This is a genomic window from Pseudomonas sp. 10(2024) (assembly GCF_045164175.1).
Classification (GTDB): Bacteria; Pseudomonadota; Gammaproteobacteria; order Pseudomonadales; family Pseudomonadaceae; genus Aquipseudomonas; species Aquipseudomonas alloputida.
Map to the genome: position 1 here is coordinate 4,888,435 of NZ_CP174006.1, position 55,205 is coordinate 4,943,639.

The window sequence follows — 55,205 nt, forward strand, 5'->3', positions numbered from 1 at the left end:
ACACACATCGGTGGTTGGTCTAACCGTGTGCATTCGGCGGCGGCTCATCAAACGCCTGCCAGCCTCCACCCAGCGCCTTGTACAGCCCCACCAGCGCCTGCGACACCGCGGCCGAGCTGTCGATCCATTGCTCCTCGCTGGCCAGCAGCGCGCCTTGCACCGTCAGCACATTGAGAAAGTCCACCGCCCCTTCCACATACTGGCGCTGGGCGGTTTCCAGGGCGATACGGTTTTGCCGCACGGCCTCGGCAAGGTGATCACGGCGCAACTGACTGGCGTTGTACAGGCGTAGCACATCGTCAATTTCATGCCAGGCCCCCAGCACCACCTTGCGATAGTTCAGCGCGGCTTCCTGCTGTTGCGCCTCGCGCAGTTCCAAGGTGCCCTTGAGCCGGCCGCCTTCGAAAATCGGCAGCGACATCTGTGGACCGAAGGCGAACCGGCGCGAATCCCAGCCACCGAAATCCGACAGCTGCAGGGCCTGGAAGCCGACACTGCCCGACAGGCGGATGCTGGGGTAAAATTCCGCCTTGGCCACGCCAATGCTGGCGGTGGCGGCATGCAGGCGGGCCTCGGCCTGGCGGATGTCCGGGCGGTGCTCGGCCAGTTCGGACGGCAAGCCGATGGCAAACTTCTGCTGCGGCGCAGGCAGCTCGCCGCCTTGCAGCAATTCGGCCTGGAGACTGCGCGGCGGCTCGGCAGCGAGCAGGCTGAGGGCATTGATCAGGTCATCACGCTGCGCTTCCAGGCTTGGCAGGCGCGACTCGATAGACGCGACCTGGGCGCTGGCCTGGGCCAGATCCAGGCGCGTGGCAACGCCTTCGGCCTGGCGGTCCTGGGACAGCTTCAGGCTGTGCCGGGCGACCCTGAGGTTATCCTGCGTCACATCGAGGGTGTGCTGCACGGCACGCAGCTGGATGTAATTGCCGGCGGTTTCCGAAAGCAGTGCCAACAGCACACCGCGGCGGTCATTCTCGGCCACTTCGACCGTGGCATCGGCAGCCTCGACCTGACGCCGCACACGGCCCCACAGATCCAGTTCCCAACCGGCCACCAGGTCGCCCTGCCAGAGGTTGAAGGCTTCTTTCCCGGCCTTGCCGGACGGATCGCTCAAACCATCGGCGCTGTTACGAGCGCGGCTGTAACCGGCGTTCACGTCCACCGACGGTACTTCGTCGGCAGCCAAGGTACTGCGCAGGGCACGGCTTTGCAGCAACCGCGCGCTGGCCATCTGCAGGTCGAGGTTGCGTTCGGCAACGCGCTGGATCAACGCGCTCAGGCGGGCATCGTGGAACGTTTCCCACCAGCGCAGTTCAAGCGGTTCGGCCTGCGGCTGACTGGCCGCTGCCTCGCCTTGCAGCGGCGCCCACTGCTGCGGGGCCTGGCTATCTGGGCGCTGGAAATCCGGGCCCAGGGTGCAACCGGTCAGCAGCACAGCCAGCAGCAAAGGGCTCAAGCGTAATCCCGGTTTCATCGCGCACTTACCTCTTTGCCGTCCAGCTTGTCGCCACGCGTGTCGATGGTGGCTTCGACCGACATGCCCACACGCAGGCGGGTGAGCAGTGGCTGGCCATCATCGAGAACGATCTTGACCGGAATGCGCTGCACCACCTTGGTGAAGTTGCCGGTGGCGTTGTCTGGCTTGACTGCGGCGAAGGTGACGCCGGTAGCCGGGGCAATGCTCTGCACATGGCCTTGCAGGGTTTCGCCGGAGAAGGTGTCGACGCTGATGCGCACCGGCTGGCCCGGTTGTACGTGGGTCAGCTGGGTTTCCTGGAAGTTGCCGACCACATAGGCCTGCTGCAACGGCACCACCGACAGCAGGCGAGCGCCCGGGTTGACGTAGGCCCCCACGCGCAGGGCGCGTTCGCCGACCATACCGTCCACCGGCGCTGTGATGCGGGTGTAGGACAGATCGAGCTGGGCCTTTTCCAGGCCTGCTTCGGCACGCTTGAGCTGGCCATCGGCGCTGGCCACTTGAGCCGTGAGGATGTCCACCTGCTTGCGCGCCGCCACCCGCGCAGCTTGAGCGTTGGCCAGGCGAGCACGGGCTTGATCGACAGCGCTGCGCGCCTGCTGGGCGTTCTGCACGGTACCCGCGCCCTGCTCGGCAAGGCGGCTGTAACGGTTGACTTCATGGTCGGCGAACGCCACCTCAGCCTGGGCCGCCTTCACTGCCGCTTCGGCCTGGGCAATCAGCGCGTCCTGGCGTTCAAGCGTGGCGCGGGCATCGGCGCTTTGTGCCTGGGCTACCAGTAACTGCGCCTGCGCAGCATCCAGCGCGGCCTGGTAGTCACGCGCGTCGATGGTCGCCAGCAACTGGCCAGCTGTGACCTGCTGATTGTCTTCCACCAGCACTTGCTTGATGAAACCGGCGACTTTGGGCGCGACCACGGTGTAGTCGGCGGTCACATAGGCGTCATTGGTGCTCTGGCGGTGATCGCTGCCAAACATCCAGGGGCCGACGATGCCGGCCAGGACGGCCACGGCCAGCACCGAGCCGATGAAAAGGGTTTTGCGGTTGTTGGTCATTTCAATGGTTCTCGAAATCATCCAGGGTTCAAGCCACCGCACGCGGCGGATAGACCCGGGTAGGCACGAATGGAATCAGGCAGATCAGGGCCACGGCGATACAGGCCAGCACCAGATAGAGGTCAGCCGAGGTCAATACCTGCGCCTGGTCGTGAATGCGCTTGGCCAGGCCAGCGGCGTTGCCGTCGACCAACGGGGCGTTGCCCAGGCTGTCCACCAGGTGATTGGAATGGAAATGCCGGCGCAGGGTGCCAAGAACATCCAGCAGGCCACCGGCGATGACGGCGGCCAGGCCCTTGACGGTGTTGAACCAGCTGGAGGCGAACGGGCCCTCCTGCGGGGTCATGCCATTGGTGGACAGCATCAGCAGCGGCAGCACTGCCATCGGCTGGCCGAACACCTGCAGCAGGTAGAACGGGTAGAAGTCGCCACGGATCCACTCGCTGGTCAGCAGGCTGCTGCCGACACAGGACACCGCCAGCATCGCCAGGCCAATGCCCAGCACCCAGCGGCAGTCCACTGCGCGGATGTTGCACAGTGCCGCCGTCAGCGGCAGGGCGATCAGTTGCGGCATGGCCACCAGCATCATCAACGGGCTGGTCTGCGCCGGGCGGTAGCCCTGGATCTGCGCAAGGTAGGCCGAGGGGATGCTGCCCACACCCGAAAGCACGACCAGCACGCCGGCCAGGGTCACCAGGGCGAAACTCAAGTTGCGCCGCTGCAACAAGCGCAACTGGAAAAACGGCAACGGCTCGGACCACTCGTTGTACATGAACAACACCAGCAACAGCAGGCCACCGCCCAGCAGCCAGCAGATCAGCGGCGAGTCGAACCAACCCCAGCGGTCGCCCAGCGACAGGCCCAGCACAGTGCAACTGATGGCGGGCAGGCCCAGCAGTACGCCCCGCCAGTCGAACTGTTTGAAACGCTCCAGGCGCAGCGGGTCCTGCGGCAGCCCCCAGCCTACGCAGACCATGGCCAGCAGCGAGGGCAGGATGATCTGCCAGAATGCCCATTGCCAACCGACGTATTCGGTCCACAGCCCCGCCAGCGGCGTGCCGAGGTTGGGGCCAAAGGTGGCGGTCAGGGCGTAGCAGGCCAGGCCATAGACCTTGATACCTGGCGGCAGGAAGCGCAGGGCCACGCTCATCAACATCGGCGGCAAGGCGCCAGCGGCAAAGCCCTGCAGTACGCGCAGCAACATCAAGCTGTGCAGGTTGGGGGCGAACGGTTGCAGCAGGCCAAACACGGCGAACAGACCAATTGCGCTCATGGTGAAGCGCCGCAGCGAGAAGGTCGTGGCCAGCCACGGCGCAAAGGCCATGGCCGAGACCGAAGCGGCGCTGTATGCCGCCAGCAACCAGGCACCTTCATCGGCACCGATGCCCATGGCGCCGCGGATATCGGCCAGGGAAATCTTGGTTACCGACTCGTTGAGGCCGGCGCACAGCACAGCCAGCAACACACCGAACAACCCGACCACTACCTGCAGGCCGAACGCAGCCTGCGCGGGCGCAGCCGGCGCAGGGGCGGCGGCCATGGCGGCAGACGGGACGGACAGGGAACTCATGGGCAGACATCTCCGGCAACAAAGTTTGCGACTGGAGCAAGTCTAAAAAGGTCGAATGCTTACGAAAACTGACTTGTTGGCAGTTTTATATTGCGTCAAACGCAATCGGGCAGCGGATGCGCACGTGCCCCACGCCTCAAGGGTCCATCCTGCCGCACGCCTTCAACGTCTGCCGCAGCCAGCGATGGGCCGGGTCGTTATCGAACCGCGGGTGCCATGCCTGCATGACGTTGACCTTTTCCAGTGGCACGGGGATCTCGAAGGACCGCAATGGCAGTTTCAGCCGGTTCACACTGTTCAGGATATTGGCGGGTATCGGCAAGATCAGGTCCGAGTCCGGCAGCGAAAACATCGCGGAGTGAAAACTCGTCGTGATCAGCGCTACCCGGCGCTCCACCTTGTAATTGGCCAGCGCCACGTCGATAGGCCCATTGGCACGGCCACGGCGTGACACGCTGATGTGCGGGTAGGCGGCGAAGCGCTCAGGGGTGATCTCGTCATCGAAAACCGGGTGCCCTTCACGCGCCAAGCCCACGAAGTAGGTGTTGAACAGGCTCTGAACCTTGATTTCGGGGCCCAGTTCAATGGCTGAACTGATGATCAGGTCGATTTGCCCATTGCGCAGCACCGCATCATCGTCGCCGCTGCCCTCCGGCACAAAACGCAGCACCGTATGCGGTGCCTGGGCCAGCATCATGCGCAACAACTGAGCGCCATACAGGGCGATGAACAAGTCATTGGTGCGGATGTTGAAGGCACGGTCCAGGTTCACCAGGTCGACATCGTCGCGACTGCGAAATACCTGCCCGGCCTGCTCCACCAGGCCATGCACCTGCTCGCGCAGGGCCAGCGCACGCGGCGTCGGCACCAGGCCACGGCCGGCGCGCACCAGGATCGGGTCACCCAGCGCTTCGCGGATACGCCCAAGGGTTCGGCTCATGGCTGCCGGGCTCAGGTTCATGCGTTGCGCCGCGCCAACCACGCTGCCCTCGTCGAGCAAGGCATCGAGGGCGACAAGCAGGTTCATGTCCGGAAGTTGCATGGCCGTTTTCCGTTACAGCTGTGGGGAATGCGATGGTATCAGGTTGATGGATTGCACCGGACGCAATGCGCTTGTGCGTGGTGCGCCATTTATTCAGGGAAGGATTAGGTCAAAAATGCTGCATGGCAGGTTCGGTCCTTTCGCAGGTAAACCGGCTCCTTGGTTCAGGTGTTGCGTTGGCCTGTAGGAGCGGGTTTACCCGCGAAGAGGCCGCCCAAGTCCCCAAATACATCAAGGATCCCGCATGCCCAGCCCCGTCCTGATCGCCATCGACGCCTCCCCCGCATCCGCCGCCCTGCTTACCCTCGCCCGCCGCTACTGCCGCCCGGGCGAGCACGAACTGCACGTGCTGCTGGCCATCGATTCCACCTTCGCGGTGCACGAGCAACCCGCGCCCTACACCGCCGAGGAACTGGAAGAATACCCCGCCGCCTGCGAGGAACAGCAGCATGCCGACCACGCCGTAGCCGAGGCCGTGCGCGAACTGCAGCAAGCCGGCTTCGCCAGTCAGGGCTGCATGGTGGCCGGGCTGCCGGTTGAAGCGATTGTGGCCAAGGCGCAGGAATTGAACTGCGAACTGATCATCATGGGCCACCGCCACCTGTCGCGGCTGGGGCGGTTGCTCGACCCATCGATCAGCGCGAAGGTGATTGATCGGGTCGAAGTGCCGGTGTTGGTGGGGGCGGCGAGTGCATGATTGGAGCGATGTGCCGCCTGTAAGATCGAGCACCACGCGAGCGGCGCTCGATCAGTCTGGCGACCTGCCTCTCAAGGCGAACTCGGCTTCACCACCACCGTACAGGTCGTCCCCGCCGCCAGCAAAAACCCTTCCGGCACTTCATCGATGTGAATGCGCACCGGCACCCGCTGTGCCAGCCGCACCCAGTTGAAGGTCGGATTCACGTCGGCGATCAGCTCGCGGCTCTGTGGGTTGTCGCGGTCATAGATGCCGCGGGCGATGCTCTCCACATGCCCCTTGAGGCGCTCGCCGCTCATCATCTGCAATTCGGCCTGGTCACCCACCTTCACATGCGGCAGCTTGGTCTCCTCGAAGAACCCATAAACCCAGAACGAGTGCTCGTCGACCACCGCCATCACCGCTTCACCGGTACGCGCATAGTCGCCCTTGTGGATATTCAGGTTGGTCACATAGCCGTCAACCGTCGCCACGATATGCGTACGCTTGAGGTTCAGCTCGGCTGCGGCCAACTCGGCCAGGGCTTGTTGATAATCGGCTTGGGCGGAATTGGCGATGTTGCTGGCGTCGTCGCGGTTTTCCTTGGAGATCACCAGGTTGTCCATGTCGGCACGGCGCTTGGCATTGACCTTGCGCATTTCCCAGGTGGCCTTGCGCGAGGCGACCAGCGCCTTGGCCTGGTCGACGGCCAACTGGTAGTGCTCAGGGTCGATCTGGATCAGCAGGTCGCCCTTCTTCACCCGCTGGTTGTCCTTGACCGGTACATCCACCACGTAGCCGGGCACGTCGGCAGCGACGTTGATGATGTCGGCACGCACACGGCCATCACGGGTCCATGGCGTGGTCATGTAGTGCAGCCACAACTGGCGACCGATGGCCACGGCAGCGACCAGCACCAGCAGGGTGGCGATCAGGCTGAAGAACTTTTTCATCGAAGGATTCTCACCAGTAGACAGACAGCGCCATGGCGCCGAACAAGCAGACGAACAGGCTCAGGCGCAGCAGCGCCGGGTGCCAGAAGAAGCGGTAGCCATCATGGCTGGCAATGAACCGGTCCAGGCCCCAGGCCAGGCCCAGGGCAAACAGGAACATCAAGGTCATGGTGGGCATGTACACGCCATGGAAGGCGATCTCACGGGGCATGGTGCAATCCTTTCGCCGGTGCCAGTGGCGACTGTGGGTCCAGCAGGGAAGTACGGATGAAGTGCAGGTAGCTTTGCACGCGGCGCAGCACCGAGGTGTCGAAGTGCCGGGCGAATGGCTCGTCGGTGGCCTGCACGCGGGCGATGGCGTGGTCTACCGCCACCAGTGCGCGTTCGTGGTTGCTGGCGCTGGGCTGCAGGAACAGCCGGGTCAGTGCACGGCCCATGACACGGATTGCCTGGCGCCATGGCTGCGACTCGGCATAGGCCGGGTGCACCGGGGCGCGGGCTTGCTCCTTGCGCAGCTCGATGACGGCGTGGCCGATCTCCAGCACGGTGAACATCCAGCCCATCAGCTGGCTTTGCACCTGCGGCTTGCCGGCCGCCAGGCCATAGGCCTGGTGCAGCAGGTCGCGGGTGCGGCTTTCGAAGGCCGAGCCCAGACCGCGCAGGCGGCCGCTGATCGCGAACAGCACCTGCTCGCGCAACGCCTGCTCCAGGCGGCTCCACAGCCAGCGGCTGTTGGGCGGCAGGATGATCGCCCCGGCGGCGGCACAGACGAACATGCCGATCACCATGCCGATGTAGTCGTTGATGAAGGTGTACGGGTCATAAACGGTGAGGTTGTTCGGCACCGAACCAATCGCGAAGAACACCAGCAGGCCGATGCCATAACCGGCGTAGGCAGGGCGCGACGAAAGAAACGCGCCCAGCACGAACACAGGCGCCAGCACCATGCACAGCAGCGGGAAACCGTCGATCCAGGGGAACACGAAGAAGGTTTCGAAGAAGCCGACAAAAGCGCCGATGGCCGTGCCGCAAGCCATCTGGAACGACATGCGCTTGGGGTTGGGTGACGCTGCCGAAAGGCATACGGTGACCGTGGCGATCAGGGTCATCATGGCGCCGCTGGGCCAATCGCTGAGCAGCCAGTAACTGCCCAACAGCAACAGCACTGCCGAGGCGCGCACACCGGCCGCCAGCGACACCAGCCAGCTGGTCTGCGCCACGTAGGGCTCGTCCCACTGCTCGCGCTCGTGCTTGTGCGCGGCCAGCGAGGCATGGGTTTCGGCGTAGCTCAACATCTCGTCGACGAAGCGGTACAGCAGCTCGAACGCGGTATGGAAATCGAGCAGGTCGGACTCGCTGGGGTCCGTTGCCAGGTACTCAGCCCGCAGCCCCCGCACCTGGGCCTGCAGGCCTTCCTTGTAGGCGGCCAGCTCCAGGGTCAGGCGCAGCGCATCGGCGTCAGTCAACGCCCGGTCCACATAGGGCTGCAGCAACTCCACAAGGGTGTTCAGGCCTGGTTCGATGGCACTGACGATCTGCAGCGGGCCACGGGCACGCAGGCGCTCCAGCAAGCGGTGCAAGGCATTGAAGCGGGTGGTGATGGCCATGAACTCGCTGTTCATGCGCACCAGCCGGCCACTGCGACGGCGCATGTGCGGGTCTTCGAAAGCGGTGACGTTGCGCAGGCTCTCGAGGCCCACTGCCTCTGCCACGAAGCGCACGTTGCTGCTCTCGAAGCGGTCCTTTTGACTGTCGCCACGCAGGGCCTCGACCACCACCCCGGCAAACACGCCAAAGCGCTGGTACAGGGCGTTGCGCATTGCGGCACTGGCCGACTGCGGCAGGATCGCGGCACTGACGAAGGTCGACACCAGAATACCCAGGGCGATTTCCAGCGCCCGCCATACCGCTGCCATGAACGCCTGGTCGGGGTGTTGCAGCACCGGCAGGCCGATCATCGCTGCGGTGTAGCCGGCCAGCACGAAACCATAGGCGCGGAAGGTGCGGTAGCGCATGGCACCGGCTGAGCACAGGCCCACCCACAGGGCCAGGCTGGGCAGAAACAGCTCGGTGTTCTGCGGGAAGATGGCGATCAGCGCCACCATCATCGCCGAGCCGGCCAGGGTGCCTAGAACCCGGTAGAAGCTTTTCGCGAACACATGCCCGCTTTGCGGCTGCATGACGATGAACACGGTGATCATGGCCGTGCGCGGTTGCGGCAGCTCCAGGCGCATGGCCAACCACAAGGTAATGAACGCAGCGGCCAGCACCTTGAAGATGTACACCCAGGTCACGCCGTCGGTGCGTGCCCAGGCAAAGAAGCCCCGGCGCCATTCCAGGCTTTGCAGCCAGCGCACGGGGAAACTGGAAGTGCTCATTCGGCGTTATCCGGCTTCTTGTCGAAAATGGCCAGGGTGGCCGGGGTCTTCGGTGCTGCCTGGCGTTCCTCTTTCGGCGCATCCTGACCGGCCCGCAGGCCACCACCCAGGGCGGTGACCAGCTCGGCATGGGCGATCAGGCGGGCGGCCTGCACCTGCTGCTGCACCTGCTGCTGGCGGAACAGCAAGGTCTGCGCGTTGAGTACGTTCAGGTAGTCGGTAAGGCCGCGCTGGAACGCGACCATGGCGATGTCGTAGGTTTTCTGCGCGGCAGCAACCGATTCGGCGGCGAAGTGCGACTGTTCTTTCATCGACTCGCGGCGGATCAACTGGTCGGAGATGTTTTTCAGCGCACCGACCACAGTCTGGTTGTAGCGCGCCACGGCCACGTCATAGCCGGCGGAGGCCACGCCCAGCTGCGAGCGCAAACGGCCACCGTCGAAGATCGGCAGGCTGATGGCCGGGCCGACGTTGTAGTTGAACTTGCGCCCGGTGAGGAATTCCAGCGGGCCACCGCCGGTGGCCATGAAGCCCAGGCTGCCGACCAGGTCCACGTTGGGGAAGAAGCCGGCGTGGGCGACGTCGATACCCCGCGCCTGCGCGGCCACCTGCCAGCGGCTGGCAACTACGTCGGGGCGCTGACCAACCAATTCGGCCGGCAGGTTCGACGGCAGGTTCAGCGGTGCAGCCAGGGCCAGGGTCGGGCGCTGCAACTGGGCGCCTTCGCCCGGGCCCTTGCCTGCCAGTGCCGCCAGCTGGTTGCGGGTCAGTGCAATCTCTTCGTTCAGGCTGTCGAGCTGGCGGTGGGTTTCCGGCAGCGGCGCTTCGGCCTGGCTGACTTCGAAGTGGGTGCCGATGCCGGCATCCAGCCTGCGCTTGGCCAAAGCCAGGATCTGTTCTTGCTGCTCCAGCTCGGCCTTGACGATATCGCGCTGGGCAAAATGCAGGCTCAACTGGATGTAGGCACGCACCACATTGTTCTGCAGTTCCAGCTGCGCCTGGCGGGCTTCGGCCACGCTCATGTGCGCCTGGTCCACGGCCTGCTCGCTGGCATTGCGTTCACGGTCCCACAAGTCGAGGGCGTAGCTGAAGCCGATGGCAGCGTTGTTGTCCCAGGTGTTGGCACCGGACAGCGCGCCAGGGCCATAGAACTGGTCTTCCGGCCAGTTGTGGCGCTTGAGCGTGGCCTGGCCGTTGGCCTGGAGCTTTTCCGCCGACTCGACCACACCGGCCATGGCCTTGGCTTCGCGCACCCGCGCCGCAGCCATGGCCAGGCTCGGGCTACCGGCCACGGCCAGGGCAATCCAGCGGTCCAGCTGCGGGTCGCCATAGGCGTGCCACCACTGCTGGTCGGGCCAGTGAGCGTCGGTCGCGGCTTCGCGAATGGCCGCGTCGGTGGTCAAGGTATTGGCTTGCAGCGTCTTGCTTTGCGGGGCAATGCCCCAGGTTCCGATACAGCCGCTCAAGGTGAGGGCAAGGGCACAGGCACTGAACGCCTTGAGCGTTCTGATGATGCGACGCGGCACAGCTGCGATTTCCCGAGGAAGAGGTGAAGGGGGCCGGGCAATTCTAGGGGGCGGCAGCACTGGCGATAAGCACAGATTCCTGCGAATCTTTGTTACCAAAACAGCGATAATCCGCCTTTGGTCGAAGGCAACTTTTTCTCTTTTCTAGGTTACTTCGTGACACAATTTTGTCCTCTACCTCGAGAGTGACCCATGGACACCCTGCAAAATATGCGTGCTTTCAGTTGCGTAGCCCAACTCGGCAGCTTCACTGCCGCTGCGGCGCAACTGGATACGACCACCGCGAACGTGTCGCGGGCGGTCTCCAACCTGGAAGCCCATCTGCAAACAAGGCTGCTCAACCGTACCACCCGCCGCATTGCGCTGACTGAAGCCGGCAAGCGCTACCTGATGCGTTGCGAACAGATTCTTACCTACGTCGAAGAAGCCGAGGCCGAAGCCAGCGACGCCCATGCGCGCCCGGCCGGGCAGTTGAAGGTGCATTCGATGACTGGGGTCGGCCAGCACTTCGTGGTCGATGCCATCGCCCGCTACCGCGAAACGCACCCGGACGTGACCTTCGATTTGACCATGGCCAACCGCGTGCCCGACCTGCTCGACGAGGGTTATGACGTCTCCATCGTGCTGGCCACCGAACTGCCCGACTCGGGGTTCGTTTCGCAGCGCCTGGGCATCACCTACAGCATTGTCTGTGCCTCGCCCGCCTACATCGCCCAGCATGGCGTGGCGCACAAGCCTGCCGACCTGCTCAAGCACGCCTGCCTGCGCATGGTCAGCCCGGTGATACCGCTGGAGAAATGGCTGTTCGATGGCCCGGAAGGCCAAGAGATGGTCAACATCACCAGTTCGCCGTTCATGGTGAACACCGCCGATGCCATGAAGACTGCGATCCGCAGTGGCATGGGCGTAGGCGTGCTGCCGATCTATTCGGCTATCGAGGGCCTGCGGGACGGTAGCCTGGTACGGGTGCTGCCCGAGTATCGCCTGCAGGAGCTGAACCTGTATGCCATCTATCCATCGCGGCAGTATCTGGATGCCAAGATCAAGACCTGGGTCGAGTACCTGCGCAACTCGCTGCCAGAGATTCTTGCCGCACATGAGGCAGACCTGAAAACCCATCAGGTGCTGATCGCCAACTAAAAAGCTGCTGCATTGCGGGGGCGGACAATGGTAGGTTGCTAACCATTGATTTCGCCTGTTCCGGCACCTTCGCGGGCAAGCCCGCTCCTACAAGGCACCGTGCCCCCCGTAGGAGCGGGCTTGCCCGCGAAGGGACCAGCACAGCCCCACCCCGCCTTGCAGAGAAGTTGCCCGATGAAAAAGACCGTCCTGGCCTTCAGCCGTATCACCCCGGCCATGGCCGAACGCCTGCAGCAAGACTTCAACGTGATCCTGCCCAACCCCAAGCTCGGCGACATCAGCGCCCAGTTCAACGAAGCCCTGCCCGAAGCCCATGGCCTGATCGGCGTTGGCCGCAAGCTCGGCCGGGCGCAGCTTGAAGGTGCAGCCAGGCTGGAGGTGGTGTCCAGCGTGTCGGTCGGCTATGACAACTACGACCTCGACTACTTCAACGAGCGCGGCATCGCCCTGACCAACACCCCCGACGTACTGACCGAAAGCACCGCCGACCTGGGCTTCTCGCTGATCATGGGCTGCGCCCGGCGCACCGCCGAGCTGGATGCCTGGACCAAGGCCGGCAACTGGCAGGCCACCGTGGGACCGGCCCACTTCGGCAGCGACGTGCATGGCAAGACCCTGGGCATCGTCGGCATGGGCAACATTGGTGCAGCAGTGGCACGCCGTGGCCGCTTCGGCTTCAACATGCCGATCCTGTACAGCGGCAACAGCCGCAAGACCGCGCTGGAGCAGGAGCTGGGCGCGCAGTTCCGCAGCCTGGATCAGTTGCTGGCCGAAGCCGACTTCGTGGTCATCGTGGTGCCATTGTCCGAAGCCACCCGCAAACTGATCAGCAGCCGAGAGCTGAAGCTGATGAAGCCGAGTGCGTTCCTGATCAACATTGCCCGTGGGCCGGTGGTGGATGAAGCAGCGCTGATCGAGGCGCTACAGGACGGCACCATCCGCGGCGCAGGCCTGGACGTGTACGAGAAAGAACCACTGAGCGATTCGCCGCTGTTCAAGCTGCCCAACGCGCTGACCTTGCCGCACATTGGTTCGGCTACTGCCGAAACCCGTGAGGCCATGGCCAACCGGGCAATCGACAACCTGCGTGCGGCGCTGCTGGGCGAGCGGCCGCGGGACCTGGTGAACCCGCAGGTGTGGAAGGGCTGACCGTTTTGGAGTGCCTGTGCTGGCCTCTTCGCGGGTAAACCCGCTCCTACGATTTGGAGTGCCTGTGCTGGCCTCTTCGCGGGTAAACCCGCTCCTACGATTTGAAGTGCCTGTGCTGGCCTCTTCGCGGGTAAACCCGCCCCTACAATTTGGAGTGCCTGTGCTGGCCTCTTCGCGGGTAAACCCGCTCCTACGATTTGGAGTGCCTGTGCTGGCCTCTTCGCGGGTAAACCCGCTCCTACAACGGGTGTGCACTGCCCTGTAGGAGCGGGTTTACCCGCGAAAGGGCCGGCCCAGGCAACCCATCACCTATTTGGCTACCACAACACCCTCAGCCCCCCTGGCCCGGGGCTTGCGAAACACCAGCACATTCCCCGCCATTACCGCCACCAAGCCGAGCAAGGCCGGCGCCGTCCACTGATAACCCTCGGCCACCGCCGACACATTCAACGCCACCAACGGGAACAGCACCGTGCAGTAAGCTGCCCGCTCCGGGCCCATGCGCCCGACCAACGTCAGGTAGGCAGTGAAAGCAATCACCGACCCCGGCACCACCAGGTACAGCAGTGAACCGATATAGCGCGCATTCCACTCCATGCTGAACGGTACGCCGCTGACCACACAGAACACCGCCAGCATCACCGCCCCATAGACCATGCCCCAGGCATTGGTCGTCATCGGCTTGAGCCCGGCCTTCTGCTGCATGCTCGACAGCATGTTGCCGGCCGAGAAGCACAGCGTGCCCAACAGGGCCAAGCCCAGGCCGTACAGGGTTTCGCGGCTGGCTGCGTGATGCGACAGCTCCGGCCAGAACAGCAGGCCCAGGCCAAGCAGGCCCAGGGCTCCACCGCCAAGCACATTGCTGGCGATTCTCTGGCCGAAGAAAATGCGGGCGTTAAGCGCGTTCCACAGTGTGGCGGTTGAGAACACCACCGCGATCAGGCCGCTGGCGATCCACTGGCTGGCGCTGAGGAAGCAGATAAAGTTGACGCAGAACAGGCACAGGCCCTGGGCCAGGCAGATCTGGTGGCCACGGCGGTTCATGGGTTGCAGCCGGCGGGTAAGCAACAGGAAAGCAAACAGGATCAGGCCGGCCAGGGCGAAGCGGTAGACGATCGATACCGGGATCGCGACCACGCCTAACTGGAGTTTCAGGGCGATCCAGGTGGTGCCCCAGATCAGGACGGTGAGCAGGTAGAGTGACAGGTTCATGGTGGCGGTTCCTTGGGCCTTTGGAAATCGGTGCCCGGCGCTTCGCGGGTAAACCCGCTCCTACAGGGATCACCAGTGTTCTTTTGATCGGCCTCTGGCTGCTTGCACGAACTTGCGCTTTTCTTGCGCCGGTGGATGTCACTCGATCCTGGGCGCAGTAGGATGGCAGGCAAGAGGACCCGCCAATGACGCCACTCACCCAGTTGCAAGTGTTCAACGCCATGCATGCCTCGCCCAACGCCAGGCTGGAGCTGAGCGCGCACCTGGGCGACGGACTGGCGGCGGCCTTGTGGAGCAACCGTGACGATGCGCGCGACTACCAGGCGCCTAGCCATCACACCCTGTCGTGCTACATCGCCGACGGCACCGGCACCTTCCGCCGCCAGCGCCCGGCCGACAAAGGTGCGCCCGACAAGCTGTGCGTGATGCCGGCCGGGCAGGAATCGAACTGGGTCGTCAATGGCGCGATCCGCCTGGCACACCTGTATGTCAGCGAGGCGCAGTTCGCCCTGGGCTGTGTGCGCCTGCTCGACCGGGAACCGCGCGAGCTGCAACTGCAGGAAGCGACCTTTCTGGACGACCCGCAGCAGGCTGGCCGCTTCCGTCAATTGATCCAGCTGGACTGGGACGAGCCCGGCGAGCGCCTGCTGGCCAGCAGCCTGGCGCACGAGATCGTTGACCATGCGCTGCTCAGCCAGGTCGGGTTGCGCCAAGGCCTGCGCCTGAAAGGCGGGCTGGCGCCAAACCTGCGCCGGCAGCTGGTCGACTACATCGAGGCACACCTGGACCAGCCCATCACCCTGGACGAGCTGGCGCTGCGCTGCAATCTGTCCGCATACCACTTTGCGCGCATGTTCCGCGCCAGTTTCGGGCTTCCGCCGCACCAGTATCTGCTGGCCCGGCGGCTGCACCGGGCATGCCAGCTGTTGCGGCTGGGCGTGTTACCGCTAGGGGAGATTGCCTTGTTGTGCGGGTTTGCCAGTGCCAGCCATTTCAGCAACCGGTTTCGCCAAGCCCTGGGGGCCACACCTGGCGAATACCGCAAGGCCTTTTTCACCTGAAAAAGCGCCCGCTCTGCGGCCCCATTTGCCTAGAACTCGAAGGTGCTCGACAAACTGACCTGCCGCGCATCGCCAATCGCCACAAAGTACTGGTTCACCGCCGAGCTGTAATACACCTTGTCGAACAGGTTCTTCACGTTCAGTTGCAGGCGCACGTTGTGTTCGTCGAGTTTGGTTTCATAAGTGGCAAACGCATCGGCAACGGTATAGCTCGGCAGGTCGAAGGTGTTGGTCGCGTTACCCGAACGCTCGCCCACATAACGGGCGCCGGCACCGAAGCGCAGCCGGTCCCCCCCGAACAGGCTGCCAAAGTCATACACCGCCGACAGCGAGCCGCTGTGCCGGGCCACGTTCTGCAGGCGATTGCCCTCAAGATCAGGGTCCTTGGTGACCTTGGCATCGGTCAGTGCATAGCTGCCGATCAGGCTCCAGCGCTCGCTGAGCTGGCCGGTCACGTCGAGTTCCACACCGCGTGAACTGACCTCACCCGCATTGCTGTAGACCGTCTCGCTTGTGACGGCGTCAAAGTTCGAGACCAGTACATTGCGCTTGGTGATATCGAACAATGCCAGGGTGCCTGTGATGCGGCCTGGCATGTCGAGCTTGGCGCCCAGCTCCCACGCCTTGCCCTCCTCAGGTGCCACCGAGGAATCGAGCACGACATTGCCAGTCAGCGGCGCGATGGTCGAGTTGGGCTTGAACGACTCGCTGTAGCTGCCATAGAACGAGAGCTGGTCGTCGACTTTGTAAACGATACCGGCGTGGGGTACCCAGGCCTGGCCACTGATGTCGGTATTGGCCTTGAACGGGCGACCGCGGCCAGCGTACTGGTCGTACTGCTGGAAACGCGCACCTGCAACAAGGATCCAGTGCTCATCGAGGTGCAGCGCGTCCTGCACGAACAGCGCATCGGTGCGCAGCTTGTCGGTCTGGTCGCTGTCGCTGGCTCGTACGTTGGTGCCCTCCACTTCCTGCCCGTAGACCGGGTCCAGATAACTGAACGTGGACTGTGGTGTCTGGCGAATCAGGTCACCGCGAAAGATCTTGCGGTCTTCATGGTCGATGCCGAACAGCAGGTCATGCTGCATCCCCGCCAGCTCGACATTGCCATTGAGGCTCAGGGTCACGAACTGGTCACGGCTCATGGCGTTGTGGGTGCCGTCGATGCTGCGTGTCAGCGTGCCTTGGGTTTCGTTGACGCCGGTCACGCGAACCTGGCTGGCATCGTAGGTCTCACGATTGAAGCTGTAGCCGAAGTGCAGCTTCCAGTCATCGGCCAACTGATGGTCGACTTCCAGGCGATACAGGTCGGAGCGCCCTTCCATGTCGTTGAACGGCTCGTCCAGGCGGCGCGTGGCAGGGATATTCAGCGGGTGGCCGTTGTTGCCGAACGCGGTGCCACGGTCAAAGGGATAGAGAAACTCACGGTGCTCGTAGGCCAGCACCACCTGGGTGTCTTCGCCCAGCCAGGCCAGCGACGGCGCCACCAGCGATTCGCGGTGCACGCCGTAGTTGCGCCAGTAGTCTTCGTCTTCGTGGTCGACGATCAGGCGGTAGGCGAAGTTGCTGTCACCCAGTGCGCCCGTGCTGTCGAACCCGCCACCGCTGCCGTTCTTGCCGCTGCCATAGGTCGAGCCGCGCACGGTCAGGGCGTTGTACTGCTGCAACTGCGGACGCTTGCTGACCACGTTGATGACCCCACCCGGGTCCTGGATACCGTACAGCAGCGAGGCAGGGCCCTTGAGCACTTCGACCCGCTCGGTGCTGGCGTTGAGGTTGCGCCCCTGCACCACGGGCATGCCATCGCGCATGATCGAGCCGTCGCGGTTGTCGCCGAAGCCACGTTTCATCACCGTGTCGGATGTGCCGCCGAAGTTGTTGCCCTGGGTAATGCCGCTGACGTTGGCCAGGGCGTCATCAAGGTTGCGCGGGGCCTGGTCGCGGATGACCTGGGCCGGTACCACGTTGATTGCATGGGGGATGTCCTGGCTCGGGCCCTGCCCGCGCATGATCGAAGCGCTGGCCGGGGGCTGGTAGCTGTAGTCGTCCAGTTGCGAGGTCACGGTGGTGGCCTGCAGGTTGAGGGCACCGGAGGTGTCTGCAGGTTCGAGGGTCAGAGTACGTGCGTCGACGCGGCGCCAGGCCAGCCCAGCGTTGCCCAGCAGTTGTTGCAGCGCCTGCTCAGCGCTGAACCGACCATTCAGCGCTGGCGCTTGCACGCCTTGCAGCTCAAGGGTGTAGACCACGCTCTGGCCAGTGGTGCGGCTGAAGGCGTTCAGGGCCTGGGCCAAGGGTTGGGCCGGCTGGGCGAAGGCATAGGCCTGCAGCTGCTCGGCCGCGCTTGCCAGGGGGGCGACAGCGAAGGCCGGGAGCGCAGCAAGGCCGAACCAGAGAGGGACGCAACGCGGGGAGAACTTCATGGACGCAGACCTGTGAGGGGGTGATTATTGCGAATCAATCGCACTTTCACTCATTACACGGATGCCACGTGCTGTTACCTCACCTGTGCCTGGAAATATTTTTTGCTGTGCCGGCCTCTTCGCGGGTGAACCCGCTCCTACAGGGGGCGCGCAACGGTGTAGGTGCGGGTTTACCCGCGAAGAGGCCGGCACGGGCAACTACCGAACCAGGGTCAAACGCCCCAACACGGTCTGCCTTGAAAAACCCATCACCTTGCCCAGCGAATCCAGCGCCAGCAGCGGCTCGGCCACCGGGAAGCTGCCGCTGACCTTGCGCTGCCCCAGGTCACCATCGAGCAACAGGATACGCCCCGGGTAATAACGCCCAAGGTCTTCAATCACCTGCGCCAGCGGCACCTGGTAATAGTTCAGCCATCCCTGGCGCCAGGCCAGGCGGTTGTCACTGTCCACCGCCAGGGTGTCGCCTACCCTGCCTGCGCGGTAGGTCAGCTGCTGGTTGGCAGTCAGTTCTCGCGCCAACATGCCCTGTGCGGGGCTGACGCCCACACGCCCACTGCGCACCGTCACCTGGGCACCCTCGCCTTGCTCACGCACCTCGAACTGGGTGCCGAGCACCCGCACTTCGCCGCCGGCAGCTTCCACCAGGAACGGCTCACCGGTATGGGTAACCTCGAAGAACGCCGCGCCATGCAGCAACCGCACACGGCGCTCACCCTGGGCGAAATCGACCGCAATGGCGCTACCTGCATCAAGCGTCACCTGCGACTGGTCGGCCAAGGTCACCTGGCGAATCTGCCCGGCACTGCGGTAGTCCGCCTGCAGGTCCTGCAACCAGTACCCTGGGTGCCAACCACCCGCGACGCCCACGGCCAGCACCAGGCAGGCTGCCATCGCCAGCCCTGCCACCCGCCGCCAGCCGCCACGCGCCGGTGGTCTGGCCATGGCATCGAGGTAGCGCTGCAGGGCGTCCTGTTCTTCGTCCGCCAGCCGCGCCGCCGGGGCGGCGCTTTTCTGCCAAAGTACCTGGGCCTGGTCGTAGGCTGCGCGGTGTGCGGGGTCGGCCAGCAACCAGCGCTTGAATGCCGCGCCTTCGGCTTGCCCGGGTTGCTCGTTGATCCGGTTGAACCATTGCAGGGCAGCCTGAAACTGCGCTTCGGTGATCGGCGGTAAACGGCTCATCGACGGGCGCTCCCTGGCCGGCGTGGGGTGGACGCGGGCTCGGCAACACTCGCCTTGCACGCTTCGAGGGCGCGCATCATATGCTTTTCCACGGCGCTCTGTGACAGCTGCATGGCTTTGGCGATTTCGCTGTACTTGCAGCCGTGAATGCGGTTGAGCAGGAAGATCTGCCGGGTGCGCTCGGGCAAGGCACGCAAGGTGGCCTCGATACGCTGCAAGTCGTGGTCAACCTCCACGGCCTGCTCAGGGGCCTGGGCCAGGCTCGCCTCGCTCACCGGCACAGCGGCTTCGGCCACGCGTTCGCGGCTACTTTCGCTGCGCAGGTGGTCTATGGCCAGGTTGCCCGCGCAACGCAGCAGGTAAGTGTCCAGCGCCTCGACCTTGACCTCGGGGCGACGCCAGAAACGCAGGAACAACTCCTGGACCAGGTCCGAAGCGGTGGCGCGGCAGCCGACCCGACGGTTTACCAACGCCTCCATACGCGCACGCTGGGCCTGGAACACCTGGACGAAACGTGCACGTGCGCCTGCGCTGTCAGCGTGAGGCTCGATGATATCCCCTGGCTCGCTCACGGGGGTCACACGGCAAACACGGCGAGCATCGGGCCCAGCACCACGCTGGCGGCGGCCAGGCCCAGCAGCAGACGAGGCTGGTACGGCAGGCCGAACACCCACAGTGTTACCCCGGCCATCATCACCGCGGTCCACTCCACCAAGCCGAGGGCCCAGCCACGCTGGTGCACGCTGAGCACCAGCGACAGTATCAGCAGCAGCCAACCTGCGACACGCAACAGGTGCAAGTGGCGCGGGCGCGGCTTGCGCCCGAGCAAGTCGCTGAAGTGCTTTTCCATCGCCAGGCACAGGGCAACGAAGCCTGCAAAGGCGATCAGTGCGTTACCCAGCATCAGCTCGCCCCCACCGTTTCAATGCTCGGCTTTTTTGTCGCACGCGCAGCGCGCTTGGCTACGGGCGTGGGGCTGGCCAGCATCTTGCGAGCCAGCCAGGCCAGAAACAGGCCGGTCCCCAGGGCTGTCAGATCGAAGCCGGCCATGGCCCAGTCGCCCTCCAGCACCGAATGGTTCAAGCCCCGGTCAGTCGTCAGGCCATTGAGCAACGGCAGCAGCGCGAAGGCCAGCGCCCCCAGCGCCAGTTGCTCGCCCCAGGCCTTGCGCCCGCTACGCAGCACGGCGTGCACCAGCGACAGGCCCCAGGCGATGAAGAAAGCATTCACCTCCCAGTCGGCCCGGCCTTCGACAGCCATGGGCACCAGGCGGTTGGCCCAGAAGAAGCTCGCCACCGCCAGCAACAAGCCACTCATGCTGGCCATATTGAGCACTTCGACCAGGCGCAGCTCCCCTGGCACAGCTCCGCTCTTGGCGTGCTTAAGCTGGCGCTTGCCCAACCACATCACCAACCCGGTACCAATCACCGCAGTACCGGCCACGCCAAAGAAGAAGTACAGCCAGCGCAGCCAAGGCCCGGCAAAGTTACCCATGTGCAGGCCAGCGAAACTGAAGGCGGTCATCATTACCCCGCTCTCTGGCTTGCCCTGGCTCAACAGCGCACCACTGGCCCCATCGAATGTCCAGTTGGCGCTACGCCGATAAGCCACGTGGTCGGCTGCCGATTGGGTGAAGGTGACGCGGGCATTGCTGTCGCCCGGGTTCTGCACCTGGATGTTGCCGACACGCGCCCCCGGCTGCAGCTCCTGCACCTTGGCGTACAGGTTCGGCAGCGCTACCAGCGGTGTGGCCACCTGGGCCGCCTTGGGCGCATCGTTGCGGCCAAACAGGTCGTTGAAGTACTTGTCGGTGTCATTACCGTAGCTGGCCATGATGCCCGCCGGCATCACCATGTACATGAACAGCACCAGGCTGCTGTAGCTGATCATCAGGTGAAACGGCAGCACCAGCACGCCGATGGCGTTATGCCCGTCCAACCAGGAACGCTGCCCCTTGCCAGGGCGGAAGGTGAAGAACTCCTTGAAGATCTTCTTGTGGGTAATGATGCCGGTGACCAACCCCAGCAGCATGATGAAAGCGCAGAACGTCGAGAGCCAACGGCCAACCGGGTAAGGCATCTGAAGCTGGAAGTGAAAGCGGTAGAAGAACTCACCACCGCGGCTGTCACGTGCTTCCACCGGCTGGCCGGTCTGGGTATCGAGGGTTTTCCTGACGAAGCCACGCGGGCCGCCACTGGGGTCGCGGTACCCCACACTCAAGGCGGCCTCCCGTTCGTTCGGCATGCGAATGAACCAGGTACTCGAATGCCCTGCATTGTCCTGCAGGTAACGTTGAGCGACCGCCAGGTTATTGATCGGGTCCAGGGCATGGCTGCGCACTTCAGGCTGCGACCAATGAGTGATTTCTTCCTTGAAGTACGACAGCGTGCCGGTAAGGAAGATGGCGAACAACAGCCAGCCGAAGATCAGGCCGGTCCAGGTGTGCAGCCAGGCCATGGCCTGGCGGAAGCCTTCTTTCATGGGTTTTTCATCCAGTAGGCAACGCCGCTGATCACGCCCAGCAGCAGGCTTGGCGCCAATACGCCCAACCAGGCACGCCAGGCGCTGCGGCAGGCAAAACACCAGATGAACGCCAGCAGGTAGAAGACGAACGACAGCAACAGACCGGTGAGCGTGGCATCGACCTTTGGCAACGGCGCCACCAAGGCAATACAGACACTGGCCATCGACGCCAGCAAGTAGCCGCCCAGCAGCGCGGCCAGGCTACGGGATGTCACGGCCAGGCGATAGCTGAGGGGAAGGCCAGCGGTTTTGCGCGTCATGGCGGGGTCCGGGCGTTTTAAAGGCTGCAATAATAATGATTTCAATTCTCATAAGCAAAGCCCAGAACCCGCCAGCCGATTGGCCGACGGAGCGGCATGCCGCAGTCAGCCAATCTGCAACAAGAAATTTATTTTCAAAAAGGGCTTGAATTCATTCCGCAGTTGCCTGACCTTAGAGTCAAGAGGCGCAGAAATTCCAAGGGTCTCAAGGGCCTAGGCGCGTCTCCATGCGAGCAAGCTGAATAAGGATTGAATCATGCAAATCCAGGTCAACAGCAGCAACGATTTCGACGGTAACGCCCGGCTCGACCAGTGGGTCCGCAGCACACTGCAGAACTCGCTGGAACGTTACGAAGAAGACCTCACCCGCATCGAGGTTCACCTGCGCGACGAGAACGGCGTCAAGCCCGGACCGCATGACAAACGCTGCCAGATGGAGGCTCGCCCGAAAGGCCACCAACCGATTTCCGTGACCCACACCGCCAGTTCGCTGGACCAGGCAGTCGACGGTGCCGCCACCAAGCTCAATCACGCGCTGGAGCACTTTTACGGCAAGCTGCGCAGCAAGCGCGGCGCCTTGGAACTGAGTGACCCGGACGCCTGATCGGCAATGCAAAACGCCCGGCCTTGAGCCGGGCGTTTTCGTTTGTGCCGATAAATGGCGCTGAACCAACGTGCGAACGTCCCGGTCAACCTCTGCATCACTCACCGCAGAAGCAAGACCATGAACAACCCATTCGAACGAATCAGTGCTGCATTCGCCCCCGAATATCGGGTGAACCTGAGCATTGCGAACCTCGACGGCAGCATCATGCTGACCCTGTCGGACGACGCCGGCGTGGTCGCCAAGCGCCTCATCACCCCGGCCCAACGCAACGACCCGGTGCGCCTGCAACGGGTGATCGACAGCATCCGCCTGGGCCTTGCGATCGAACTCAGCCAGAACCCCCTGCAAGTGCTGGCCGCGCTGACCCGTGACGCCCGCCACGAGCCGCGCCATTTCATTGCCAACTGAGGGCTACTTGCCCTCCTCCACTGCCTTGCCGTTGGCGTCCAGCACCTTGGTCGAGGGGTAGCGGTACGAAGCGTAGCGCACCACCAGGATCGAGAACGCCAGCAGCAGGATGCCGCCGCACAGGTACAGCAGCCCTTCATCCGGTGCCTTGTGATGCGAAACATCGCCGATCAGCAGGCGAGTGAGCGCGGTGATTGCCACGTACAGCAGGAAGCGGATCGGCATGTGGTTGGTCTTGAAGTAGATCCCCACCATCGCCCCCAGCTCCAGGTAGATGAACAACAGCAGGATGTCATCGACACTGATCCCGCCCTTGCCCAGCATGTCCAGGAACGTCACTACTGCCGCGTAGGCGGTGATGGCGCCAATGCCGAACAGCGCCAGGTAATGGAACGCCTCGACGCACAGGTTGCCCAGCGAGTCGGCCGAGCCGTGCAGGCCCTTGCGCAGTTTTTCTGCCCATTTGATGTTCACGATGTTCCATTCCCCGATACGTCTTTAAGGATGATGCGTCGCTGATGTGACGCTTGTGCCATGCAGTTAAAGGGCCAAGCCCCTGTCTTGGAAGGCGACCGATTGCCGCAAGGCACCTTGAGGCATGGCGCATTGCAAAAAAGCACGCCGTGCTTGGGGAAAAATCAGATTTAACCCCTTCCTTGTAGGGCATTTCCCAAAGATACTCTGCCCGCCTGTTTTCCATTGCGGCCGTTTTGGCAGCGCTCTAGTCTCGGCGGGTCGCTGCATATCAGCGATCGGCTTTGACAGGCCGCGATGAGATACTTTGCATGGCTTTGCCCTTTATGGTGGCTGTGCATGGGGCACGTTCGCGTGCGCCGGTTCTGGTATCCGCCGGTCTGTCAACCTGTGCACAGCTGCCACCTACCTGTTTGACAGCAAGTGGGGAGCGGCCCCAAAAATGGATACCAGAGCATGCTGAAAATAGTTCCCGATCCACCCCATAACCCCCATTCCCTCGAAGACACCCTGATCCAGGCCACCGACTACGCGTTGTGCGCAGCCACCGTGGTGCATCAGGCGTTGCTGCTTCAGCCCAAGTCACCGGTTTCGATCCTGATGATGACCTCGATGCATGAGCTGGAGGCGCTGCGGGCTCTGCTTGAGTCGGCACTGGTTCAGGTGCAGATGCCCGCTGAGCCCAGGACTTCGCACTAAGGCTGGTTAATGTGCCGGGAGGGCCGGCCTCTTCGCGGGCTCGCCCGCTCCCACAGGATGGACTGCCCCCCAAAAGTTGGACAGTTTTAAGCTGCAGCCTGAGCCCTGTACTCCACAGGGCTCAGGCCATTGAGCCTCAGCTTGATGCGATCATGGTTGTAGTAGTGAATGTACTCATCCAGACCCGCTCTCAGCTCATCAATGCTCTCGAAACGCTTCAGGTAGAAAAACTCAGATTTGAGCGTGCCGAAGAAGCTTTCCATGGCCGCGTTGTCCAGGCAATTGCCTTTTCGAGACATGCTCTGCTTTACCCCACATTCGCTTAGCTTACGGCGGTATTGCGCCTGCTGGTAATGCCATCCCTGATCCGAATGCAGCACGAGCTTCGGTTTCTCTCCCAGGCAATCGAGCGCTTTGCCAAGCATGTTCCCAACCAGGCTATAGCACGGGCGGCTGGCCATTTCGTAGGCCACGATTTCGCCGTTGTACAAATCCATCACGGGCGACAGATAGAGCTTCTGTTGAGCTACTTTGAACTCGGTTACGTCAGTCACCCACTTCTGGTTTGGGCGTTGAGCGACAAAATTTCGCTCCAGTACATTCGCTGCCACTTTGCCGACGGTACCTCGATAGGAGCGATATTTCTTGGGGCGCACTACTGATTTCAATCCCTGCTCAGCCATCAGCCGTTCAATGACCTTCTTGTTCACCCGCTTTTCCTTCCTGATTACGAGTGCGACACGGCGATAACCATAAAGCCGTTTCTGCTCGTGATAGACGCGATGCACCAATGCCTTGAGCTCAGCATGCCGGTCTGGCTTCTGCTGAGCTTTGAGCTGGTAGTAGAAGGTGCTGCGCGCCAGCTCGACCAACTGAAGGAGGTCAGGCAAAGGAAACCTGCGCTTGAGTTTGGAAACGATCAGGGCTTTTTCCCGCGTGTTCGTTCCTTTTCCTCGCGCAGAGCCTTGAGCTCCTTTAGGACAGCATTCTCCATGCGCAGGTACTCAAGTTCAGCCATCAGCTGATCTCGAGACTTCTGATCATCATTGGTATCGGTGGGTTTGGCAGGCTTGATCTTCTTCGACACGTCGATTGGCTTTCTTGGCTTGATGGCAGTAGAGGGTGCAGGACTGCCACTGTAGTACTGCCGCTGCCAAATGCCTATCTGAGAGGACTGCCCAAGACCAAAGTGGGCAGCGGTCTGGCGCAGCGAAAGCCGATGCTCGTGCATATAGCTAAGCACCTGCTGTTTGAAATCACTGGTATAGCGCCGCCCATGCGAGCCTGGACCAATGCCATTATTGGCCTGATAACTGGCCACCCAGCGTCGAAGCAGGCTGAAATCGATACCTAAGTGTTGAGCCACCTTTCGGAAACCGTTGCTGCCATCCAGGTAGGCTGTGATCGCTGTGAGCTTGAATTGCTCGGTGTACTTGCCCATAGATCCCCCAAGGGTTGGATTGGTGTCCAACTTCTTGGGGGCAGTCCAGGATCACCACAGTCTTCAAGACTTGCACTGTACCTGTGGGAGCGGGCATGCCCGCGAAAGGGTCGGCCAGGCACTCGAGAAACTTCAGGGAATTGAACAATGACAACAGAAGACACCCAATTCACCGTCGGCAAGACCACTTTCTATCAAGGCGAAAACAGCACCCATCCACTGTTCCGCATCGAGCCCGGCATCCCCTGCAGGGACGCCCGCGAGCAGTCGTCGGAATTGATGGGCTATGTGCGTGAATTGACCATTACTGGCCTGATGGAGGAGAAGCCCATGATGATCTGGGCCGCCCATTATCTGAGTGCCATGGCCAAGGCGCTGATGGATGATGCCGATTTGGGCATTGTAGGAGCGGGTTTACCCGCGAATAGGCCGGACCTGCCGGCCAATATCTCCCGGTCATTCACCGTCGCAGCCGCCACCGCATTCGCGGGCAAGCCCGCTCCTACGTCTATTTCGGGCCAATTGTTCTTGGCAAAGGCGCACCCGCAGCGCTCGGTCTATGCCACGATACAATTTCTGCTTGCGAACCAACCCGCATTGCCATTACTGTATATATATACAGTAAATCGCAAAGCAACCAGCAAAAAGGCATAGAGGTGATGAATGGCCGTCGAAGTGGTGTACCGCAGCAGCCGCGACCCGGAGCGCTTGTTCATGGATAAGGCCGAAGCAGACCGTCACGACAAAATGCTCGAACTGGCCGAGCGCCTGGCCGAAGTACTGCACAAGGCGGTGCCGTCGCTGACTGAGCAGCAGGTCGAGGAAGCCGGTATCTACATGGCAAAGAACCGTGACGTGTTCGCCCGGGCGTTCAAAAGCCAGCCGGATGCGTTGGCCGAGTTGCTTGAGGATGCTGCTGCCGAGTGATCTGAAGGTGCGGGAGCGGGTTTGCCCGCGAAGTGGTCAGCAACACCATCATCAACTTCAGCCATATAACAACCGCTCCGCCAACATCTGCGCCACCCTTGCCGGCGAACGCTTCTCCGCCTGCGCATGGCCAAACACTTCGGTCAGCCGTGAAGGGATCCGCGCCAGGTGCGCAGTAATCGTGCGCTGGTCTTCGCCACGGTGGGTGAGAGCCACATAGATCAGCCCACCGGCATTGATCACGTAGTCAGGTGCATACAATATGCCGCGCGACTCCAGTTGGTCTGCCACCTGCAAGGTAGTCAGCTGGTTGTTGGCCGCCCCCGCCACTGCCGCACAACGCAGTTGCATCACGCTCTGCCCGTTCAGTACCGGGCCCACGCCGCAGGGTGCAAAGATATCGCAAGGGGTACTGATCAACGCATCGTTGGTCACCGGTTTGGCATCGAACTGCTCCATCGCCAGCCGCACCCGCCCCGGGTCCAGGTCGCTGACCAGCAGCTCCGCGCCCACCGCATGCAATTGCTCCGCCAGTGCATAACCGACATTGCCCAACCCCTGCACCGCTATCCGCAAGCCTCTCAGGTCATCGCTGCCCAGCCGGAACGAGGTTGTGGCACGTATGCCCGCGAACACCCCCATCGCCGCATGTGGCGATGGGTCGCCCGACGCAGTGGTGCTGGTCACGTAGGGCGTGCTGTGGGCAATGCAGTCCATGTCCAAGGTCGAGGTGCCACTGTCCACGGCGATAATGAAGCGGCCATGGAAAGTATCGATGAAGCGGCCAAAGGCCTCGAACAGCGCGGCGCGGTTTTCCACATGCGGGTTGCGCATGATCACCGCTTTGCCACCCCCCATCGGTAAGCCGGCCAGTGCTGCCTTGTAGCTCATGCCCTGGGCCAGGCGAATCGCGTCGGTCATGGCGCTTTCGTCATCGGCATAAGGCAGGTAGCGGCACCCCCCCATGGCCGGGCCCAAATGCTCACTGTGGATTGCCACAACGGCTTTCAGGCCCGTAGGCGGGTCATTGAACAGGTGCAGTGACTGGGTACGGGTGCTTTGCATCAGCGCGAACATCGACCGGCTCCCCTACGAGGTGCTCCTTCCAGTATAGGCACGGCCTCGGCGTTGACGCCGCCGCCGGACCACTGGACGAAACCACGCGCCACAGCTAATACTCAAACGTGTGTGGAGATGCCCCATGAAGCCACGTCAAGCCTGCCTGGCCTGCCTGGAACGCGAGCCTGTCGACCTGCTGGAAGCCGCATTGTGGATTGCTGCCGAGCACGACCCTGGTGTCGAGCCCGCGGCCAGCCTTGCTGCGCTGCACGACCTGCAGCGCGAGATAAGCGCCAACCTGCCGATGCTTCCACTATGCGAACTGGCCCAGCCACTGCTGCGCCAGCTCAATGCGCTGGGTTTTCATCAGGATGAATATCACCCCTTGCGCCCCCATGCGGCGATGATGGACAAGGTACTGCAGCGCCGCCGCGGCCAACCACTGACCCTGGCCATCCTCGCTTTGGAACTGGCCAGGCGCCTGTCCATACCGCTGGAGGGTGTGGGCTTCCCTGGCCATTTCCTGCTGCGCGTGCCGGGTGCCGACCACCTGCTCGATCCCTGTGGCGGCCGGCGCCTGTATCCCAGCGACTGCCGCGAATTGCTGGCGCGCCAGTTCGGCCCGCACCTGGCGCTGACAGCCGAGCACCTGCGCAGCGCCAGCCCGCTGCAGATGCTGCAACGCCTGTCACGCAACCTGCGCCAACTGCACATCAGTAACGACAACCACCTGGCGGCATTGATCGATGCAGAGCGGATCATGCAGTTGGGCCCGGTGCAGGTGAGCGACTACATGACTCGCGCCTCGCTCTACCATCATCTGGATTGCCCACAGGCCGAGCGCTTCGACCTGGAGCATGCATTGCTGCTGACGGAAGACCCGGTCCAGCGCCTGAAGCTGTCCGAGCGAATCGGCAAGCTTCCGGCGGCGAACCGTTCACTTCACTGAGCCGGGCTGTCCGGCTGCTGGGCGGGATGGGCCTTGGCGAACGCCGGGTGCGCGGCCGCCAGTGCGGCAACCCGCAGGATGCGCGGGAAGCTGTCGAGGTCGATGTTGAAGCGTTCGGCCGCGTACAACTGCGGGATCAGGTACACATCCGCCAGCCCAGGCGTGTCGCCAAAGCAGAAACCGTGATCGCCAATCAGTTGCTCCACTGCCGCGAGCCCTTGGCTGATCCAGTGGCCGATCCACTGGTTGACCTGCCCCTCATCCTGACCGGCCTGGCGCAGCCGGTTGAGCACACTGACGTTGTGCAGCGGATGAATGTCGCAACCAATGATGGCCGCCACCCCACGTACCTTGGCCCGTGCCTCGGCTGTGGCCGGCAGCAACGCAGGCTGTGGATAAACCTCTTCCAGGTACTCGATGATCGCCGGCGACTGCACCAGCACCTCACCACCGTCGGTGCGCAAGGCCGGTACGCGGCCCTGCGGGTTGACGGCTACATAGCCCTCGTCACGCTGCTCACCCTGCAGCAGGTTGACCGGCAGGGACTGGTAAGCCAGCCCCTTCAGTGCCAGGGCAATGCGCACCCGGTAGGACGAGGTGGAACGGTAATAGGTGTACAGCTCCATACCCCTGCCTCCTCAGTTGGCTGCGATGACCGTGCCGCGGCACTCACCGAAACCGATGCTGGCCACGCCGTCACGTGTGCAGCGGGCACGCAGGATGATTTCGTCGCCGTCTTCGAGGAATTTGCGCACCTCGCCGCTGGCCAGCTCGACCGGCAGTTTGCCGCCTTCGGTGATCTCCAGCAGGCTACCGAACGATCCCGGCGTGGCGCCCGACAGCGTGCCCGAACCGAACAGGTCACCTGGCTGCAGCTGGCAGCCGTTGACACTGTGGTGCGCCACCAGCTGCGCCACGGTCCAGTACATGCTGCGGGTGTTGCTCAGGGTCAGGCGGTGCGGGGCAATGCCCTGCTCACGCATGCGCTCGGTCAGCAGCAGCACTTCGAGTTCGATATCGAATGCACCGCTGGCCTGGTCGCGCTTGTCCAGCAGGTACGACAGTGGCTGCGGGTCGCCCTCCGGGCGCTCCGGCTGGGCGCAGCGGAACGGCTCCAACGCTTCGGCGGTGACTACCCAGGGCGAAATGGTGGTGATGAAGCTCTTGGACAGGAACGGCCCCAGTGGCTGGTATTCCCAAGCCTGGATATCGCGCGCCGACCAATCGTTGAGCAGGCACAGGCCGGCTACGTGCTCGGCAGCGTCGCCTACCGGAATTGCCTGGCCCATGTCATTGCCCTGGCCAATCCAGATACCCAGTTCCAGTTCGTAGTCCAGACGAGCGCAAGGGCCGAAGCTCGGCTCGGTGTGCCCGGCCGGCAGGGTCTGACCCTTGGGCCGGCGCACGTCGGTGCCGGACGGGCGGATGGTGGAGGCGCGGCCGTGATAACCGATCGGTACGTACTTGTAGTTGGGCAGCAGTGGGTTGTCGGGGCGGAACAGTTTGCCCACGTTCTTCGCATGCTCGATACCAACGTAGAAATCGGTGTAGTCACCGATCTGCGCTGGCACGTGCAGCTGGCAGTCGCTGGCCGGGAGCAGCGCCGGCTTCAGGGCTGCCTGGTGTTCGCTGTGCTCGCCCAGCAGCACCTGCAAACGCTCGCGCAGGGCTACGCGGGCGTTGCGGCCCAAAGCGAAGAATGCGTTCAGAGCCCCGCCGCGGGTGGCTTCAACGGCGGCCTTGGCCGCCCCGTCGAACAGGCCGGCGGCCAGCACCGCCTCCAGGTCGAGGATCGCGTCGCCGATGGCCACGCCACAGCGCCTGGCTTCACCCGGCCGGCTGAAGATGCCCAATGGCAGGTTCTGCAGGGGGAAGTCGCTGTGCCCGTTGGCGTGCTCGACCCAGCTACGGGCATTGGCAGAGTGGTTCATGGGTTATCTCCGGTTCGGGTTGAAGGTGCTCGGCAAAGTCGCCCAGCAACTATCGTAGTCGGCCTGCAATTGCGGGCATTCAAGGGCTTGCAGGCTCGGGCGCAACACTTGGCTGGTCTCGAACATGAAGGCCATGGTGTTGTCGATCTTGTGTGGCGCCAGGTCAGCGGCAATGGCCTTTTCACAGGTTTCGGCGTCGGGGCCATGGGCACTCATCACCCCGTGCAACGAGGCACCACCCGGCAGGAAGCCCTCGGCCTTGGCGTCGTAGGCGCCATTGATCAGCCCCATGAACTCGTTCATCAGGTTGCGGTGGAACCATGGCGGACGGAAGGTGTTCTCGGCCACCATCCAGCGTGGCGGGAAAATCACGAAGTCCATGTTGGCCATGCCATGCACGCTGGTTGGCGAGGTGAGCACGGTGAAGATCGAGGGGTCCGGGTGGTCGAAGCTGACCGTGCCGATGGTGTTGAAGCGGCGCAGGTCATACTTGTACGGCACGTTGCTGCCATGCCAGGCCACAACGTCCAGTGGCGAGTGCTGCAGCTCGCAGGCCCAGTGCTCACCCAGGAACTTCTGTACCAGTTGCACCGGGCCTTCGGTTTCTTCGTAGTGGGCCACAGGCGTGAGGAAGTCGCGGGGGTTGGCCAGCCCGTTACTGCCGATCGGGCCCAGGTCCGGCAGGCGCAGCGGCGCACCGTGGTTTTCCGCGATGTAGCCACGGGCCTGGCCGTCGAGCAGTTCGACGCGGAACTTCATGCCACGTGGGATCACCGCAATTTCCAACGGTTCGACCTCCATCACGCCCAGCTCGGTGGCGATACGCAGGCGGCCCTGTTCCGGCACCAGTAGCAGCTCACCGTCTGCGTTGAAGAACACCCGTTCCATGGACCGGTTGGCGCGATAGATGTAGATGCTCACGCCAGCCGGTTTTTCCGCTGCGGCGTTGGCAACCATGGGCAGCCAACCTTCGATGAAATCGGTCGGTTCAGCAGGAATCGGCTGCGGGCTCCAGCGCAGGCGGTTGGGGTTGATGCCACCCAGTGGCCCGCCGAGCGGCTGGCGCGCCAGGCGCTCGAAGCGTGGGTGCAAGGCAGAAGGGCGAATGCGGTACAGCCAGGTACGGCGCAGCTCGCTGCGGGTCATGGTGAACGCCGTGCCCGACAGCAGCTCGGCATACAGGCCATACGGGGCCTTCTGCGGGGAGTTCTGCCCGACAGGCAGCGCCCCGGGCAATGCTTCGCTGGCGAATTCGTTGCCGAAGCCGCTCAGGTAGTGAAGGTCGGGCGACGTGTCGCGGTTCATCGATGCCTCCGGGTTTTGTTTTTATCGTAATCAGATTACGAATAACGTAATTTGCTCCGTTCAAGGCGTCAAGCTATAAAGGCGACACGATAAACCCGGAACCTCCCCTCCCATGGCCAAAGCCAACGCCTCCACCGACACCGGCAAGCAGAAGGTCCGCTCGGCGGAAGTCGGCACCGACATCCTCAAGGCCCTCGCTGAACTCTCACCCTCGACGTCACTATCACGCCTGGCCGAGCACGTGCAGATGCCTGCGAGCAAAGTGCATCGCTACCTGCAGGCGCTGATTGCCAGTGGTTTTGCCGAACAGGATACGGCCACCAACCATTACGGGCTGGGGCGCGAGGCATTGCGGGTGGGGCTGGCGGCGCTGGGCAGCATCGATGTGCTGAAGGTGGCGGCAATGCCGTTGTCGCAGTTGCGAGATGAGCTCAACGAAAGCTGCTTCATCGCCGTGTGGGGCAACCAGGGGGCCACGGTAGTAAGCATCGAACCTGCCGTGCGCGCGGTCACCGTGGTGACCCAGATCGGTTCGGTGCTGCCGTTGCTCAGTTCGTCCACTGGCCTGGTATTCGCCGCCTACCTGCCCGAGCGAGAAACCCAGGAACTGCGCGACAGGGAACTGGCCGCATTGCAACAAACCGCCAGTGACTACCACACACTGCTGGCCGGCATCCGCGAAAAGGGCCTGCACCATGTGCATGGCCTGCTGATGCCGGGGGTGGATGCGCTGTCGGCGCCGGTATTCAACGCCATGGGGCAGATCGCGGCGGTGATGACCGTGGTCGGGCCGACGTCGATCTTCCATGCCGATGAACATGGGCCGGCGGCGCAGCGCCTGCTCACGGCCGCACGAACCGTGAGCTGGCGCATGGGTTACGCGGGCAACCCACACTGCGCTTCGACGTCTAGCGTTTCCTCCTCGACGAGCCAGAGCAGTTCCTGAGAGAAGCCGTCATAAAGGGCGGGCGCCACCTCACTCACCAAATCGCCGTAGTCATCGCATAGCCGCCCGATCACACGCGAGAATGCCGTGGGCTGAGACGCCTCTGCCCGGGAAAGCACGGTGATGTATTTCTGTGCGGCACCGAACAGCCGCACCAAGACCCCCGTGGAAGCCACCGTTCCTGCAACCCCCGCCGCGAACGACAGCAAGGCGGCGGAACGGTCGCCATCGCTCCACGCGATGGCCCCGGTGACAAAGGACCTGGCCGCACAGAACAGCCCGACGGCCATAGCCGCCGGCGGAAACGGCACGGTGAGGATGCCGGCCAGTACGATCCCCCACTCTACCACCACGGCCGAAATACGCTCGGCAGCGTCGGCGCTGTCTTCAGCGGCTTCGTTGATCATCCGCCTGATACGTTTCTCCAGGTCCTGGACAGGATCCCCGATACGCCCGGTCTCCCCTATCGGCGGCCGCACGCCCCTGCCTCGGGCAACGGCGTCCAGCACCACCTCAATGCCATCTCCGGCGCGCAGTTGCTCTTCGATCAATGCGTTCAAGCGCGCCTGGTTCGATAACGGCACGCGGTCTTGGCAATAACCTGCCAAGTCGTGCTCACGCCAAGTCCTTGCCAGCTCGCTGAGGGTCCGCAGCGTGGGCCCTTGCTCGATTTCTGGCAGATAGACCAGAGGCTCAAGTTCGCGGTCCCAAGCATGTTTCAGCAGGTAGGCACCCTGGACGGGGCAATCGTCCATCCACAACGGATAAAGGTTGCACGCCGCGTCGATCGAGGTCCCCGAAAAGCTGTCGATCACCGACTCCAGCCACTGCGCATGGCGGCCCGACAAGCTGCCCTGAAGTTTCTCGCTGAGCACAGCACGCCTGATCTTCAAAGCGAAGAGCGTGCGATAACACTGCCTGAGCCTTTCATATTCCGGCCTGGAGCGGTCGAGTAACTGGGCTTTCACTTCATCGATGTACTTGTTGCCCAGGTCGGCAGCACGGATGTAGCTCCCCAGCAGCGCCGGGCTCAGGTGCGAGACATCCTGGCCGGTAGCCGAGGTGATGCGGGCAAAGCCGGAAAAATTGTAATACGTGGGGTACCCTTTGATGACGGTCTGCGTCAGTGTGCGGAAGGCATCCTCTTCCAGCGCTATCAATACCTGATCCGGGTTGATTGGGCCGCCGCGATTGCCCGGGTATGAATTGATCTTTTCCGTCACCTGTCGATGGGCGAAGGTGCGAAAGCTCGGCATCTTCATCAGCGACTGATACCTGGCCTGCGCCAGCTTGAGCAGTTGGTCGATATCAACCAGTGCCTGCTGCTCGGTACGACTGGCCTTGATGAACCAGCTTGGCGTGGTGGCCTGTTGATCCTCGATCAGGGCAAGGATCTTGCGCTTGGCCAGAGCTTTGAGCACATCCGGCCACTGCTGCGACTTGATCGGCGCGAGCGTCACGCTGTGCATGGACCAGTCGGTGGGTAGCAGCTCGACCTTGCGCAAATGGCGCTTGAGCGAATCATGCTGGGCCCGCGAGCATTGCCCCAGCAGGTATTCACTGCCTACCGGCCACAAGGTCCAGCTACCGATTTCGAGCGCCATTTTGTCGAGTGAGTCGAAAAGATGAAAATCGCCTCCCGGCGCCCCAGGGGCATAGAGCAGGTACTGATCGCCCTGCACCAGGCACAGCAGGTCCTTCAAGGGCGTTTGCGCACCATCGAGGCAAACCAGACCGGCGCTGATGACATTGGCCTGCATTTTCCCCAGGCGTGCGTGGTGCAACAGATCGAACGCCGCCGGGTGAAAACCCTGATGACGAGCGGCCTGATTGGCCAGCGCCAGCCGTGCATCAAGCACCTCACACAGTGCGGCCATGGTCAAAGCGTCGTCATAGAGCGTACGGATCTGTTTGACGTAGTTCACACGCAAATCCAGTTTTTCGATCACGCTCTGGATAGAGGTACTCCCCAACAATGAACGGTGCCGCTCACCCAGGACTTCGACCTTGAGCTGGCCCCCGCTGTAGCCACCACTCAGCGCCCAATCGAGCAGGGTGTATTTCATCGCCTGCTCAGGGTCATCGACGTGACTGACACGCAGTCGTACCTGCTCGGGGTCGATATCCAGGCCAAGGGCTTGCTTGACCTGTTTCTTGGCGAAGCTGCGCAGTTCGCGCCATTGCGCCAGACGCTCGGTGCAACGCTGCTCCTTCACCTGCAGGTCATCTTCCAGTTGTCGATAGGCTTGCAGTTCCTCGCCCTGCATGAACCGCCGCCATTCGGGCAACAGGCTGGTGCGGTACGCTCGCACATGCCGCGTCGCACGTTTCTGCAGCGCAGCCACCAGAGGCTCAAGCCGAGCCGCACTGTCGAGCTGGGCCAGACGCCGGGCGTCATCGACCTTGACCCGCAGGCTGCGCCGGGTGGCTTCAAGCTGGATAGCCTGCAGATCACGGATGAAATACCTGTGAAGTGGCACCTGCAGCGGCACGAAATCGAGTGTCAAACTCTCCGTAGACAACGCCGCCCGCTCTTGCGAAGACAACAGCCCACGCAACGGGCTGCCTTCAGCAAAGGCAGGGGCGAGTTCACGGGCTGCGCGCGCGCGTTCAGTGTCGAACCAGCAACCGCTGGCCAGGCTGTAGATCAGAAAATCCGCAGGTGCGTCCGGGTTCTGTTCGAGGTCATGACTGCTGGCGACGACACCCGGCAAGCGAAAGCGCAAATCTCCGGCAACCAGGTACACCTCATGCTTGTTTGCGTCCCCGTCCTGTTCGAGGGCCTCGATACCGGCTTCCCAGGCCTTGAACGTAAGGGCCTTGAGGCGCGTTTCGGCAAACATCAGCTGGATCAAACGGGACGCCAGGGTAAGTGGTTTCAAACTTAATCTGGACTGTTGCTCCCACCACTGGTCAAGCACCGCCTGCCTTTGCGGCACAAGCGACTCGACAACCGCCAACGGTAAACGCTTCTGCTCGGTGAACTGTTGTCGATGAGCCTCCGGGATCAGGCTGGCCAGTTGCGCAACCGTAGCCATCAGTTGTTGCAGCTCCTGGGCGTGAGCCATCATGGCCTTCACCTGTTCTTTCACAGAGCGTGCATCTGGGCACCCCTCACCGAGATTGGGGGTGCCAAAATTGAAATCGAAAGACATGAACTGTGCTCCAAAATTACCGAAGCAGCAGAGTGAACGGATGATAAAGGCAATAGCGCAGGGAAGCTTACCCAGCACTTGGCACTGTTGCCTGATACGTAACGGTGAATGTCGACAGAAGCTATTTTTCCTGACGGATCAAGCGCTTATTCTTGACTCACTGGCCGGCTTGAAGGGCTCTCCCCCCCCGCCTTTCAAGCCTGCCAGGTTCACCGACGTAGATTTTGAAGCTCCTTGATCTGACGTCTCGATTGGCCGCTGCGGCTTGCAGCGGCCTTTTTTTTGGTTCTTCACGGATTGCCGGGAAAGTCATTCTTGATCTTCATGAAAAAGAATTCGCTGTCCCGGTAACCGTAAGCCATCCGCTTGATCACCTTGATCCGGTTGTTGATGCCTTCCAGCTGGCCCGTATGCATCGGCCATCGCACCCTGCTCAAGATGCCGCGCCAGTATCCCTTCAGGCGTTTAGCAAACTGCTTCAGTGCCGGTATCGCGCTTTCATCAGCCAGACGCAGCCACTGCTTCCAGGCTGATCGCCAACCCCAGGCGGTGGTGGGCGACCACAGCGCTTTTAACTCTGCTTTCATCAGATAAACCGTCATCAGCGATTGGTTAGCCGACAGCAGATCCCTCAGGTGCACCTGTTGATCTTTTCGCTTGAGATTTTCCGGATTACGCAGCAGTAGCCAGCGTGCTTGCTTGATCACCCTGCGCGCGGGTTTGTCATGGCGCAGACGGTTGGCTTCGTCGACCCGTACCCGGTCAATCACCTCGCGCCCATACTTGGCGACTACATGAAACAGGTCGTAGACCACGCGTGCCTGAGGGCAGTGTTGGCGTACCTCCAGGTCAAATGCGGTGTTCATGTCCATCGCCACTGCTTCGATCCGCGCACAGCCTTCTGGCCCCAACTCCTCAAAGAAGGGCCTGACAGCCGCTCTGCTACGTCCTTCGCCAATCCACAGAACCCGGCGGGTATCGGCGTCCAGCACCACGCTGGCGTAGCGATGGCCTTTGAACAGGGCGAACTCGTCCATCACCAGGCGCCTGGGCTGGGCCTTTGGTAGCTTCTCTAGAGCGGCTTGTAGAGCTCGTCGCTCCAGCAAGCGCACACTGTCCCAATGCAAGTCAAACAGCTCAGCGACGTGCAGGGTAGGCAGCCGCTGGCAAGCCTGGATCACGGCCTCGGCCAAGCGCTGGGTCATACGCGAATAGCGATCAAGCCAGCTGACTGACTCCATCCGCTTGCCGCATGCGCGACACCCAACGCGCCGCAGTTCCACATTCAACCGTACCGCATGGCCAAGAATGGGGAGATCACGGATCGAACGCTGGCAGTATTCGTGGATGGCGGTGCTGGGCTGATGGCAGCCGCTGCAGGTGGGGAACCTAGTGGGCTGCGGAATCAGGTCGATCAGCAGATCGTCGCCGTCAGGCCTGATGGCAATGACAGAAAAGCCCTCCCAAAAGGGCAGAAACGTATTAATATCGTGCACAAGAACGCCGGTTTGTTGATGTGTTTGCTCGCACGAACATCATCCATCAAACCGGCGTTCTTGTTTCTGTCTTTCCCGGGATTCCGTGAAGAACCTTTTTTTTGGCGTTTGAACATGCACCCTGGCTGCCAGGTGGCCGACGCTGAAGCCTCGTCATGACCACGCCACTTTCGGCGGGTAGAAGCTCAGCGGCTGCTCACGAAAGGCCAGGTAGTGGCGCAGCACCTGCACCGGCGCCTCAGTATGCGGGTAATGGCCAATGCCCAGTAACTGCACGGTGTCCGGCTCCGGCACCAGTTGCCGGTAGCGCTCAAGCATGTGCGCGCCGGAAAGCGGGTCGACCACGCCATTGATCAAGCGCAGCGGCACGCCTTTACGTTGCATCGCCCCGACCCAGCGTTCGCGGTGCAACCTGCGCTCCGGCATGTAGCCCACCAGCTTGTGCAGGATGCGCGTGCCCCGGTTGGCAGCGATCAGGCTCCAGAAATCATCCAGCGCGCTTTCACTGGGATGGGTGCAGGGGCCGTACACCTGCATCACATTACGCACCAGGTCGTCACGCCCGAACGAGCGCCCGACCAGCCAGCCAAAGCGGCTGAGCAGCAGCTTCTGGATCAGTAGCATGCGGCAGCTTTCGGGGAACAGCCCGCTGTTGAGAAACACGCAACTGGCGATGTCGGCACGCTGCTCATGGTGTCGCGCCAGCAGTTCTTGAGCCACGCTGCCGCCGTAGTCGTGGGCCAGCAGGTGCACGGGCTGCGCGACCTGCAGATGGGCAAGCAATGCCTGCTGCAGGTCTGCCTGCTCCATCAGGCTGTAAGTGTGATCGACGGGCTTGTCCGAATCACCAAAGCCGAGCATGTCGCAAGCGATCACCCGGAAACGTTGGCTCAGAGGGCCCCACAGGTAGTGCCAGTCCCAACTGGCGGTGGGGAAACCGTGTAACAGAAGCAGAGGCTCTCCTTGCCCTGCGGTCCAGTAGCGGATGCTCTGGCCCCGGAACATGAAACTCTGTGCCCGGGTACGCCAGACGCACAATGGAATCTCGGCCATAGGCATCAGATGGGTCCCGGTGTAGTGGTATTGGCGGAATAGGGCAAGGCTGCGGTCATTGCATGTCACCTCGGCACTTACATGTGCTCTCTATGTCGAGGCAAAGTCTAGCCAGCAGCCCATTGGCTGGAACTTGCGTTGCCAGCCAGCTTGATGACTGAGCGAGTCAGTGGCACGAACGGTCAGAGCAGCAATGCCAACAACGGCGCCGCGAACAGGTTGAGCAGCCCGGTCAGGACCATCACCAGGCCGGCCACCGAGCCTTCCTCACGGCCCACTTCCTGCGCCCGGCTGACCCCGGCACCATGCGCGCCAACACCGAACAGCGCCCCCCGTGCCAACGGCGTACGCAGCGGCAGCCAACGCAACAGCACACCGCCGAACATGGCACCGAGCACGCCGGTGAACATCACGAACACCGCGGTCAGTTCTGGCACCCCACCCAGGTCATGGGCCAGGGGCATGGCAAATGGCGTGGTGATCGAGCGCGGCACCAGCGACAGGCTGGTTGCGCTGTCCAGCGCCAACAGGTGCGCCAGCCCCCAGGAGCTGGCGATCGAGGCACTGCTGCCGGCGACCATGCCCACCATCAGGGCCGGCCAATGACGCGCCAGCATGGCCCGCTGCTGCCAGATCGGCACCGCGAAGGCGACAGTCACCGGGCCGAGCACGCCCATCAACCAGTGGGTGTTGCGCGCATACTCGGCATAGGCCGTATGCAGCGGCACGGCCACAGCCAGCAGCAACACCGGCACCAGGATCAACGGCGACAGCAGGTAGCGCTGGCTACGCCGATACAACCAACGGCTGCCCAGGTAAGCCAGCAAGGTCAAGGCCAACCAGAACAACGGCATGGGTTCAAGGCTCACGACGCAGCCTCCAGCGGCACACCATTTCAACGGTCATGGCGGTCACTATCATCACCATCAGCGTGCTCACGGCGATCACCAGCAAGATGCGCCAGCCCTCTTCACGGATCAATGCGCCATAGTCGAGCAGGCTCATCAGCGCCGGGATGAAGAACAACAGCATCTCAGCCATCAGCCAGCCGGCCCCCAATTGCAGCATGGCCGGTTTGAGCACACCCGAAGCGAACAGTATCAACAGCAGTGCCAGGCCCATCACACCACCGGGGATCGGCCAGCCCAGCCAACTGGCAATCTGGCCACCGAGCAGGAACAGGGCACAGAGAACCGCCAGCTCGACGAGCAGGCGCAGGGCTTTTTTCAATAATGCAGGTTTCATGGCGGGGTTCCTCGACAGGCCCTCATTTTAAGATTTGGCTGCCTAGGCCAGAAGCGAATTGTTAGACTGCCTGCCATTCCAGAATGGAATCGAAGCAATGGAATTCAAACAACTGCGCAGCTTTATCGAAGTGGTCCACCGCGGCGGTTTTACCCAGGCGGCACAGACCCTGCACATCAGCCAGTCGGCCGTGAGCAAGCAGGTGGCCCAGCTTGAGCAAGATGTGGGCCAGCCGCTGCTGGAGCGCCAGGCGTCGCACCTGCACTTGACCGCTGCCGGGCGCATCGTGCTGGAGCGTGGCGAAGCCCTGCTGCGCCAGCGCCAGGCGCTGCTCAACGAGCTGGACGATCTCAGCCAGATGGAGCGTGGCGAACTACGCCTGGGCTTGCCGATGCTTGGCAGCGACACGCTGTTCGCCGGCTTGTTCGCCGAGTACCGGCGGCGCCATCCGAACATCGCCATCCAGCTGCTCGAAGGCGGCAGCCGCAGCGTCGAACAGGCCGTCAGAAGTGGCGAACTGGAACTGGGCGGCTGTTTGACGCCTACCGACGAGGCATTCGACTACCAGCCCTTCTGCAACGAACCGCTGGATGCCTTGCTGCCGGCTGGCCATGCTCTGGCGGGCCGGGACGCCGTGGGCCTGGGGCAACTGGCCGATACACCGTTCCTGCTGTACCAGCGCAGTTTCGTGCTCAACGACCGGCTGCTGAAGGCGTGCCAGCAGCAGGGCTTCACCCCCAAGGAAGGCGGGCGCAGCGGCCAGGCGGATTTTTTGGCGGCGCTGGTGGCGGCGGGCCAGGGCGTGGTGATGCTGCCCCGGGTGGTGGCAAAAGTGCTGGAGCGCCCCGGGGTGGTGCGTGTGCCGTTGCATGCGCAGGAGGATTTGCGTTGGGATATCGCGTTTATCTGGCGGCGCGGCGCCTACCTGTCACGAGCGGCGCAGGCGTGGTTGGCCTTGTTGCGCGAGCCCCACGGCTAACACGCCTGCACAGGTGCCGGGTCAGGCGTTCAGTGCGCTCGCCAACTCAGCCAGCCAAGGCTCGGCATCCGCTTCCGGGGTCACCGTCTCGCTCGCATCCAGGCGCAGCATTGGCTGCACTTCGCGCACGCCCAGTTCGGCGAACAGCTCACGCATCTGCTCGCCACCCCCGCAATAGGTATCGCCGTAGCTGGAGTCGCCCAGCGCGATCACCGCGCCAGGCAGGCCGCGCCAGGCCGCAGGCAGTGTGTCACGAAGGGTGCTGTACAGCGGCATGAGGTTGTCCGGCAACTCACCCATGCCGGTGGTAGAGGTCACGGCCAGCAAGGCGTCGGGGGCAAAGCCCTGAAGATCCTGAAGGGTGGCACGCGCAGCATGCCAGGCCTCGAACCCCGCCGCCTTGAGCAGCGATTCAGCATGACGGGCGACTTCTTCGGCGGTGCCATAGACCGAGCCGGAAATAATGGCGACTTTCATCGGGTAGAGGATTCCGAAACTGAGTGAAAACGTAGGATACTAGCATTCAACGCTGGCAAAAGGCCGCCGTTACCCACGTCGCCATCTTCCGTTTTTCTTTACCAATGGCCCGGACATGATCAACGCGCAATTGCTGCAATCGATGGTCGATGCGTCCAATGACGGCATCGTGGTTGCCGAAAAGGAAGGCGACGACACCATCCTGATCTACGTGAACGCCGCTTTCGAATGCCTCACTGGCTACAGCCGTGACGAGATTCTCTACCAGGATTGCCGGTTCCTGCAGGGTGACGACCGTGACCAGCTTGGCCGCGCACGCATCCGCAAGGCCATGGCCGAGGGCCGCCCATGTCGCGAAGTGCTGCGCAACTATCGCAAGGATGGCAGCGCCTTCTGGAACGAGCTGTCGATCACGCCGGTGAAGAGCGACTTCGACCAGCGCACCTACTTCATCGGCATCCAGAAAGACGTCAGCCGCCAGGTCGAACTGGAACGGGAGCTGGCAGAACTGCGCGCTCGTCCGAAACCCGACGAACGCGCCTGAACCAAGTCCGCCACGCACGGTCAATTCCGTTGAAGAAATCGCCACCACCGAGTTCGATCATGCAAGCAGACGCGCTCCTGACCCAGGACGAGCTGGATTTCATACAGAACATGCAGCATTCGCCGCAACTTAACCTGGCTGACACCATGTCGAGCCTGCTGGTCAATGGCGACCGCCGCATACAAAGCTTGCTCACCCGGTTGGTGGCTAACGAGCAGGTGACCTTGCAGGCCCAGTTCAACAACCAGCAGATCAGTTTTCCCCTGCAGCTGGTAGAGGACGAGTTCCACGCCCTGCACCTGCAGCTGGGATCACCGGAAATCTACGAAGACGGCCCCATGCTGCGCCCATGGCGCTTGTCGCTGGACCAGCCGAGCGCACTGCTCGATGCCCATGACGAGGCAAGTGGCCTGTGGGTGCGCGAGATTTCCTTCAAAGGCGTGCTGCTGGAAGTCCGTGATTTGCCAACAGCCCCCGCCCGCTTCGAGCTGCGCTTCGCCCCCGGCGGCATCACCCCGATCGAACTGCATGGTGTGTTGGGCCGGCGCATCGGCACGGACCTGGCTGCCTACGACCTCGGCCAAAGCCCAGCCGAAGAAATCGAACGCCTGCGCGACTACATCCTCCAGGCCCACCGCCACGCCCACCCCGAACTGCACACTCAAGTATCGAGCTGACGGGCCAGAAACTGCCGCAAGCGCTGACGCATCACACTGCCCTGCGCGCCCAGGCAGGCTACAGGGCTGCCAGCCAGGCTGTCCTGTACCGCTTCCGCTGCTTCACCAGCCAGTAACAACGGGCATTCCAGCATCGACGCCAGGCGCTTGAAGTGCCGGGCGAGTTCTGCTGTGGGCGACTGATGGGAAAACAGCACCAGGGCGTCCGGCTTCAGCCGTTCGCAGACCAGCGCAAGCTCCTGCAGCGGCTGCCCGTTCGCCAGCGGGATCACGCGTGTTTCGTCGCTGCCCAGGATCAGGCTGGTTACCAGCAACTCAAGCTCATGGCACTGCCCCGGCAATGGCGCCAATAGCACGGTGCGGCTACACGGCACACGGGCCAGCTGCAAGCGGGCGAAAACCCGACCGCGCAGGAACTGGTCATAGAACAGCCATTCGCTGGCCTGCCCATAGCCGCCTTGCCGAACGACCATGTCATGCCAAACCGGCATGAACACATCGGCGAAAACCTGGTCCAGGGTGCTGGCCGCGAACACCTCGTCATAGAGGCGATTCAGGCTCGCCACATCGAAGTGTTGTACCGCCAGGCGAATCTGGTTTTGCCAGCGCAGGCAGGCGTCCACCGCGCCGCCAGCCTGCCCGGAGAGCGCATTGTCGCGAGCGAGAATGCTGCCCACCTTGCTGACCGCCACGCCGCGCTCCAGCCACCCGAGGATACGGCGGATTTCATCGATATCCGCCAGGGAATACAGGCGGTGACCACTGTCGGTACGGATGGGCTGGATTAGCCCATAACGGCGTTCCCAGGCGCGAAGGGTCACGGCGTTGACACCGGTCAAGCGTGACACTTCACGAATCGGAAACAGCTCCTGCTGCTCGAAACTCGCATCGATCACCGGTTTACGTCCCTGCTCGTTCATCTGCACGAAGTACCCTGAGTGCGTAAAAACTGTGCACATAGCTTACTACGACTGTGTCGGTCTGTTGGACCCACCGTTTGCCAGCTGATAGTTGCCGAGGAACGCAACTTCGCGATAATGCGTGCCCGATTCTTGCATGCACGACTGCGTCGCCCACCACCCCGGGCCACACAGCCAAAGGGCCAGCTACCCGCCAGCCCCGTTGCCAGGAGATACACAATGTCTACCCCACCCGTCACCCTCATGGTGTCGCGCCGCGCCGCCCATGGCCGCTACCAGGACCTGCTGGCCTGGCTGCACGAAGGCGAACAGCTGGCCACCGACTTCCCTGGCTACCTCGGCTCGGGCATCCTTGCCCCGCCCCGGGATGGCGACGAATTTCAGATCATCTTCCGCTTCAGCGACGAGCCGACGCTGCATGCCTGGGAGCACTCCGCCTCTCGCCGCGCATGGTTACAACGCGGCAACGGTCTGTTCGAACGCCCCAAAGAGGCGCGCGTTAGCGGTATCGACGACTGGTTCGGCACCAACACGGTGCAGAAACCGCCACGCTGGAAGCAGGCCGTGGCCATCTGGCTGGCGTTTTTCCCAGTTTCGCTGGCCTTCAACCTGCTGTTCGGCCATTGGTTGACGGCACTCGACCTCGTGCCCCGGGTACTGCTCAGCACCCTGGCCCTGACGCCGGTGATGGTGTACCTGTTCATCCCGCTGTCCACCCGCCTGCTGGCCAGTTGGCTGCATGCCTCCCCGGCCACTGCCGGCGCCTTGCGCAGCCGCTGAGGCCAGGCCATACAACAGGGAAACAGTTCGGGTATGCTGGGTGGCAACCAAAGGACAGACAAGTTGACCACCCCGAACATGAACAGCCCCATTCTCGTTACCGGAGCCAGCCAGCGCGTCGGGCTGGCCCTGGCCCTCGAACTGGCACAGGCCGGCCATACGGTGGTCAGTGCCAGCCGCAGCATCCAGCCGCAGGCAGCCCACCCCAACATCGTGCAGTTTCAGGCCGACCTGTGCCAGGCGGGCGACCGCCAGGCGCTGATCGATCACCTGCACGATCGTTATGACGGACTGCGCGCCATCATCCACAACGCCTCGCTATGGCTCGACGACGGCCTCGACAACCTCGAGACCATGTTCCGCCTGCACGTCGAAGCGCCCTACCACCTCAACCTGGCCCTGGGCGACCTACTGGCCAAGGTGGAAAAGGCCGACATCATCCACATCTGCGACGAAACCTCCTCGCGCGGCAGTAAAAGCCACATCGGCTACGCCGCCACCAAGGCCGCGCTGCAGAACATGGTGCTGTCATTCGCCGAAAAATATGCGCCCAAGGTGCGTGTGAACGGTATCCTGCCTGGGCTGCTGATCCTCAAGGAAGGGGGTGACGACGCCTACCGCCAGCAAACCCTGAAAAAGGCCCTGCTGGAGTTCGAACCCGGCGCCGGCCCGCTGATCGAGACCGTCAAGTACCTGCTCGCCAGCCAGTACAGCACCGGCAGCCAGGTGGTCATCAACGGTGGCCGCCACCTGAAGAACCGCATGACTTGAGAGAAGACCATGACCCCACAGCAACAGCTCGAGCTCGAGGCCGCCGCGTTCCGGCGCCTGGTCGAACACCTGCAAAAGCGCACCGATGTACAGAACATCGACCTGATGAACCTGTCCGGTTTCTGCCGCAACTGCCTGTCCAAGTGGTACAAGGCCGCCGCTGACGAGCGTCAGCTGGACCTGAGCCTGGATGATGCCCGCGAAGCGGTGTACGGCATGCCCTACGCCGAGTGGAAAGCCCAATACCAGAAAGAAGCCAGCGCCGATCAACAAGCGGCGTTCGAAAAAGGAAAACCTCGTGACTGACCTGAATACCCTGCGCGCAAGCCTGGCCAGCGGCCAACATGTATTTGCCGATACCTTGGCGTTCATTGCCGACAACTACAGCTACCAGCCGCAGGCCTTCAATAACGGCGGTGTGGAGAATGCGGCAGGGCAGAACGAAGGTTCGTGCAAAACCCTGGGCCTGGCCTTGCTTGAAGGGCTGAGCGACCAGGAAGCACTGCTGGCCTTCGGCGAGCACTACCGTGATGTGGTGGCCACGCCTGAGGGCAGCGACCATGGCAACATCCGTGCACTGATCAAACACGGTCTGGCGGGTGTGAAGTTTGCTGCGCAGCCGCTTGCGCGCAAGGCTTGAGATTGCCGGGGCCGCTTTGCGGCCCCACGATCCCGCGCCCACCCTCAATCCATGATGGTGCCAGGCCCTCCGCCTTCCAGCCTCCCCTGCCGCAACCACTGCAAGGCCACCGGCCACAGGCTTTCGCGAAACCGGTCATGGAAAAACGCGAAATGGCCAATTTCCTCGGCCGAGATATCCACAGGTGCAATGCGCAGGTGCTTTCGCTCGGCACCTTGTAGATAACCCAACAAACGCTCGGTCGCCGCCACGGTCCCGAAAGGGTCGTCCGTCAGACTGATGGCCAGCGTCGTCGCACGCACCTGGGCGAACGGTAGCGCCGCCAACGCCCGCCCGCTGGGGCGGTGCTCATAACGTGGGGTACGCGTGGTCCAGTCGTGCACCACGCCGGATGGCGTGTCTTCCAGCCAACCCAGGCGCTTGCCGGGAAAATAGCCGAATACCCGGGTCAGCAGCGGCATGACCACATGCCACTTGCCGAACAGCTGCCAGCGCTGGTTGGCCGCGTAGTCGCGCCAGTACGCGAACTGCGCGCCAACCATCACGACCCGACGGATCAGGCCAGCCGACGGTGCCAGGCCTACTGCACAACCGCCGAAACTGTGCCCCACCACGTCCACCGGCTGACCTGGAAAATGCGCTGCCGCATGCGCCAGCATGGCTTCGAAATCCAGCCGGCCCCAGTCGCTCCAGGAGGCCTGGAAACCACGCAGCGACGCCGGCCGGGATTCGCCGATGCCACGGTAGTCGTAGGTCAGCACATCGCAGCCGTGGGCGAACAGGTAGTCGGCAAAGCGGGCGTAATAGCGGCAGCGTACCGAAGTGGCAGCGTTGATGATCACCAGCGGGCGCTGGGGGTCAGGTTGGGCGTGGCGCCAGCAGAAGCCGCCGAGGCGGTAGCCGTCGGCCGCGGGGTGGCGAAACGGGGTAGCAGGTTGGGTGAGGCTACTCATGGCGCATTCCCTGTCGTTGTGCGCCAAAACTAGCAAATATTTTGTAGCCTGTACCGGCCTCTTCGCGGGTGAACCCGCTCCTACAGGGGTGGAGACCTGTAGGAGCGGGTTCACCCGCGAAGAGGCCGGTACAGGCTTACCCGATTACAGCTCGACGCAGTCGAACTTCACATCGGTGGCCACGTCTTCGTCGTAGTTGACGTCAGCGCGCTCGAAACCGAACAGGTTGAGGAACTGCTTCTTGTAACCGGCATAGTCGGTCAGCTCGAACAGGTTCTCGGTGGTCACCTGTGGCCACAGGGCCTTGCAGGCGTTCTGCACGTCGTCACGCAGTTCCCAGTCGTCCAGGCGCAGGCGCCCCTTCTCGTCGACCTCTGCCGGCGCACCGTCGGTACGGTACATACGGTCGCGGTACATGCGGTCGAGCTGGTCCTGGGTGCCTTCGTGAACACCTTTCTCCTGCATGATCTTGAAGACCATCGACAGGTACAGTGGCATCACCGGGATGGCCGAGCTGGCCTGGGTAACCACCGACTTGAGCACCGCCACATTGGCGCCGCCTTTCACTTCACCGGCCAGCTTCTGGTTCAGACGCAGGGCGGTTTCGTCCAGGTCCTGCTTGGCCTGGCCCAGTGCACCGTGCCAGTAGATCGGCCAGGTGATATCGCTGCCGATATAGCTGAAGGCCACGGTGCGAGCGCCTTCGGCCAGTACATTGGCGCCAGCCAGCGCATCGATCCACAGCTGCCAGTCCTGGCCACCCATGACGGTGACGGTGTCGGCAATTTCCTGCTCGGTGGCCGGCTCGATGCTGGCCTCGATGATGGTGTCCTTGTTGGTGTCGATGGCGGTCGACTTGTATGGCTGGCCGATCGGCTTGAGTGCCGAGCGAATGACTTCACCGGTCTGCGGCAGCTTGCGCACGGGCGAAGCCAGCGAGTAGATGACCAGGTCGACCTTGCCACCCATTTCGTTCTTGATCAGCTCGATGACCTTGGCGCGGGCTTCGTCGGAGAAAGCGTCACCGTTGATCGACTTGCTGTACAGGCCCTCGGCCTTGGCGAACTTGTCGAAGGCGGCAGCGTTGTACCAGCCAGCAGTGCCGGCCTTGGTCTCGGTGCCTGGTTTTTCGAAGAACACGCCCAGGGTGTCGGCCTTGAAGCCGAAGGCCGCCGTGATGCGGGCAGCCAGGCCGTAGCCGCTGGAAGCACCGATGACCAGGACCTTCTTCGGGCCATCCTCGCGTACGCCCAGCTTGCGGGTGGCTTCGATCTGGTCACGGACGTTGAGCTCGCAGCCCTTCGGGTGAGTCGTGGTGCAGATGAAACCGCGAACCTTAGGATGAATGATGGCCAATGTCTGTACCTCGTCAGGTTTATGCCAGGAAAGCGCCGCTTGGGGCGATTCCGATTGATCAGAGGGTGAGACTACCCCCGCAGGTTATCCGACACATATTACGGGGTGATCAGAGGGATGCAAAACCAGAGTTCGTCTGTGCAGGAGGGTCATGGCTGCAGGAAATCCAGATTGGCTGGTTAGAACCTTCGCCAGCCATTGATTTGCTTTTCACATCAATCAGAAAGAAAAACAAACTTAACAAATAAGCCAAACCCGCCGATGCTGGCGGCACTACGCCCATTGCACGGAGAACAACAACATGAACGACGTGGTGATCGTCGCCGCAACCCGTACCGCCATCGGCAGCTTCCAGGGCGCCTTGGCCACTGTACCTGCAGTTGACCTCGGCGCCGCCGTGATCAAGCAACTGCTGAAACAAACCGGGCTGGACCCGGCGCAGGTCGACGAAGTCATCCTCGGCCAAGTGCTCACTGCCGGTGCCGGACAGAACCCGGCACGCCAGGCAGCGATCAAGGCTGGCCTGCCCTTCAGCGTACCGGCCCTGACCTTGAACAAGGTCTGCGGCTCGGGCCTCAAGGCCCTGCACCTGGCCGCCCAGGCGATCCGCTGTGGCGATGCCGAGGTGGTGATTGCCGGTGGCCAGGAGAACATGAGCCTTGCCCCCTACGTCATGCCCTCGGCCCGCACCGGCCAGCGCATGGGCCATGGCCAACTGATCGACAGCATGATCACGGACGGCCTGTGGGATGCCTTCAATGACTACCACATGGGCATCACTGCCGAAAACCTGGTGGATAAGTACGGCCTCAGCCGTGAGCAGCAGGATGCCTTTGCTGCCGAATCGCAGCGCAAGGCAGTGGCAGCGATCGAGGCTGGCCGTTTCGACGCTGAAATCACCCCCATCATGCTGCCGCAGAAAAAGGGCGAGCCCAAGGTTTTTGCCCGTGACGAGCAACCACGCCCGGACACCACCGCCGAGTCCCTGGCCAAACTGCGCCCGGCCTTCAAGAAGGACGGCAGCGTCACCGCAGGCAATGCCTCCAGCCTGAACGACGGCGCCGCCGCCGTGCTTTTGATGAGCGCAGCGAAGGCCGAGGCTTTGGGCTTGCAGGTACTGGCGAAGATCGCCGCCTACGCCAGTGCCGGGGTAGACCCCGCGATCATGGGTATTGGTCCGGTTTCGGCGACCCAGCGTTGCCTGGACAAGGCCGGTTGGCAACTGGCCGAACTGGACCTGATCGAAGCCAACGAAGCCTTTGCCGCCCAGGCGCTGGCCGTGGGCAATGCGCTGGCATGGGATGCCGCGCGGGTTAACGTCAATGGAGGGGCGATTGCCCTGGGCCACCCGATTGGTGCTTCCGGGTGCAGGGTGCTGGTGACCCTGCTGCACGAGATGATCAAACGGGATGCCAAGAAAGGCCTGGCGACCTTGTGTATTGGTGGTGGGCAAGGGGTGGCGCTGGCCATCGAGCGCTGATTGATTCAAGCAGGCCCGGCCTCTTCGCGGGTGAACCCGCGAAAGGGCCGGGCCTGCTGACCAATTTCCACCAGCCTTTCACCGTTGCAGCTGCCACCGTATTCGCGGGTAAACCCGCTCCTACCACTGATCGGTGGCGGACACACATCGGTGATCGCGCGCAGGCCGTCGTAGGAGCGGGTTCACCCGCGAAGAGGCCGGCACAGGCAGCATCTGATCAAGCCGCGGCTCGGGCCTGCTCCAGCGAAGCGGCCAGCACCGCCACTTCCTGGCACTTCTGCACGGCCAGTTCCACTGGACTCTCCAGCAACGAACAGGCCGGCGCCAACCACAGCCGCTCACCCAGGCGTTCATGGGCTTCGTGCAGCAGCCCCAAGGTCTTGCCCAGATCGCAGGGCGAGGCGTTGCGACCGTCGACCAGGCCCAGCGACAGTACCTTGTAGGCCGGCAGGCGATCGAGAATGGTCTGGTACTGCTCGGGCGCCTGAACCAGATCGACGTGCAGGCCATCGACCGGCAGGTTGGCGGCCAAGCCGAGGTTGCCCTCCAGGCCGCCGAAGTACGTGGCGATCAGCTTCTTCAACGGTGCGCGTTGAAGGATGTTGTAGACACGTTCATAGGCGTTTTTCCAGTCCTGGGGCAGCGCCTGAGCGAGGATGGGTTCATCGATCTGCACCCATTCAACGCCCAGCGCGGCCAGGCGGTTGAGGAGCTGGTCATACACGGGCAGCAGGCGGTCAAGCAGCTCCAGCTTGTCGAAGTCACCGCCCAGGGTCTGGCCCTGCCACAGATAGGTCAAGGGGCCAATCACTACCGGCTTGACTGCATGACCCAGAGCCTTGGCGTGCTCCACTTCTTCGAACAGTGGTTCCCAGTTCAGAACGAACGGCTGATCGCCTGCGCTAAGCACGTGGCTGTCCCAGGCGAAGTCGCCGACCGGCAGCAGCTCGATGCCAGCGTCTTTCTGCACCTGCCAGTGGCGGGCACGCAGCTCGCGGTCACGGCCGATGTGTGGAAAGCCCAGGTTATGTGCCAGTGCCATGTCTTGTCCCTTCAGCATGCTTGAATGAATGAGGGGGATTCTCCGTCTGGCGGGGTATTGAGACAAACTCATTAAATTTGAGATGAACCCAAGAAATCTTCATGATCATGCTGTCATGGTCTTCGCGCCCCATGTCTCATTCAGATCACCACCTTGCGCATCCGGACATGACCCGGCTCGCCTTCTGCCGCACAATGCCACCCTGACCACACCAGGTGCCCGGCCAATATGAGCCTGCTGAAAACCGCCCTGCGCGAACAGAACTTCGTCTGCGTAATGGAGTTCGTCCCCAAGCCTTCCGCAGAACGCTTTGCCGCCATGGAAGCGATCCTGGCCCGTGCGCACCTATGCGGCTGGCCCATGACCGTGGCCATCGGTGATCGTGTCGGCAGCCCGCTGGACATGTCACCGCTGGACGCCCTCGCCTCGTTCAGCAACCCGGTGCCTGCCCTGCCGCATTTTTCAGGCAAGGATCGCGAACGCCACCACCTGCTCGCCCAACTGCAGCGTATGGACGCCGCCGGCCTCGACCAGCTGTTACTGCTGACTGGCGACCGCCTGCCCGGCCATGAACCTGGCCAGCGCCCGGTGCGTTATCTGGAATCGGTCGCCGCCCTGCAGGTTGCTCGCCAGGCCTGCCCGCACTGGCTGCTGGGTGCGGCGCTGAACCCGTTCAAGTACCACGAGGAAGAAGGCGGCGCCCAGTACTTCAAGGCCGAGAAAAAGCTGGCAGCGGGGGCTGACTTCCTCACCTTGCAACTGGGCTTCGATGCCGCCAAGCATCAGGAAGCCATACACTGGATGCGCCGCCAGGCCACTCCCAAGCCCATGCTGGCCTGCCTCATGAGCCTCACCCACGGGCGCGCGGCGATGCTCGACCACGTGGCCGGCGTGACTGTCACGCCATCCATGCGCGACATGCTCGAAGCGGAGACGGCGCAGTCCAAGGCCTTTGCCCAGGCGCGCAGTGTTGACCGCCTGGCCTTGCAGATTATCGGTACAAAGCTGATGGGGTACGCCGGTGTGCACCTGTCAGGGGTTCACACGCTCGAACAGCTGCTGGCCCTGGAGGCCCGTATCGAGTACTGGCAAACCCAGGTTCAGTCCCTGGAGCAATGGGCACCGGCCTGGCACGCCAGCTGGCAGATGCCTGGCCTGCCGGCGGTGACCTTCCATCCGCCACAGGCTAGCTGGCGCCTGGACGAGTCACGGGTCGATGCCTCATTCAAGGAAAAAGCCCGCTATCACCTGATGCATGGCATGCACGCACTGCTGTTCAGCCGCCGCAACAGCCTGAGCAAGGCCTTCGGCTGGGCGGTGCGCCAGCCTCTGTGGGGTACACGCGTCGGCGCACACGTGCTGCACACGCTGGAGCGCAGTGTGAAGCGCCCGCTGGTGGGTTGCGACACCTGCGGCCGTTGCCGCCTGGAAGACACCTTGTATATCTGCCCGGAAACCTGCCCTAAAGGCCTGGCCAATGGCCCTTGCGGCGGAACCGCCCTGAACCGCTGCGAGTTCGGCGACCGCGAGTGCATCCACAGCGTCAAGTACCGCACCGCCAAAGCCGTGCGGCAAACCGCTGTGCTGACCGAGCGCCTGATCCCGTGCATCGAGGTCGAAACCCGCCACCGCAGCTCATGGCCGCAGTGGTTCGCAGGGCAGGCACCGCAGCGGCTCAGCCCGCAGCCATTGCCTCGAAGCCAGCCCGAATCGTAGCCTCCGGCAGTTCATCGGCAATGAACACCATCACGCTTTCGCGCGCTTCGCCTGCAGCCCACTCGGCGTCCCAGTCGAAGCCATAAAGCTTGAGCACGCCCTGAAACACCAGCTTGCGCTCCTCGCCGGCAATGTTCAGCACGCCCTTGTAGCGCAGCAGCTGTTTGCCGTGGGTTTCCAGCAGCTCGTTCATGAAGCTGCTGAGGCGGTCGATATCCAGCGGGGCTTCGGTACGCAGCACCATCGTGGAAATGCGGTCCGGGGTGGCAGGCTTGAGCACCGGTCGCAACATCGGTTTCAGGTTCACCCCAAGGTCAGGGTTGAGGTTGAAACCTCGCACATCCAGTAACTCAGCCAGGTCGATGCAGCCGTGTTCGACCACACGGATCGCAGCCCTGCTATTGATGCGGGCCAGGCGTTCGCGGAGGGCTTCAACAGCAGCCGGCTCGACCAGGTCGGTCTTGCTCAGCAGCAGACGATCGGCAAAGCCGACCTGAGCCTGAGCGATGGTCTGGGTCAGGTGCAGTTCGGCATGCGCGGCATCGACAAGGGTGATGATGCCGTCGAGGATGTAGCGCTCACGCAGCTCCTCGTCGATGAAGAACGTTTGCGCTACCGGCGCCGGGTCGGCCAGGCCGGTGCATTCGATCACCAGGCGATCGAAGGCGATTTCCCCGGCATCCAGGCGTTCAAGCAGCAGGTACAGCGCGCGAGTCAGGTCGCCATGGATGCTGCAGCATACACACCCGTTGGCCAAGGTCATGACCTGCACCGGCTGGTCCCCCAGCAGTTGGCTGTCGATGCCGGCCTCGCTGAATTCGTTTTCGATCACGGCGAGCTTCAGGCCATGCTCGGCCTTGAGCATGTGCTTGAGCAAGGTGGTCTTGCCGGCACCGAGGAAGCCTGTGAGGACGGTTACGGGAATGGGCGTCTGCACGCAAAATACTCCTGAATCTGAAAATGACTGTGGGAGCCGGTTACCCAGGCTCCCACAGGTTTACACGTACCGCAGGCTCAACAGCACTTGGGCCCGGACTTGCCACCGTAACGTGCTTCCTGACGTTCGCGGAAGAACGCCTCGTAGCTCATCACCGGCTTGTCCGGATGCGTTTTCTGCATGTGTTCGACATAGTTGTCGTAGTCGGGCATGCCGACCATCAGGCGGGCTGCCTGCCCCAGGTATTTGCCCAGTCGACCCAAGTCGTTGAACATGATTGCAGTCCTCTCGATTACGCGTCAGGCAACGCCTGGAACGGGGTTTCCTTGTCGCTGCGTTCTTTGCGGCCCAAGGCGGCGTAGCCGACCTTGATGGCGAAGAACAGGATGCTGAAGACCACCAGCAGGAACAAGATCGTCAGGCCCGCGTTGGTGTAGGCGTTGAAGATCACGTGCTGCATCTGCCCGATGTCCTTGGCCGGGGCCAGTACCTGGCCGGCGTCCAGCGCAGTGCTGTACTTCTTGGCCAAGGCCAGGAAGCCGACAGCCGGGTTGGGGTCGAACAGCTTGATCAGGCCTGCAGCCGTGGTGCAGATCAGCAGCCATACGGCCGGCAGCAGGGTGACCCAGATGTAGCGCTGACGCTTCATCTTGATCAGCACCACAGTACCGAGCATCAAGGCGATACCGGCCAGCATCTGGTTGGAGATACCAAACAGCGGCCACAGGGTGTTGATGCCACCCAGTGGGTCGATGACGCCCTGGTACAGCAGATAGCCCCAGAGTGCCACGCAGCCAGCGGTGGCGAGCAGGTTGGCCCCCCACGATTCGGTGCGTTTGAGTGCAGGCACGAAGCTGCCCAGCAGGTCCTGCAGCATGAAGCGCCCGGCACGGGTACCAGCGTCTACCGCCGTGAGAATGAACAGCGCCTCGAACAGGATCGCGAAGTGGTACCAGAAGGCCATGGTGTTTTCACCTGGCAACACCTGGTGCAGGATCTGCGCGATACCGACCGCCAGGGTTGGCGCACCGCCGGCACGGGCCAGGATGGTGTGCTCGCCGATGTCACGGGCAACGGCTTCGAGCTGCTCGGGTGTAATCAGGAAGCCCCAACTGCTGACGGTCTGCGCCACCGACGCGACATCGGTACCGACCACTGCAGCCGGGCTGTTCATGGCGAAGTACACGCCCGGCTCGATCACCGAGGCCGCTACCATGGCCATGATGGCAACGAACGATTCCATCAGCATGCCGCCGTAGCCGATATAGCGGGCGTTGGTTTCGTTATCCAGCAGCTTGGGGGTGGTCCCCGAGGAAATCAGCGCGTGGAAGCCGGACACCGCACCACAGGCAATGGTGATGAACAGGAACGGGAACAGGGTACCCTTCCACACCGGGCCGGTGCCGTCGGTGAACTGGGTCAGCGCCGGCATTTTCAGCTCGGGAGCGATGATCAGGATACCGATGGCCAGGCCAAGGATCGTGCCGATCTTGAGGAAGGTCGACAGGTAGTCACGCGGTGCCAGCACCAGCCACACTGGCAGCACGGCGGCTACAAAACCGTAGCCCACCAGCATCCAGGTAATCTGCACGCCGGTGAACGTGAACGCCGGGCCCCACACCGGGTCCGCAGCGATCACGCCGCCCAGCCAGATCGAGGCCAGCAGCAGTACCACACCAACGACCGAGATTTCGCCAATACGGCCCGGACGGATGTAGCGCATGTAGATGCCCATGAACATCGCGATCGGGATGGTCGCCATCACCGTGAACATGCCCCATGGGCTTTCGGCCAGGGCCTTGACCACGATCAACGCCAGCACCGCGAGGATGATGATCATGATCAGGAAACAGCCGAACAGGGCGATGGTGCCCGGGATTCTGCCCATTTCCTCGCGCACCATGTCACCCAGCGAGCGCCCGTTGCGGCGGGTAGACAGGAACAGGACCATGAAGTCCTGCACCGCACCGGCCAGCACCACGCCGGCGATCAGCCAGAGCGTGCCGGGCAGGTAGCCCATTTGCGCGGCGAGTACCGGCCCGACCAAGGGGCCTGCGCCGGCGATGGCAGCGAAGTGGTGACCGAAAAGAATGTGTTTGTTGGTCGGGACGTAGTCCAGGCCGTCGTTGTTGAGCACCGCCGGGGTGGCACGGCGCGGGTCGAGTTGCATCACCTTGGTGGCGATGAACAGGCTGTAGTAACGATAGGCGACCAGGTAGATGGCCACTGCCGCGACCACGATCCACAAGGCGTTGATCGCCTCGCCGCGACGCAGGGCAACCACACCCAGTGCGCAGGCGCCTATGACTGCCAGCGCCAGCCACGGAATATGGCGTAGCAGGCTATTATTGTTGTTCATGGTTAGCTTCCAGCTGGTGGATTGGAAAGACCGCCCACCGAGTCTAGGGCCAGTCAAGCGGCATTGCCACACTTGCTTCGTTCTAGAGCCTCTGCGGCCAGATTGCAGTACCTGATGCACATGCAACTCTAACTATAGTCAGGATGACACCTGATGACCTATTCGAGGATCCATGCCATGAGCGATCATGACGAACGCCGCCGCTTTCAACGCATCGACTTCGATGCCCCCACCGAGCTGCGCCAGGGGCTGAAACGC

Annotated in this window: 55 protein-coding genes and 1 pseudogene (1 of these 56 running past the window's edge); 22 read left to right on the plus strand and 34 right to left on the minus strand. The window is 62.7% G+C overall.

Translation table 11 applies throughout. From position 1 onward, the window contains the following. Positions 1-19: 19 nt before the first annotated feature. From ACI7M0_RS22145 to ACI7M0_RS22160, 4 genes are all read right to left on the minus strand, one after another. Positions 20-1,474: an efflux transporter outer membrane subunit gene (locus ACI7M0_RS22145; protein ID WP_129932694.1), complete on the minus strand. Its 1,455-nt coding sequence runs from the start codon at positions 1,472-1,474 to the stop codon at positions 20-22. Beyond that, positions 1,471-2,532: an HlyD family secretion protein gene (locus tag ACI7M0_RS22150; protein ID WP_049587435.1), complete on the minus strand. Its 1,062-nt coding sequence runs from the start codon at positions 2,530-2,532 to the stop codon at positions 1,471-1,473. The genes ACI7M0_RS22145 and ACI7M0_RS22150 overlap by 4 nt, the downstream gene beginning before the upstream one ends. 28 nt (positions 2,533-2,560) lie before the next feature. Then, the gene (locus ACI7M0_RS22155) at positions 2,561-4,102 is read right to left on the minus strand and encodes an MFS transporter (protein WP_129932695.1); all 1,542 of its coding nucleotides are present in this window, start codon (positions 4,100-4,102) and stop codon (positions 2,561-2,563) included. Between the two features lie 136 nt (positions 4,103-4,238). Beyond that, a complete protein-coding gene (locus ACI7M0_RS22160; protein ID WP_003251728.1) occupies positions 4,239-5,144 on the minus strand; it encodes a LysR family transcriptional regulator in 906 nt (301 codons plus the stop codon). Between the two features lie 244 nt (positions 5,145-5,388). Here ACI7M0_RS22160 and ACI7M0_RS22165 point away from each other — a divergent pair, with 244 nt between their 5' ends. After that, positions 5,389-5,841 (plus strand): universal stress protein, encoded by a 453-nt coding sequence (locus ACI7M0_RS22165; protein ID WP_129932696.1) that lies wholly within the window; start codon positions 5,389-5,391, stop codon positions 5,839-5,841. Positions 5,842-5,912: 71 nt separating this feature from the next. On the opposite strand, the gene ACI7M0_RS22170 is transcribed toward ACI7M0_RS22165, so the two are convergent. From ACI7M0_RS22170 to ACI7M0_RS22185, 4 genes are read right to left on the minus strand one after another with little or no spacing between them, the layout of a single operon-like run. Further along, the gene (locus ACI7M0_RS22170; RefSeq protein WP_004575355.1) at positions 5,913-6,773 is read right to left on the minus strand and encodes an HlyD family secretion protein; all 861 of its coding nucleotides are present in this window, start codon (positions 6,771-6,773) and stop codon (positions 5,913-5,915) included. Between the two features lie 10 nt (positions 6,774-6,783). Next, complete coding sequence (locus ACI7M0_RS22175; protein ID WP_003251718.1) at positions 6,784-6,984, minus strand: DUF1656 domain-containing protein; 201 nt, start codon at positions 6,982-6,984, stop codon at positions 6,784-6,786. After that, on the minus strand, positions 6,974-9,151 hold the full coding sequence (locus tag ACI7M0_RS22180; protein ID WP_129932697.1) for an FUSC family protein: 2,178 nt from the start codon (positions 9,149-9,151) through the stop codon (positions 6,974-6,976). Before ACI7M0_RS22180 ends, ACI7M0_RS22175 begins: the two co-directional genes overlap by 11 nt. Then, complete coding sequence (locus tag ACI7M0_RS22185; protein WP_129932698.1) at positions 9,148-10,677, minus strand: efflux transporter outer membrane subunit; 1,530 nt, start codon at positions 10,675-10,677, stop codon at positions 9,148-9,150. The genes ACI7M0_RS22180 and ACI7M0_RS22185 overlap by 4 nt, the downstream gene beginning before the upstream one ends. 192 nt (positions 10,678-10,869) lie before the next feature. On the opposite strand from ACI7M0_RS22185, the gene ACI7M0_RS22190 reads away from it, so the two are divergent. Both ACI7M0_RS22190 and ACI7M0_RS22195 read left to right on the plus strand, forming a co-directional pair. Then, positions 10,870-11,817, plus strand: a complete 948-nt coding sequence (locus ACI7M0_RS22190) for a LysR family transcriptional regulator (protein WP_003251712.1) — start codon at positions 10,870-10,872, stop codon at positions 11,815-11,817. A 174-nt stretch (positions 11,818-11,991) separates the two neighbouring features. Further along, a complete protein-coding gene (locus tag ACI7M0_RS22195) occupies positions 11,992-12,966 on the plus strand; it encodes a D-glycerate dehydrogenase (RefSeq protein ID WP_129932699.1) in 975 nt (324 codons plus the stop codon). 309 nt (positions 12,967-13,275) lie between these two features. On the opposite strand, the gene ACI7M0_RS22200 is transcribed toward ACI7M0_RS22195, so the two are convergent. Beyond that, positions 13,276-14,178 carry a DMT family transporter gene (locus tag ACI7M0_RS22200; protein ID WP_129932700.1) on the minus strand — a complete coding sequence of 301 codons (903 nt, stop codon included), beginning with the start codon at positions 14,176-14,178 and terminating at the stop codon, positions 13,276-13,278. 185 nt (positions 14,179-14,363) lie between these two features. Between ACI7M0_RS22200 and ACI7M0_RS22205 the strand changes: the two genes are divergently transcribed. Further along, on the plus strand, positions 14,364-15,239 hold the full coding sequence (locus tag ACI7M0_RS22205) for a helix-turn-helix domain-containing protein (protein WP_129932701.1): 876 nt from the start codon (positions 14,364-14,366) through the stop codon (positions 15,237-15,239). A 29-nt stretch (positions 15,240-15,268) separates the two neighbouring features. On the opposite strand, the gene ACI7M0_RS22210 is transcribed toward ACI7M0_RS22205, so the two are convergent. The 6 genes from ACI7M0_RS22210 to ACI7M0_RS22235 all read right to left on the minus strand — a co-directional run bounded on the left by ACI7M0_RS22210 (position 15,269) and on the right by ACI7M0_RS22235 (position 21,621). Continuing rightward, positions 15,269-17,659 (minus strand): TonB-dependent siderophore receptor, encoded by a 2,391-nt coding sequence (locus tag ACI7M0_RS22210; protein ID WP_129932702.1) that lies wholly within the window; start codon positions 17,657-17,659, stop codon positions 15,269-15,271. A gap of 198 nt (positions 17,660-17,857) precedes the next feature. After that, positions 17,858-18,838 (minus strand): FecR family protein, encoded by a 981-nt coding sequence (locus ACI7M0_RS22215; RefSeq protein WP_129932704.1) that lies wholly within the window; start codon positions 18,836-18,838, stop codon positions 17,858-17,860. Beyond that, positions 18,835-19,410 carry an RNA polymerase sigma factor gene (locus tag ACI7M0_RS22220; RefSeq protein WP_076402252.1) on the minus strand — a complete coding sequence of 192 codons (576 nt, stop codon included), beginning with the start codon at positions 19,408-19,410 and terminating at the stop codon, positions 18,835-18,837. Before ACI7M0_RS22220 ends, ACI7M0_RS22215 begins: the two co-directional genes overlap by 4 nt. Positions 19,411-19,415: 5 nt before the next feature. After that, on the minus strand, positions 19,416-19,742 hold the full coding sequence (locus tag ACI7M0_RS22225; RefSeq protein ID WP_014592328.1) for a DUF3325 domain-containing protein: 327 nt from the start codon (positions 19,740-19,742) through the stop codon (positions 19,416-19,418). Next, entirely contained in the window at positions 19,742-21,319 is a 1,578-nt protein-coding gene (locus ACI7M0_RS22230) for a PepSY domain-containing protein (RefSeq protein WP_129932705.1), read from the minus strand. Before ACI7M0_RS22230 ends, ACI7M0_RS22225 begins: the two co-directional genes overlap by 1 nt. Further along, the gene (locus ACI7M0_RS22235) at positions 21,316-21,621 is read right to left on the minus strand and encodes a DUF3649 domain-containing protein (RefSeq protein WP_104962548.1); all 306 of its coding nucleotides are present in this window, start codon (positions 21,619-21,621) and stop codon (positions 21,316-21,318) included. Before ACI7M0_RS22235 ends, ACI7M0_RS22230 begins: the two co-directional genes overlap by 4 nt. Positions 21,622-21,877: 256 nt before the next feature. Here ACI7M0_RS22235 and ACI7M0_RS22240 point away from each other — a divergent pair, with 256 nt between their 5' ends. After that, positions 21,878-22,225: an HPF/RaiA family ribosome-associated protein gene (locus ACI7M0_RS22240; RefSeq protein WP_014592331.1), complete on the plus strand. Its 348-nt coding sequence runs from the start codon at positions 21,878-21,880 to the stop codon at positions 22,223-22,225. 120 nt (positions 22,226-22,345) lie between these two features. Then, a complete protein-coding gene (locus ACI7M0_RS22245) occupies positions 22,346-22,636 on the plus strand; it encodes a DUF3509 domain-containing protein (RefSeq protein WP_003251688.1) in 291 nt (96 codons plus the stop codon). Between the two features lie 3 nt (positions 22,637-22,639). Here ACI7M0_RS22245 and ACI7M0_RS22250 read toward each other — a convergent pair whose 3' ends face one another. Further along, positions 22,640-23,110: a phosphate-starvation-inducible protein PsiE gene (locus ACI7M0_RS22250; RefSeq protein ID WP_003251685.1), complete on the minus strand. Its 471-nt coding sequence runs from the start codon at positions 23,108-23,110 to the stop codon at positions 22,640-22,642. Between the two features lie 456 nt (positions 23,111-23,566). On the opposite strand from ACI7M0_RS22250, the gene ACI7M0_RS22255 reads away from it, so the two are divergent. Continuing rightward, complete coding sequence (locus ACI7M0_RS22255; RefSeq protein WP_129932706.1) at positions 23,567-23,809, plus strand: hypothetical protein; 243 nt, start codon at positions 23,567-23,569, stop codon at positions 23,807-23,809. Between the two features lie 86 nt (positions 23,810-23,895). On the opposite strand, the gene ACI7M0_RS22260 is transcribed toward ACI7M0_RS22255, so the two are convergent. After that, positions 23,896-25,250 (minus strand): IS3 family transposase gene (locus ACI7M0_RS22260; RefSeq protein ID WP_405314512.1). Its coding sequence is split into 2 segments (ribosomal slippage): positions 23,896-24,774 and positions 24,777-25,250, totalling 1,353 coding nucleotides; the frame shifts between segments, so codons are not numbered across the junction. A gap of 147 nt (positions 25,251-25,397) precedes the next feature. Here ACI7M0_RS22260 and ACI7M0_RS22265 point away from each other — a divergent pair. Continuing rightward, positions 25,398-25,652, plus strand: a pseudogene (locus ACI7M0_RS22265) (DUF3077 domain-containing protein); the annotation flags it as partial. Positions 25,653-25,913: 261 nt separating this feature from the next. After that, positions 25,914-26,177 carry a YebG family protein gene (locus ACI7M0_RS22270; RefSeq protein WP_021784267.1) on the plus strand — a complete coding sequence of 88 codons (264 nt, stop codon included), beginning with the start codon at positions 25,914-25,916 and terminating at the stop codon, positions 26,175-26,177. Between the two features lie 57 nt (positions 26,178-26,234). Here the strand turns inward: ACI7M0_RS22270 and ACI7M0_RS22275 are convergent, their stop codons facing one another. Then, positions 26,235-27,254 (minus strand): Glu/Leu/Phe/Val dehydrogenase dimerization domain-containing protein, encoded by a 1,020-nt coding sequence (locus ACI7M0_RS22275; RefSeq protein WP_104962549.1) that lies wholly within the window; start codon positions 27,252-27,254, stop codon positions 26,235-26,237. Positions 27,255-27,378: 124 nt separating this feature from the next. Here ACI7M0_RS22275 and ACI7M0_RS22280 point away from each other — a divergent pair, with 124 nt between their 5' ends. Beyond that, on the plus strand, positions 27,379-28,185 hold the full coding sequence (locus tag ACI7M0_RS22280) for a SirB1 family protein (protein ID WP_129933964.1): 807 nt from the start codon (positions 27,379-27,381) through the stop codon (positions 28,183-28,185). Here ACI7M0_RS22280 and maiA read toward each other — a convergent pair. From maiA to hmgA, 3 genes are read right to left on the minus strand one after another with little or no spacing between them, the layout of a single operon-like run. After that, positions 28,179-28,811, minus strand: a complete 633-nt coding sequence (maiA, locus tag ACI7M0_RS22285; protein WP_104962551.1) for a maleylacetoacetate isomerase — start codon at positions 28,809-28,811, stop codon at positions 28,179-28,181. The two genes, ACI7M0_RS22280 and maiA, sit on opposite strands and share 7 nt — an antisense overlap. A 12-nt stretch (positions 28,812-28,823) precedes the next feature. Then, positions 28,824-30,116, minus strand: coding sequence for a fumarylacetoacetase (gene fahA / locus ACI7M0_RS22290; protein ID WP_064491625.1), 1,293 nt, complete (start codon positions 30,114-30,116; stop codon positions 28,824-28,826). A 3-nt stretch (positions 30,117-30,119) separates the two neighbouring features. Then, on the minus strand, positions 30,120-31,421 hold the full coding sequence (hmgA, locus tag ACI7M0_RS22295; protein ID WP_129933965.1) for a homogentisate 1,2-dioxygenase: 1,302 nt from the start codon (positions 31,419-31,421) through the stop codon (positions 30,120-30,122). 112 nt (positions 31,422-31,533) lie between these two features. Here hmgA and ACI7M0_RS22300 point away from each other — a divergent pair, with 112 nt between their 5' ends. Continuing rightward, positions 31,534-32,367: an IclR family transcriptional regulator gene (locus tag ACI7M0_RS22300; RefSeq protein ID WP_064491627.1), complete on the plus strand. Its 834-nt coding sequence runs from the start codon at positions 31,534-31,536 to the stop codon at positions 32,365-32,367. Here the strand turns inward: ACI7M0_RS22300 and ACI7M0_RS22305 are convergent. Next, positions 32,298-35,522 (minus strand): hypothetical protein, encoded by a 3,225-nt coding sequence (locus tag ACI7M0_RS22305; RefSeq protein WP_129933966.1) that lies wholly within the window; start codon positions 35,520-35,522, stop codon positions 32,298-32,300. The genes ACI7M0_RS22300 and ACI7M0_RS22305 overlap by 70 nt on opposite strands. Before the next feature lie 290 nt (positions 35,523-35,812). Further along, positions 35,813-36,970: an ISL3 family transposase gene (locus tag ACI7M0_RS22310; protein ID WP_405314605.1), complete on the minus strand. Its 1,158-nt coding sequence runs from the start codon at positions 36,968-36,970 to the stop codon at positions 35,813-35,815. On the opposite strand from ACI7M0_RS22310, the gene ACI7M0_RS22315 reads away from it, so the two are divergent. Further along, positions 36,866-37,177 carry a hypothetical protein gene (locus ACI7M0_RS22315; RefSeq protein WP_405314514.1) on the plus strand — a complete coding sequence of 104 codons (312 nt, stop codon included), beginning with the start codon at positions 36,866-36,868 and terminating at the stop codon, positions 37,175-37,177. The genes ACI7M0_RS22310 and ACI7M0_RS22315 overlap by 105 nt on opposite strands. Here ACI7M0_RS22315 and ACI7M0_RS22320 read toward each other — a convergent pair. The 3 genes from ACI7M0_RS22320 to ACI7M0_RS22330 all read right to left on the minus strand — a co-directional run bounded on the left by ACI7M0_RS22320 (position 37,172) and on the right by ACI7M0_RS22330 (position 39,316). After that, positions 37,172-38,077, minus strand: coding sequence for an alpha/beta fold hydrolase (locus ACI7M0_RS22320; protein ID WP_020192813.1), 906 nt, complete (start codon positions 38,075-38,077; stop codon positions 37,172-37,174). The two genes, ACI7M0_RS22315 and ACI7M0_RS22320, sit on opposite strands and share 6 nt — an antisense overlap. 176 nt (positions 38,078-38,253) lie before the next feature. Further along, positions 38,254-38,940 (minus strand): LrgB family protein, encoded by a 687-nt coding sequence (locus tag ACI7M0_RS22325; protein WP_010955287.1) that lies wholly within the window; start codon positions 38,938-38,940, stop codon positions 38,254-38,256. Further along, on the minus strand, positions 38,930-39,316 hold the full coding sequence (locus ACI7M0_RS22330) for a CidA/LrgA family protein (RefSeq protein ID WP_020192814.1): 387 nt from the start codon (positions 39,314-39,316) through the stop codon (positions 38,930-38,932). The genes ACI7M0_RS22325 and ACI7M0_RS22330 overlap by 11 nt, the downstream gene beginning before the upstream one ends. Before the next feature lie 97 nt (positions 39,317-39,413). Between ACI7M0_RS22330 and ACI7M0_RS22335 the strand changes: the two genes are divergently transcribed. Next, positions 39,414-40,295: a LysR family transcriptional regulator gene (locus ACI7M0_RS22335; RefSeq protein ID WP_129932561.1), complete on the plus strand. Its 882-nt coding sequence runs from the start codon at positions 39,414-39,416 to the stop codon at positions 40,293-40,295. Between the two features lie 21 nt (positions 40,296-40,316). Here ACI7M0_RS22335 and ACI7M0_RS22340 read toward each other — a convergent pair whose 3' ends face one another. Next, a complete protein-coding gene (locus tag ACI7M0_RS22340; RefSeq protein ID WP_003251656.1) occupies positions 40,317-40,772 on the minus strand; it encodes a flavodoxin in 456 nt (151 codons plus the stop codon). A 115-nt stretch (positions 40,773-40,887) separates the two neighbouring features. Here ACI7M0_RS22340 and ACI7M0_RS22345 point away from each other — a divergent pair, with 115 nt between their 5' ends. Both ACI7M0_RS22345 and ACI7M0_RS22350 read left to right on the plus strand, forming a co-directional pair. Further along, positions 40,888-41,316, plus strand: coding sequence for a PAS sensor domain-containing protein (locus ACI7M0_RS22345; protein WP_014592344.1), 429 nt, complete (start codon positions 40,888-40,890; stop codon positions 41,314-41,316). A 59-nt stretch (positions 41,317-41,375) separates the two neighbouring features. Then, the gene (locus tag ACI7M0_RS22350) at positions 41,376-41,993 is read left to right on the plus strand and encodes a hypothetical protein (protein ID WP_064491632.1); all 618 of its coding nucleotides are present in this window, start codon (positions 41,376-41,378) and stop codon (positions 41,991-41,993) included. Here the strand turns inward: ACI7M0_RS22350 and ACI7M0_RS22355 are convergent. Then, a complete protein-coding gene (locus ACI7M0_RS22355) occupies positions 41,978-42,913 on the minus strand; it encodes a MerR family transcriptional regulator (RefSeq protein WP_041167076.1) in 936 nt (311 codons plus the stop codon). The genes ACI7M0_RS22350 and ACI7M0_RS22355 overlap by 16 nt on opposite strands. A 219-nt stretch (positions 42,914-43,132) precedes the next feature. On the opposite strand from ACI7M0_RS22355, the gene ACI7M0_RS22360 reads away from it, so the two are divergent. Genes ACI7M0_RS22360 through ACI7M0_RS22375 form a run of 4 tightly spaced genes read left to right on the plus strand, consistent with a single transcriptional unit; the run spans position 43,133 to position 45,104 of the window. Beyond that, positions 43,133-43,693, plus strand: coding sequence for an antibiotic biosynthesis monooxygenase (locus ACI7M0_RS22360; RefSeq protein ID WP_010955292.1), 561 nt, complete (start codon positions 43,133-43,135; stop codon positions 43,691-43,693). A 33-nt stretch (positions 43,694-43,726) separates the two neighbouring features. Then, on the plus strand, positions 43,727-44,464 hold the full coding sequence (folM, locus tag ACI7M0_RS22365) for a dihydromonapterin reductase (RefSeq protein ID WP_010955293.1): 738 nt from the start codon (positions 43,727-43,729) through the stop codon (positions 44,462-44,464). Positions 44,465-44,473: 9 nt separating this feature from the next. Next, complete coding sequence (locus ACI7M0_RS22370) at positions 44,474-44,770, plus strand: DUF1244 domain-containing protein (RefSeq protein ID WP_003260708.1); 297 nt, start codon at positions 44,474-44,476, stop codon at positions 44,768-44,770. Beyond that, a complete protein-coding gene (locus tag ACI7M0_RS22375) occupies positions 44,763-45,104 on the plus strand; it encodes a HopJ type III effector protein (protein ID WP_003251646.1) in 342 nt (113 codons plus the stop codon). The genes ACI7M0_RS22370 and ACI7M0_RS22375 overlap by 8 nt, the downstream gene beginning before the upstream one ends. A 44-nt stretch (positions 45,105-45,148) precedes the next feature. Here the strand turns inward: ACI7M0_RS22375 and ACI7M0_RS22380 are convergent, their stop codons facing one another. Further along, positions 45,149-46,057 carry an alpha/beta fold hydrolase gene (locus ACI7M0_RS22380; protein WP_064491634.1) on the minus strand — a complete coding sequence of 303 codons (909 nt, stop codon included), beginning with the start codon at positions 46,055-46,057 and terminating at the stop codon, positions 45,149-45,151. A gap of 144 nt (positions 46,058-46,201) precedes the next feature. Continuing rightward, positions 46,202-47,413: an enoyl-ACP reductase FabV gene (gene fabV / locus ACI7M0_RS22385; RefSeq protein ID WP_003251642.1), complete on the minus strand. Its 1,212-nt coding sequence runs from the start codon at positions 47,411-47,413 to the stop codon at positions 46,202-46,204. A 301-nt stretch (positions 47,414-47,714) separates the two neighbouring features. Here fabV and ACI7M0_RS22390 point away from each other — a divergent pair, with 301 nt between their 5' ends. Further along, entirely contained in the window at positions 47,715-48,893 is a 1,179-nt protein-coding gene (locus tag ACI7M0_RS22390) for an acetyl-CoA C-acetyltransferase (protein ID WP_129932563.1), read from the plus strand. Between the two features lie 217 nt (positions 48,894-49,110). Here ACI7M0_RS22390 and ACI7M0_RS22395 read toward each other — a convergent pair whose 3' ends face one another. Continuing rightward, on the minus strand, positions 49,111-49,935 hold the full coding sequence (locus ACI7M0_RS22395; RefSeq protein ID WP_129932564.1) for a 5-methyltetrahydropteroyltriglutamate--homocysteine methyltransferase: 825 nt from the start codon (positions 49,933-49,935) through the stop codon (positions 49,111-49,113). A 228-nt stretch (positions 49,936-50,163) separates the two neighbouring features. Here ACI7M0_RS22395 and ACI7M0_RS22400 point away from each other — a divergent pair, with 228 nt between their 5' ends. Further along, the gene (locus ACI7M0_RS22400) at positions 50,164-51,651 is read left to right on the plus strand and encodes a methylenetetrahydrofolate reductase C-terminal domain-containing protein (protein ID WP_129932565.1); all 1,488 of its coding nucleotides are present in this window, start codon (positions 50,164-50,166) and stop codon (positions 51,649-51,651) included. On the opposite strand, the gene yjiA is transcribed toward ACI7M0_RS22400, so the two are convergent. From yjiA to ACI7M0_RS22415, 3 genes are all read right to left on the minus strand, one after another. Next, on the minus strand, positions 51,611-52,588 hold the full coding sequence (gene yjiA / locus ACI7M0_RS22405) for a GTPase (RefSeq protein WP_064491637.1): 978 nt from the start codon (positions 52,586-52,588) through the stop codon (positions 51,611-51,613). The two genes, ACI7M0_RS22400 and yjiA, sit on opposite strands and share 41 nt — an antisense overlap. Positions 52,589-52,665: 77 nt before the next feature. Beyond that, positions 52,666-52,863: a YbdD/YjiX family protein gene (locus tag ACI7M0_RS22410; RefSeq protein ID WP_003251633.1), complete on the minus strand. Its 198-nt coding sequence runs from the start codon at positions 52,861-52,863 to the stop codon at positions 52,666-52,668. A 17-nt stretch (positions 52,864-52,880) separates the two neighbouring features. Next, positions 52,881-54,947: a carbon starvation CstA family protein gene (locus ACI7M0_RS22415; RefSeq protein WP_004577217.1), complete on the minus strand. Its 2,067-nt coding sequence runs from the start codon at positions 54,945-54,947 to the stop codon at positions 52,881-52,883. Between the two features lie 177 nt (positions 54,948-55,124). Between ACI7M0_RS22415 and ACI7M0_RS22420 the strand changes: the two genes are divergently transcribed. Next, a protein-coding gene (locus tag ACI7M0_RS22420; protein WP_029615590.1) for a PilZ domain-containing protein crosses the window boundary here: on the plus strand, positions 55,125-55,205 show its 5' end (the start). It continues 282 nt past the right edge of the window; 81 of the gene's 363 nt are visible here — the first part of the coding sequence; it begins with the start codon at positions 55,125-55,127; the stop codon falls past the right edge of the window.

Coding starts and splice junctions, on each gene's coding strand:
- ACI7M0_RS22145 (WP_129932694.1), bottom strand. CDS start 1,474: ATGAAACCGGGATTACGCTTGAGCCCTTTGCTGCTGGCTGTGCTGCTG.
- ACI7M0_RS22200 (WP_129932700.1), bottom strand. CDS start 14,178: ATGAACCTGTCACTCTACCTGCTCACCGTCCTGATCTGGGGCACCACC.
- ACI7M0_RS22320 (WP_020192813.1), bottom strand. CDS start 38,077: ATGCCTATGGCCGAGATTCCATTGTGCGTCTGGCGTACCCGGGCACAG.
- ACI7M0_RS22400 (WP_129932565.1), top strand. CDS start 50,164: ATGAGCCTGCTGAAAACCGCCCTGCGCGAACAGAACTTCGTCTGCGTA.
- ACI7M0_RS22150 (WP_049587435.1), bottom strand. CDS start 2,532: ATGACCAACAACCGCAAAACCCTTTTCATCGGCTCGGTGCTGGCCGTG.
- fahA (WP_064491625.1), bottom strand. CDS start 30,116: ATGAACCACTCTGCCAATGCCCGTAGCTGGGTCGAGCACGCCAACGGG.
- ACI7M0_RS22355 (WP_041167076.1), bottom strand. CDS start 42,913: ATGAACGAGCAGGGACGTAAACCGGTGATCGATGCGAGTTTCGAGCAG.
- ACI7M0_RS22165 (WP_129932696.1), top strand. CDS start 5,389: ATGCCCAGCCCCGTCCTGATCGCCATCGACGCCTCCCCCGCATCCGCC.
- maiA (WP_104962551.1), bottom strand. CDS start 28,811: ATGGAGCTGTACACCTATTACCGTTCCACCTCGTCCTACCGGGTGCGC.
- ACI7M0_RS22305 (WP_129933966.1), bottom strand. CDS start 35,522: ATGTCTTTCGATTTCAATTTTGGCACCCCCAATCTCGGTGAGGGGTGC.
- ACI7M0_RS22270 (WP_021784267.1), top strand. CDS start 25,914: ATGGCCGTCGAAGTGGTGTACCGCAGCAGCCGCGACCCGGAGCGCTTG.
- ACI7M0_RS22330 (WP_020192814.1), bottom strand. CDS start 39,316: ATGAAACCTGCATTATTGAAAAAAGCCCTGCGCCTGCTCGTCGAGCTG.
- ACI7M0_RS22390 (WP_129932563.1), top strand. CDS start 47,715: ATGAACGACGTGGTGATCGTCGCCGCAACCCGTACCGCCATCGGCAGC.
- ACI7M0_RS22275 (WP_104962549.1), bottom strand. CDS start 27,254: ATGTTCGCGCTGATGCAAAGCACCCGTACCCAGTCACTGCACCTGTTC.
- ACI7M0_RS22210 (WP_129932702.1), bottom strand. CDS start 17,659: ATGAAGTTCTCCCCGCGTTGCGTCCCTCTCTGGTTCGGCCTTGCTGCG.
- folM (WP_010955293.1), top strand. CDS start 43,727: ATGCTGGGTGGCAACCAAAGGACAGACAAGTTGACCACCCCGAACATG.
- ACI7M0_RS22360 (WP_010955292.1), top strand. CDS start 43,133: ATGTCTACCCCACCCGTCACCCTCATGGTGTCGCGCCGCGCCGCCCAT.
- ACI7M0_RS22245 (WP_003251688.1), top strand. CDS start 22,346: ATGAACAACCCATTCGAACGAATCAGTGCTGCATTCGCCCCCGAATAT.
- ACI7M0_RS22335 (WP_129932561.1), top strand. CDS start 39,414: ATGGAATTCAAACAACTGCGCAGCTTTATCGAAGTGGTCCACCGCGGC.
- ACI7M0_RS22340 (WP_003251656.1), bottom strand. CDS start 40,772: ATGAAAGTCGCCATTATTTCCGGCTCGGTCTATGGCACCGCCGAAGAA.
- ACI7M0_RS22395 (WP_129932564.1), bottom strand. CDS start 49,935: ATGGCACTGGCACATAACCTGGGCTTTCCACACATCGGCCGTGACCGC.
- ACI7M0_RS22170 (WP_004575355.1), bottom strand. CDS start 6,773: ATGAAAAAGTTCTTCAGCCTGATCGCCACCCTGCTGGTGCTGGTCGCT.
- ACI7M0_RS22235 (WP_104962548.1), bottom strand. CDS start 21,621: ATGACGCGCAAAACCGCTGGCCTTCCCCTCAGCTATCGCCTGGCCGTG.
- ACI7M0_RS22225 (WP_014592328.1), bottom strand. CDS start 19,742: ATGCTGGGTAACGCACTGATCGCCTTTGCAGGCTTCGTTGCCCTGTGC.
- ACI7M0_RS22300 (WP_064491627.1), top strand. CDS start 31,534: ATGGCCAAAGCCAACGCCTCCACCGACACCGGCAAGCAGAAGGTCCGC.
- ACI7M0_RS22345 (WP_014592344.1), top strand. CDS start 40,888: ATGATCAACGCGCAATTGCTGCAATCGATGGTCGATGCGTCCAATGAC.
- ACI7M0_RS22160 (WP_003251728.1), bottom strand. CDS start 5,144: ATGCAACTTCCGGACATGAACCTGCTTGTCGCCCTCGATGCCTTGCTC.
- ACI7M0_RS22205 (WP_129932701.1), top strand. CDS start 14,364: ATGACGCCACTCACCCAGTTGCAAGTGTTCAACGCCATGCATGCCTCG.
- ACI7M0_RS22190 (WP_003251712.1), top strand. CDS start 10,870: ATGGACACCCTGCAAAATATGCGTGCTTTCAGTTGCGTAGCCCAACTC.
- ACI7M0_RS22215 (WP_129932704.1), bottom strand. CDS start 18,838: ATGAGCCGTTTACCGCCGATCACCGAAGCGCAGTTTCAGGCTGCCCTG.
- ACI7M0_RS22255 (WP_129932706.1), top strand. CDS start 23,567: ATGCTGAAAATAGTTCCCGATCCACCCCATAACCCCCATTCCCTCGAA.
- ACI7M0_RS22280 (WP_129933964.1), top strand. CDS start 27,379: ATGAAGCCACGTCAAGCCTGCCTGGCCTGCCTGGAACGCGAGCCTGTC.
- ACI7M0_RS22410 (WP_003251633.1), bottom strand. CDS start 52,863: ATGTTCAACGACTTGGGTCGACTGGGCAAATACCTGGGGCAGGCAGCC.
- ACI7M0_RS22180 (WP_129932697.1), bottom strand. CDS start 9,151: ATGAGCACTTCCAGTTTCCCCGTGCGCTGGCTGCAAAGCCTGGAATGG.
- hmgA (WP_129933965.1), bottom strand. CDS start 31,421: ATGAACCGCGACACGTCGCCCGACCTTCACTACCTGAGCGGCTTCGGC.
- ACI7M0_RS22240 (WP_014592331.1), top strand. CDS start 21,878: ATGCAAATCCAGGTCAACAGCAGCAACGATTTCGACGGTAACGCCCGG.
- ACI7M0_RS22175 (WP_003251718.1), bottom strand. CDS start 6,984: ATGCCCCGTGAGATCGCCTTCCATGGCGTGTACATGCCCACCATGACC.
- ACI7M0_RS22195 (WP_129932699.1), top strand. CDS start 11,992: ATGAAAAAGACCGTCCTGGCCTTCAGCCGTATCACCCCGGCCATGGCC.
- ACI7M0_RS22415 (WP_004577217.1), bottom strand. CDS start 54,947: ATGAACAACAATAATAGCCTGCTACGCCATATTCCGTGGCTGGCGCTG.
- ACI7M0_RS22230 (WP_129932705.1), bottom strand. CDS start 21,319: ATGAAAGAAGGCTTCCGCCAGGCCATGGCCTGGCTGCACACCTGGACC.
- ACI7M0_RS22350 (WP_064491632.1), top strand. CDS start 41,376: ATGCAAGCAGACGCGCTCCTGACCCAGGACGAGCTGGATTTCATACAG.
- ACI7M0_RS22370 (WP_003260708.1), top strand. CDS start 44,474: ATGACCCCACAGCAACAGCTCGAGCTCGAGGCCGCCGCGTTCCGGCGC.
- ACI7M0_RS22155 (WP_129932695.1), bottom strand. CDS start 4,102: ATGAGTTCCCTGTCCGTCCCGTCTGCCGCCATGGCCGCCGCCCCTGCG.
- ACI7M0_RS22380 (WP_064491634.1), bottom strand. CDS start 46,057: ATGAGTAGCCTCACCCAACCTGCTACCCCGTTTCGCCACCCCGCGGCC.